This is a genomic window from Streptomyces zaomyceticus (assembly GCF_014656215.1).
Classification (GTDB): domain Bacteria; phylum Actinomycetota; class Actinomycetes; order Streptomycetales; family Streptomycetaceae; genus Streptomyces; species Streptomyces zaomyceticus.
On the sequence record NZ_BNBZ01000014.1, the window covers coordinates 1 to 54499 of the forward strand.

The 54499-nt window shown below is 71.5% G+C and carries 61 protein-coding genes, 1 tRNA gene and 1 riboswitch (1 of these 63 cut by a window edge); of the genes, 34 read left to right on the forward strand and 28 right to left on the reverse strand.

The features are described 5' to 3' along the window. Positions 1-183: 183 nt before the first annotated feature. Positions 184-1080 (forward strand): Yip1 family protein, encoded by an 897-nt coding sequence (locus IE311_RS19155; protein WP_189832950.1) that lies wholly within the window; start codon positions 184-186, stop codon positions 1078-1080. A gap of 201 nt (positions 1081-1281) precedes the next feature. On the opposite strand, the gene IE311_RS19160 is transcribed toward IE311_RS19155, so the two are convergent. Then, positions 1282-1779, reverse strand: a complete 498-nt coding sequence (locus tag IE311_RS19160) for a phosphoribosyltransferase (protein WP_030323619.1) — start codon at positions 1777-1779, stop codon at positions 1282-1284. Positions 1780-1792: 13 nt separating this feature from the next. Then, positions 1793-2368, reverse strand: a complete 576-nt coding sequence (gene dcd, locus IE311_RS19165) for a dCTP deaminase (RefSeq protein WP_056653242.1) — start codon at positions 2366-2368, stop codon at positions 1793-1795. A gap of 401 nt (positions 2369-2769) precedes the next feature. Between dcd and IE311_RS19170 the strand changes: the two genes are divergently transcribed. Further along, a tRNA-Gly gene (locus IE311_RS19170) sits at positions 2770-2843 on the forward strand. Between the two features lie 51 nt (positions 2844-2894). Here the strand turns inward: IE311_RS19170 and IE311_RS19175 are convergent. From IE311_RS19175 to IE311_RS19225, 11 genes are all read right to left on the reverse strand, one after another. Then, positions 2895-4040, reverse strand: a complete 1146-nt coding sequence (locus IE311_RS19175) for a tyrosine-type recombinase/integrase (protein WP_189832951.1) — start codon at positions 4038-4040, stop codon at positions 2895-2897. Further along, a complete protein-coding gene (locus IE311_RS19180; protein ID WP_189832952.1) occupies positions 4040-4255 on the reverse strand; it encodes an excisionase family DNA-binding protein in 216 nt (71 codons plus the stop codon). Before IE311_RS19180 ends, IE311_RS19175 begins: the two co-directional genes overlap by 1 nt. Then, entirely contained in the window at positions 4248-5636 is a 1389-nt protein-coding gene (gene repSA, locus IE311_RS19185) for a replication initiator protein RepSA (RefSeq protein ID WP_189832953.1), read from the reverse strand. The genes IE311_RS19180 and repSA overlap by 8 nt, the downstream gene beginning before the upstream one ends. A gap of 5 nt (positions 5637-5641) precedes the next feature. Further along, positions 5642-5821 (reverse strand): hypothetical protein, encoded by a 180-nt coding sequence (locus IE311_RS19190; RefSeq protein ID WP_189833125.1) that lies wholly within the window; start codon positions 5819-5821, stop codon positions 5642-5644. A gap of 91 nt (positions 5822-5912) precedes the next feature. Further along, positions 5913-6461 (reverse strand): GGDEF domain-containing protein, encoded by a 549-nt coding sequence (locus IE311_RS19195; protein ID WP_189832954.1) that lies wholly within the window; start codon positions 6459-6461, stop codon positions 5913-5915. Between the two features lie 5 nt (positions 6462-6466). Beyond that, positions 6467-6778 (reverse strand): SpdD-like protein, encoded by a 312-nt coding sequence (locus IE311_RS19200; protein WP_189832955.1) that lies wholly within the window; start codon positions 6776-6778, stop codon positions 6467-6469. Positions 6779-6789: 11 nt separating this feature from the next. Next, on the reverse strand, positions 6790-6945 hold the full coding sequence (locus tag IE311_RS19205) for a hypothetical protein (protein ID WP_189832956.1): 156 nt from the start codon (positions 6943-6945) through the stop codon (positions 6790-6792). Between the two features lie 20 nt (positions 6946-6965). Beyond that, positions 6966-7154 carry a mobile element transfer protein gene (locus IE311_RS19210; RefSeq protein WP_189832957.1) on the reverse strand — a complete coding sequence of 63 codons (189 nt, stop codon included), beginning with the start codon at positions 7152-7154 and terminating at the stop codon, positions 6966-6968. A 19-nt stretch (positions 7155-7173) separates the two neighbouring features. Further along, the gene (locus tag IE311_RS19215; RefSeq protein ID WP_189832958.1) at positions 7174-7866 is read right to left on the reverse strand and encodes a DUF2637 domain-containing protein; all 693 of its coding nucleotides are present in this window, start codon (positions 7864-7866) and stop codon (positions 7174-7176) included. An 80-nt stretch (positions 7867-7946) separates the two neighbouring features. After that, entirely contained in the window at positions 7947-9293 is a 1347-nt protein-coding gene (locus tag IE311_RS19220) for an FtsK/SpoIIIE domain-containing protein (RefSeq protein WP_189832959.1), read from the reverse strand. A 2-nt stretch (positions 9294-9295) separates the two neighbouring features. Continuing rightward, positions 9296-9628: an SCO3933 family regulatory protein gene (locus tag IE311_RS19225; protein ID WP_189832960.1), complete on the reverse strand. Its 333-nt coding sequence runs from the start codon at positions 9626-9628 to the stop codon at positions 9296-9298. Between the two features lie 151 nt (positions 9629-9779). Between IE311_RS19225 and IE311_RS19230 the strand changes: the two genes are divergently transcribed. The 7 genes from IE311_RS19230 to IE311_RS19260 all read left to right on the forward strand — a co-directional run bounded on the left by IE311_RS19230 (position 9780) and on the right by IE311_RS19260 (position 15852). Continuing rightward, complete coding sequence (locus IE311_RS19230; protein ID WP_189832961.1) at positions 9780-10646, forward strand: GntR family transcriptional regulator; 867 nt, start codon at positions 9780-9782, stop codon at positions 10644-10646. Further along, positions 10633-11325 carry an HAD family hydrolase gene (locus IE311_RS19235; RefSeq protein ID WP_189832962.1) on the forward strand — a complete coding sequence of 231 codons (693 nt, stop codon included), beginning with the start codon at positions 10633-10635 and terminating at the stop codon, positions 11323-11325. The genes IE311_RS19230 and IE311_RS19235 overlap by 14 nt, the downstream gene beginning before the upstream one ends. A 1681-nt stretch (positions 11326-13006) precedes the next feature. Then, entirely contained in the window at positions 13007-14203 is a 1197-nt protein-coding gene (locus IE311_RS19240) for a PP2C family protein-serine/threonine phosphatase (RefSeq protein ID WP_189832963.1), read from the forward strand. Positions 14204-14399: 196 nt separating this feature from the next. Continuing rightward, the gene (locus IE311_RS19245) at positions 14400-14954 is read left to right on the forward strand and encodes a DUF5994 family protein (RefSeq protein ID WP_189832964.1); all 555 of its coding nucleotides are present in this window, start codon (positions 14400-14402) and stop codon (positions 14952-14954) included. Between the two features lie 4 nt (positions 14955-14958). Further along, on the forward strand, positions 14959-15168 hold the full coding sequence (locus IE311_RS19250; protein ID WP_189832965.1) for a hypothetical protein: 210 nt from the start codon (positions 14959-14961) through the stop codon (positions 15166-15168). A 104-nt stretch (positions 15169-15272) separates the two neighbouring features. After that, on the forward strand, positions 15273-15539 hold the full coding sequence (locus IE311_RS19255) for a hypothetical protein (protein WP_189832966.1): 267 nt from the start codon (positions 15273-15275) through the stop codon (positions 15537-15539). 40 nt (positions 15540-15579) lie between these two features. Further along, positions 15580-15852, forward strand: coding sequence for a hypothetical protein (locus IE311_RS19260; protein WP_189832967.1), 273 nt, complete (start codon positions 15580-15582; stop codon positions 15850-15852). A gap of 170 nt (positions 15853-16022) precedes the next feature. Here the strand turns inward: IE311_RS19260 and IE311_RS19265 are convergent, their stop codons facing one another. Next, a complete protein-coding gene (locus IE311_RS19265; protein ID WP_189832968.1) occupies positions 16023-16835 on the reverse strand; it encodes a cysteine--tRNA ligase in 813 nt (270 codons plus the stop codon). Positions 16836-17173: 338 nt separating this feature from the next. On the opposite strand from IE311_RS19265, the gene IE311_RS19270 reads away from it, so the two are divergent. Further along, complete coding sequence (locus tag IE311_RS19270; protein WP_189832969.1) at positions 17174-17395, forward strand: hypothetical protein; 222 nt, start codon at positions 17174-17176, stop codon at positions 17393-17395. A gap of 495 nt (positions 17396-17890) precedes the next feature. On the opposite strand, the gene IE311_RS19275 is transcribed toward IE311_RS19270, so the two are convergent. Then, a complete protein-coding gene (locus IE311_RS19275; protein WP_189832970.1) occupies positions 17891-18574 on the reverse strand; it encodes a maleylpyruvate isomerase family mycothiol-dependent enzyme in 684 nt (227 codons plus the stop codon). A gap of 195 nt (positions 18575-18769) precedes the next feature. Between IE311_RS19275 and IE311_RS19280 the strand changes: the two genes are divergently transcribed. The 8 genes from IE311_RS19280 to IE311_RS19315 all read left to right on the forward strand — a co-directional run bounded on the left by IE311_RS19280 (position 18770) and on the right by IE311_RS19315 (position 24589). Further along, entirely contained in the window at positions 18770-18952 is a 183-nt protein-coding gene (locus tag IE311_RS19280) for a hypothetical protein (protein ID WP_189832971.1), read from the forward strand. After that, positions 18949-19611 (forward strand): M15 family metallopeptidase, encoded by a 663-nt coding sequence (locus IE311_RS19285; protein WP_189832972.1) that lies wholly within the window; start codon positions 18949-18951, stop codon positions 19609-19611. The genes IE311_RS19280 and IE311_RS19285 overlap by 4 nt, the downstream gene beginning before the upstream one ends. A 314-nt stretch (positions 19612-19925) precedes the next feature. Further along, complete coding sequence (locus tag IE311_RS19290) at positions 19926-20129, forward strand: cold-shock protein (RefSeq protein ID WP_030694010.1); 204 nt, start codon at positions 19926-19928, stop codon at positions 20127-20129. Positions 20130-20381: 252 nt separating this feature from the next. Next, a complete protein-coding gene (locus IE311_RS19295; RefSeq protein WP_189832973.1) occupies positions 20382-21899 on the forward strand; it encodes a DEAD/DEAH box helicase in 1518 nt (505 codons plus the stop codon). Positions 21900-21946: 47 nt separating this feature from the next. Continuing rightward, positions 21947-22357 (forward strand): CBS domain-containing protein, encoded by a 411-nt coding sequence (locus tag IE311_RS19300; protein WP_373313900.1) that lies wholly within the window; start codon positions 21947-21949, stop codon positions 22355-22357. A 48-nt stretch (positions 22358-22405) separates the two neighbouring features. Continuing rightward, on the forward strand, positions 22406-22717 hold the full coding sequence (locus IE311_RS19305) for an SCO5918 family protein (RefSeq protein ID WP_189832974.1): 312 nt from the start codon (positions 22406-22408) through the stop codon (positions 22715-22717). 781 nt (positions 22718-23498) lie between these two features. Continuing rightward, positions 23499-23837, forward strand: a complete 339-nt coding sequence (locus tag IE311_RS19310; RefSeq protein WP_189832975.1) for a MerR family transcriptional regulator — start codon at positions 23499-23501, stop codon at positions 23835-23837. A 242-nt stretch (positions 23838-24079) separates the two neighbouring features. Continuing rightward, on the forward strand, positions 24080-24589 hold the full coding sequence (locus tag IE311_RS19315; RefSeq protein ID WP_189832976.1) for a hypothetical protein: 510 nt from the start codon (positions 24080-24082) through the stop codon (positions 24587-24589). 110 nt (positions 24590-24699) lie between these two features. Here the strand turns inward: IE311_RS19315 and IE311_RS19320 are convergent, their stop codons facing one another. Further along, on the reverse strand, positions 24700-25962 hold the full coding sequence (locus tag IE311_RS19320; protein ID WP_189832977.1) for an esterase/lipase family protein: 1263 nt from the start codon (positions 25960-25962) through the stop codon (positions 24700-24702). A gap of 355 nt (positions 25963-26317) precedes the next feature. Here IE311_RS19320 and IE311_RS19325 point away from each other — a divergent pair, with 355 nt between their 5' ends. Genes IE311_RS19325 through IE311_RS19335 form a run of 3 tightly spaced genes read left to right on the forward strand, consistent with a single transcriptional unit; the run spans position 26318 to position 29009 of the window. Further along, positions 26318-27109: a hypothetical protein gene (locus IE311_RS19325; protein ID WP_189832978.1), complete on the forward strand. Its 792-nt coding sequence runs from the start codon at positions 26318-26320 to the stop codon at positions 27107-27109. Positions 27110-27126: 17 nt separating this feature from the next. Next, entirely contained in the window at positions 27127-28320 is a 1194-nt protein-coding gene (locus IE311_RS19330) for a sensor histidine kinase (protein WP_189832979.1), read from the forward strand. Continuing rightward, the gene (locus IE311_RS19335; RefSeq protein ID WP_189832980.1) at positions 28317-29009 is read left to right on the forward strand and encodes a response regulator; all 693 of its coding nucleotides are present in this window, start codon (positions 28317-28319) and stop codon (positions 29007-29009) included. The genes IE311_RS19330 and IE311_RS19335 overlap by 4 nt, the downstream gene beginning before the upstream one ends. 30 nt (positions 29010-29039) lie before the next feature. On the opposite strand, the gene IE311_RS19340 is transcribed toward IE311_RS19335, so the two are convergent. The 5 genes from IE311_RS19340 to sigJ form a co-directional block, all read right to left on the reverse strand. Next, a complete protein-coding gene (locus tag IE311_RS19340) occupies positions 29040-30410 on the reverse strand; it encodes an FAD-binding oxidoreductase (protein WP_189832981.1) in 1371 nt (456 codons plus the stop codon). A gap of 132 nt (positions 30411-30542) precedes the next feature. Next, positions 30543-31265 carry a response regulator gene (locus tag IE311_RS19345; protein WP_189832982.1) on the reverse strand — a complete coding sequence of 241 codons (723 nt, stop codon included), beginning with the start codon at positions 31263-31265 and terminating at the stop codon, positions 30543-30545. A 1-nt stretch (position 31266) separates the two neighbouring features. Next, positions 31267-32448, reverse strand: a complete 1182-nt coding sequence (locus IE311_RS19350; protein ID WP_189832983.1) for a sensor histidine kinase — start codon at positions 32446-32448, stop codon at positions 31267-31269. Between the two features lie 5 nt (positions 32449-32453). After that, positions 32454-34772 carry an MMPL family transporter gene (locus IE311_RS19355; protein WP_189832984.1) on the reverse strand — a complete coding sequence of 773 codons (2319 nt, stop codon included), beginning with the start codon at positions 34770-34772 and terminating at the stop codon, positions 32454-32456. Between the two features lie 159 nt (positions 34773-34931). Continuing rightward, entirely contained in the window at positions 34932-35861 is a 930-nt protein-coding gene (gene sigJ, locus IE311_RS19360) for an RNA polymerase sigma factor SigJ (RefSeq protein WP_189832985.1), read from the reverse strand. A 148-nt stretch (positions 35862-36009) separates the two neighbouring features. On the opposite strand from sigJ, the gene IE311_RS19365 reads away from it, so the two are divergent. The 7 genes from IE311_RS19365 to IE311_RS19395 all read left to right on the forward strand — a co-directional run bounded on the left by IE311_RS19365 (position 36010) and on the right by IE311_RS19395 (position 39828). After that, positions 36010-36501: a hypothetical protein gene (locus IE311_RS19365; protein WP_373313902.1), complete on the forward strand. Its 492-nt coding sequence runs from the start codon at positions 36010-36012 to the stop codon at positions 36499-36501. A 65-nt stretch (positions 36502-36566) separates the two neighbouring features. Beyond that, the gene (locus IE311_RS19370) at positions 36567-36977 is read left to right on the forward strand and encodes a VOC family protein (RefSeq protein ID WP_189832986.1); all 411 of its coding nucleotides are present in this window, start codon (positions 36567-36569) and stop codon (positions 36975-36977) included. A gap of 31 nt (positions 36978-37008) precedes the next feature. Next, entirely contained in the window at positions 37009-37455 is a 447-nt protein-coding gene (locus IE311_RS19375) for a helix-turn-helix transcriptional regulator (RefSeq protein WP_229902019.1), read from the forward strand. A 5-nt stretch (positions 37456-37460) separates the two neighbouring features. Further along, positions 37461-38087: a VOC family protein gene (locus tag IE311_RS19380; protein ID WP_189832988.1), complete on the forward strand. Its 627-nt coding sequence runs from the start codon at positions 37461-37463 to the stop codon at positions 38085-38087. A 190-nt stretch (positions 38088-38277) separates the two neighbouring features. After that, on the forward strand, positions 38278-38772 hold the full coding sequence (locus tag IE311_RS19385; protein WP_189832989.1) for an iron chaperone: 495 nt from the start codon (positions 38278-38280) through the stop codon (positions 38770-38772). Between the two features lie 392 nt (positions 38773-39164). Continuing rightward, positions 39165-39368, forward strand: a complete 204-nt coding sequence (locus IE311_RS19390; RefSeq protein WP_055598357.1) for a cold-shock protein — start codon at positions 39165-39167, stop codon at positions 39366-39368. A 172-nt stretch (positions 39369-39540) separates the two neighbouring features. Further along, the gene (locus IE311_RS19395) at positions 39541-39828 is read left to right on the forward strand and encodes an SCO5918 family protein (RefSeq protein ID WP_189832990.1); all 288 of its coding nucleotides are present in this window, start codon (positions 39541-39543) and stop codon (positions 39826-39828) included. Positions 39829-39960: 132 nt separating this feature from the next. Here the strand turns inward: IE311_RS19395 and IE311_RS19400 are convergent, their stop codons facing one another. Both IE311_RS19400 and IE311_RS19405 read right to left on the reverse strand, forming a co-directional pair. Beyond that, a complete protein-coding gene (locus tag IE311_RS19400) occupies positions 39961-40320 on the reverse strand; it encodes a hypothetical protein (RefSeq protein ID WP_189832991.1) in 360 nt (119 codons plus the stop codon). Positions 40321-40443: 123 nt separating this feature from the next. Continuing rightward, on the reverse strand, positions 40444-41046 hold the full coding sequence (locus IE311_RS19405) for an MBL fold metallo-hydrolase (RefSeq protein WP_189832992.1): 603 nt from the start codon (positions 41044-41046) through the stop codon (positions 40444-40446). 215 nt (positions 41047-41261) lie between these two features. On the opposite strand from IE311_RS19405, the gene IE311_RS19410 reads away from it, so the two are divergent. Beyond that, a complete protein-coding gene (locus IE311_RS19410) occupies positions 41262-42224 on the forward strand; it encodes a GlxA family transcriptional regulator (RefSeq protein ID WP_189832993.1) in 963 nt (320 codons plus the stop codon). 60 nt (positions 42225-42284) lie between these two features. Continuing rightward, a complete protein-coding gene (locus IE311_RS19415; RefSeq protein WP_189832994.1) occupies positions 42285-43244 on the forward strand; it encodes a D-2-hydroxyacid dehydrogenase family protein in 960 nt (319 codons plus the stop codon). A 104-nt stretch (positions 43245-43348) separates the two neighbouring features. Here IE311_RS19415 and IE311_RS19420 read toward each other — a convergent pair whose 3' ends face one another. The 4 genes from IE311_RS19420 to IE311_RS19435 all read right to left on the reverse strand — a co-directional run bounded on the left by IE311_RS19420 (position 43349) and on the right by IE311_RS19435 (position 46414). Further along, positions 43349-43705, reverse strand: a complete 357-nt coding sequence (locus IE311_RS19420; RefSeq protein ID WP_189832995.1) for a GntR family transcriptional regulator — start codon at positions 43703-43705, stop codon at positions 43349-43351. A gap of 2 nt (positions 43706-43707) precedes the next feature. After that, the gene (locus tag IE311_RS19425) at positions 43708-44670 is read right to left on the reverse strand and encodes a hypothetical protein (RefSeq protein ID WP_189832996.1); all 963 of its coding nucleotides are present in this window, start codon (positions 44668-44670) and stop codon (positions 43708-43710) included. Positions 44671-44951: 281 nt separating this feature from the next. Next, entirely contained in the window at positions 44952-45827 is an 876-nt protein-coding gene (locus IE311_RS19430) for an alpha/beta fold hydrolase (RefSeq protein ID WP_189832997.1), read from the reverse strand. Between the two features lie 143 nt (positions 45828-45970). Further along, positions 45971-46414 (reverse strand): MarR family winged helix-turn-helix transcriptional regulator, encoded by a 444-nt coding sequence (locus IE311_RS19435; protein ID WP_229902020.1) that lies wholly within the window; start codon positions 46412-46414, stop codon positions 45971-45973. Positions 46415-46506: 92 nt separating this feature from the next. Between IE311_RS19435 and IE311_RS19440 the strand changes: the two genes are divergently transcribed. Together IE311_RS19440 and IE311_RS19445 are read left to right on the forward strand one after the other, a co-directional pair. Beyond that, on the forward strand, positions 46507-46854 hold the full coding sequence (locus IE311_RS19440; RefSeq protein WP_189832999.1) for a DoxX family protein: 348 nt from the start codon (positions 46507-46509) through the stop codon (positions 46852-46854). Positions 46855-46965: 111 nt separating this feature from the next. Continuing rightward, complete coding sequence (locus IE311_RS19445; RefSeq protein ID WP_409351070.1) at positions 46966-48735, forward strand: ABC-F family ATP-binding cassette domain-containing protein; 1770 nt, start codon at positions 46966-46968, stop codon at positions 48733-48735. Here IE311_RS19445 and cobN read toward each other — a convergent pair. Continuing rightward, positions 48732-52361 (reverse strand): cobaltochelatase subunit CobN, encoded by a 3630-nt coding sequence (gene cobN, locus IE311_RS19450; protein ID WP_189833001.1) that lies wholly within the window; start codon positions 52359-52361, stop codon positions 48732-48734. The two genes, IE311_RS19445 and cobN, sit on opposite strands and share 4 nt — an antisense overlap. Positions 52362-52397: 36 nt before the next feature. Then, positions 52398-52555, reverse strand: a riboswitch (cobalamin riboswitch). A gap of 72 nt (positions 52556-52627) precedes the next feature. Between cobN and IE311_RS19455 the strand changes: the two genes are divergently transcribed. Then, positions 52628-53869: a cobalamin biosynthesis protein CobG gene (locus IE311_RS19455; protein WP_189833002.1), complete on the forward strand. Its 1242-nt coding sequence runs from the start codon at positions 52628-52630 to the stop codon at positions 53867-53869. 14 nt (positions 53870-53883) lie between these two features. Next, positions 53884-54499, forward strand: the 5' portion of a protein-coding gene (locus tag IE311_RS19460) for a precorrin-8X methylmutase (RefSeq protein ID WP_189833102.1). It continues 20 nt past the right edge of the window; only the first 616 of its 636 coding nucleotides appear in the window; it begins with the start codon at positions 53884-53886; the stop codon falls past the right edge of the window.

Here is a 54499-nt window from a genome sequence, read left to right on the forward strand (position 1 = left end):
AGGGCCGCCCCGCGAGATCGCGGGGCGGCCCTCTTCGTCATGCCGGCCACGCGCCTCAGGAGGCCTGCCGGGCGTGTCACGGCCCACACCACGTCCGCTCAACCCCCTAGGGGATGTCACAGCTCAGTGGCAAGGACAGGTCCGAGGAGCGCCCGCACAGCGGAAGCGGGTACGTTCGACGACGTGGCTGGATTCAGGAACGGACGCGGCCGGGACAACCGCCCCCCGCACAATCAACCGCAGCAGGCGCCGTACGGGCACAACGCGGCCCCGCCGCCGTACCCGCAGCAGCAGTGGCAGCAACCACCGCAGGGGCAGTACGGACAGCAGGGACAGCAGGGACAGCACGGGCAGCAGAGGCAGCAGCACGGACAGCAGCCCTACGGGGAGCCGGAGTACTTCGGCGAGCCGTACGGCCAGCCGCAGCACCCGCACGCGGCGACGGCGAACAACCCGGGCCACACCCAGATGTTCAGCGTCGACGACCCCTACGGCAACGCCGCGACCCACCACGCCGGCGCCGCCCCCGTACCGACGGGCCCGCGACTCCCGTGGAAGCCGCTCCTGAGCGGCATCGTGCTGCGCCCGGCGGACACCTTCCTGCGCATGCGGGACCACGCCGTCTGGGGCCCGGCGCTGATCGTCACCTTCCTGTACGGGCTGCTCGCGATCTTCGGCTTCGACAAGGCGCGCGACGAGGCGATCAACGCGACCCTGTCGACGGCGATCCCGTACGTCCTGATGACCGCCCTCGGGTTCGTCGTCGGCGGACTGATCCTGGGCGCGGTGACGCACACGATGGCGCGCCAGCTGGGCGGTGACGGGGCCTGGCAGCCCACGGTGGGCCTGTCGATGCTGATCATGTCGATCACGGACGCGCCCCGCCTGGTCTTCGCGCTCTTCCTGGGCGGCGAGAACGGCCTCGTGCAGGTGGTCGGCTGGCTGACCTGGCTGGCGGCGGGAGCGCTCTTCACGGTGATGGTGAGCCGCTCGCACGACCTGCCCTGGCCGAAGGCGCTGGGCGCCTCGGCGATCCAGCTGGTGGCGCTGCTGAGCCTGATCAAGCTGGGCACGCTGTAGAGCTCGCGTACGGACACGGAGGAGCCCCCCGTCGGGGAACGACGGGGGGCTCCTCCGTGTGCGCGCAAGGCCGCACTCCGTCCGCCGGCTGGGGCCTGTACGTCTGGGACCGACCTCTCCGCGGTCTCCCGTCCGACGCGAGGGGGCGACCCGCGAGAATCTCGCGGGTCGCCCCCTCGTACGTCTTTCGCGCCCCTGCCGTCAGGCGTCGAGGACCTGGCCCTCGCGCTTGACGACGGGCGGCTCGACGGACCAGGGGAAGTTGATCCACTCGTCGGTCTTCTTCCACACGTACTCGCACTTCACGAGGGAGTGCGACTTCTCGTAGATGACGGCCGAACGGACCTCGGCGACATGGTCGACGCAGAAGTCGTGGACGAGCTTGAGGGTCTTGCCGGTGTCGGCGACGTCGTCGGTGATGAGCACCTTCTTGTCGCTGAAGTCGATCGCGTCGGGCACGGGCGCCAGCATGACCGGCATCTCCAGCGTGGTGCCCACACCGGTGTAGAACTCCACGTTCACGAGGTGGATGTTCTTGCAGTCCAGGGCGTAGGCCAGACCGCCGGCGACGAAGACACCGCCGCGGGCGATGGAGAGCACGATGTCGGGCTCGTAGCCGTCGTCGGCGATGGTCTGCGCCAGCTCACGGACGGCCCGCCCGAAGCCCTCGTACGTCAGGTTCTCGCGTACTTCACTCATGCCTGCGACCGCCTCACACCTGGGTCCGATGGAAGTTCATGAACGAGCGGGAGGCCGTCGGGCCCCGCTGGCCCTGGTACCGGGAGCCGTACCGCTCGCTCCCGTACGGGAACTCGGCGGGCGAGCTCAGCCGGAACATGCACAGCTGCCCGATCTTCATCCCCGGCCAGAGCTTGATCGGCAGGGTGGCGAGGTTCGACAGCTCCAGGGTCACGTGCCCGGAGAAACCGGGGTCGATGAACCCGGCGGTCGAATGGGTGACGAGCCCGAGCCGCCCGAGGGAACTCTTCCCCTCCAGTCGCGACGCGATGTCGTCCGGAAGGCTGATGACCTCGTAGGTCGAGGCGAGCACGAACTCGCCGGGGTGCAGGATGAACGCCTCGTCCCCCTCGGGCTCGACCTCACGGGTCAGGTCGAGCTGCTCGACGGCGGGGTCGATGTGGGGGTAGCGGTGGTTCTCGAACACCCGGAAGAAGCGGTCAAGCCTCACGTCGATGCTCGAGGGCTGCACCATGGATTCGTCGTACGGGTCGATGCGTACCCGTCCGGCGTCGATCTCGGCCCGGATGTCCTTGTCTGAGAGAAGCACGCCCCCACGATACGCAGAGGGCGCGGACCTGCCCCAATCGGCAGGGGCCCGCGCCCCGGCACCCGTCAGCGCCGCCCGATCTCCACCGGCACCGCATGCCGCAGCCGCGCACACCGCGGACACCGAATGAGCCGCCCGGGCCCGATCCGCCCGTCCCCGAGCTGCTGAAGCGGGAACGACGCGGTAGTGAACACATGCCCTTCGGCACAACGGACGACGGTGCGCTCCATCGAACCCATCAAGTCCCTTCCCCTACACATGTGGTGGACGGGAAGCCACATTAGGGGATGAAGGGGACACCCTCCAGGCGGCACTCCGCAGGCACGGAAGCGTGAGCTTCGCCTCAAGTGGCGCATGGGGTACAGTGTGCAACGATGCGGCACGGATCACCCGGCCGCTGTGCGGATGTAGTTTAATGGTAGAACATGAGCTTCCCAAGCTTATAGCGCGGGTTCGATTCCCGTCATCCGCTCCATAGCAAAGCCCCAGGTCAGCGACCCGGGGCTTTTGTGTTGTCCAGACCCTTCTACTGGTCGCGTGCCAGATCCGTGCCAGAAGGCTTGGAGCGCAGCGTCTGCACCCGGGCGTCGATCCCCGCGGCTACCTCGCGCTGCCGCTCAAGATTCGAGTGCTGGTAGATCATGGCCGCCTTCTCGGACGACTGTCCGGCACGCACCATCGTGTCCTTGAGCGTCGCCCCGGACTGAGTCGACAGCGTGTGACCGGTGTGCCGGAGGTCGTAGAAGGTGAACCCCTCAGGAAGGCCGGCGGCCTTGCGGGCCTTCTTCCATTTCCGACCGAATGTCGTACGCCGGAAGGGGGCGCCCCTCTCCCCCACGAAGAGGAGTCCGTCCGGCTTCTGCTCGGCGTACAGGTACATGTGGGTCTTGAGGTCGCCCGCCATAAAGGCCGGCAGGACGATGAACCGCTTGCCCGCCTCCGACTTGGTCGCACCAGGAGCCCGGCGACCGGTGTTCAGCTCGGGCTCGGCGCGACGCACCCACACGCCGACGTTGGCGAGGTCGACGTCCGAGCGTCGAAGGCCCGCCTGTTCCTCCGGCCGGGCGGGGCCGTACGCGGCGATGTAGACCATGAGGCGCCAGCGCGGACCCATGGCCTTGGCGACGGCGTCGACCTGGTCGACGGTGGCGGTGGGCCGCTCTGCCGGGGTCTCCTTGCCCGCACCCGGGATGCGGCACGGGTTCCGCCTGATCAGCTCGTCATCCGCGGCCGTCTCAAGGATCGCCTTGAGCAGCCGGTAGGACTTCGCGACGGTCGTCGAACCCGTCACCTTGAGTCGTTCCGCCCGCCATGTTCGGACGCGCGGCGGGGTGATCTCGTCCAGGTCCAAGGCCTCGAAGGTGGGGAGAAGATGCAGCCGGAGCAGACGCCGGTAGAGCTCCTCGGTGGTCTCCTCCAGGTCGCGTTCCTCGACCCACTGGAGCGCGTACTCGGCGAAGTTCACGGCCCCGGCGTCCGGGTCACGCCAGTCGCCCTTGTTGATCTCGGTCTGCTTCTCGGCGAGCCAGTCGTCAGCGTCCCTGGTGGTCGCGAACGTGTCGGGTGCCGGACGCATGACGCCGTCAGGCCCCGGATACCGCGCCTGGAAGCGGCCCGAGGGCAGCTTGCGGATGGCTCCAAAGCGACGTCGTCGGCCACGGCTGTTGGCCATCAGGCAGCCCTCCCGAAGCGCGAGCGGGCGCGGGTCTGGGCGGGCTCGACGGTGTTGGCCGCGATGTACTCCTGAACGGCGCTCTCCGGGATGCGCACGTGGGTGCCGACCTTCACGTACCGAATGCGCCGCTCAGCGACGAGGCGCCGCGGGAACCGGACGGTGGTGCCGAGCAGTTCGGCGACCTGGACGACGGACAGGTATCGATCACTCATCTCGTTCCCCCATGAGTTCTTCGCGGGCGATCTCTCGGTTGTGCTGGATGTCGCGGCGGATGTTGGCGGCGAGCCAGGACTCACCGGGTGTCGCGCCGTGGCCGGCGTAGGTCCAGTGGGCGACGACGAGGAGGGTGGACTCCGGGTGTTCGTCGGGGTCGGGCAGACCGAGGGCTGTGCGCTGCTGGTGGGCGCGGTAGTCGGCGCGGACCTGGCGTAAGGCGCCGAGGGTGGTGGAGTAGCGGCGGGATTTGGTGGAGAAGTGGCCGCGGAAGCCGAGCATGTGGGCCCAGGCCCTGAGGCGTCGGTCGGGGTAGGCCGAGTCGAGGTCCATGCAGGCTTCCATCAGGCGCCGGGGGTGGTCGGGGACGTCGAGGAGGATCAGGGCTTCCTTGTTGCCGACGCGGTGGTCGACGGAGCCGGTCGTTTCGGCGGCTTTGGTGGCGTACTTGGCGACGTAGGCGGCGACGGCCTGTTCGGTGAGGTCTTCGCCCTGGCCGAAGGCGCCGATGGGCTGAACGTCGAGCTGGGTGCCCCACTGGAGGACCCAGTCGTTCGTGTAGCCGTGGTCCTCGTTGGCGGGGACGACGACTTGGACGCGGGCGGCGGCGGCGCGGATGGCGTCGGTGAGGAGGCCGAGGGTGGCCCAGGCCGGGGGCGGGGTGTGGGGGCCCTGGGGGCCGTCGAAGCGGATGACGGCGTGGAAGTGGACGGCGCCGCGCTTTTGGTATTCGGCGACTTTGCCGAAGGAGACGCGGGACTGTTCGCGGGCGACTTTCTGGGTGAGGCCGGCGCGGGCGGCGATCTCGCGACGGAGGTAGATCGTGAAGTACCGCCACAGCTCGGAGGCGTGGTTGTTCCACAGCACCGCCCCCGCGTAGTCGTACGTAGCCGGGTCGAGCGGGGTGCCCAGTTCCGGGGCGTCCTCGAGGTGGCGGGTGCCGCAGCGGCATGGGCGGGTGCCGGGCCGGTTGTGGACGGGGCCGAAGGACGGGGCGGTCAGCGTGGCAAAGACACGCGGGTGGTCGCGGATCGTGTCGGGGGTGCCCTTGTCGGGTGCGCCGACGAGTCCGGCGCGGATGAGGTGGTAGGTGTCTCCGGCGTAGGTCCAGGCGCAGGAGGGGCAGCGGGAGGCCCGGCGGTTGCCGCAGGCGACGCGGAGGACCCCGCCGGGTTCGGCGTCGGTGTTGTAGGCGTGGAGCACGGTGCGGGTGGCGGGGTCGAGGGTTTTGGTGCCGCCGGTGAGGCGGATGGGGGCGGTGCAGCCGCCGGTGCGGCGGAGTTGTTCGGTGAGGCGGTCGAAGCCGGGAGACCCGGCCACCCGGAGCAGGTCGCTCAGGGTGGCCGGGTCCAGGCCCGCCGCGATGGCGGAGTCGGTCAAGGCGGTCACTTCCCGGCGCGGGTGAGGGCGGCGGGGAAGGTGCGGCCGAGGCCCCGGCAGGTGGGGCAGTGGACGGGGATGGTGTCCCGGGTGCCGTCGGCGGCGGGGAGGCCGGTGGTGATGGTGGCGGTGGCGAAGCCGTCGCAGTCGCGGCAGACGCGCGGGGTCGGGGTCTGGGGCATCATGAGCTGTCCCTTTCGGGTCCGTTGGATCTGGGAGGGGTTCAGGCGCCCGGGGCGGCGGAAGTTTGGCGACGGAGGCCGTCCCGGGGGCCGCTTAGCGTGTGTTGCGCCTGCCGTGGCCCTTGGCGGCGTACATCGAGGTGTCGGCGGCCGAGAGGGCGTCGGTGAGGGTCGGGACCGGCAGGCAGTCGCGGTGGCAGTGGCCGACCGACGCCGAGACCGGCAGGACCCGCCCGCTATGGGTGACCGGCTGGTCCAGGGCGGCGCGGAGGGCAAAGAGGCCGGCGGTGTGGCCGGGGTCAGTGACGATGGCGGCGAACTCGTCTCCGCCGAGGCGGGCGGCAATGCCGTGACGGCCGCACCAGCCGCTCAGACGCCGAGCGGTGGCGGCGAGGACCGTGTCTCCGGCGGCGTGGCCGTGGGTGTCATTGACGGCCTTGAAGTCGTCCAGGTCGACCAGGAGCACGAGCGCGTTCGCGTGCTTGGCCAGGAGGTGTTCGGCGCGGGTGGTCCATCCGGCGCGGGTGTGGAGGCCGGTCAGGGGGTCGCGGCGGGCGGTGGCCAGGCGGCGCCAGAGCAGTCCGCCGTGCAGGGCCCACCCGAGGGCCGGTAAGCCCGCGGCCGCGATCGTCTGCGTGTCCACGGGGTTCACCGGCCCTTCTGCATGTCGCGGACGAGCAGGCGCAGGACGACGGCGATCAGGGCGACGGAGACGCCGGTGATGGCGACCGCGAGGAGCATCGAGACCAGGACGGCGCCGACGACCAGGACGACGGCGCCACCGCTCGCGGCGAGGGCGACCGCGCTGCCGGGGGTGAGCTGGACCGTGGTGCGGGCCGCGGCGACCGGCACCAGGGCCGAGGCCGGCGTCGGCTCGATGTCGGTCACGGGGGCGGGCTGAGCGAGCGGGGTGACGATGCCGGTCGGGAGCGGGTTGACCGGGATGCGGGGCTGGAGCATGGCGGGTCTCCCTACTTGGTGATCGGGTCGATGAGCGGGGCGAGGAGGCTGTCGGCGAGGAGGTAGCCGCCGAGGAGGATCACGGCGACGAGCCACCAGGGCGGGCGGATGAGCTTGATGCCGAGACCGCCGACGACGATCAGGGCGAGCCAGAGCGGGACGTCCATGACGCGGAACTCCTTGAAGGTCAGCGGGGCTGGCAGCGGTGGGTGCGGGCGGCAAGTTCGGCGGCGGCGCGGGTGTTGTAGTCGGCGGAGAAGTCGCAGCGCGGGGCGGTGCACACGGCGGTGTGCTTGGTGCGGCCCCGGCCGTCGCAGTGGGTGCCGACCTGCACCGGGCCGATGCGGATCACGTGGTGGAAGCGGTTCGGTCGCACGGGTCTACCTCCTTTCTGGTCAGGTGAGTTGGAGTGCGATGGAGTCGGCCAGCGGTGCCGGAATGCCGAGGCGGACACGGAGCGTGGCCGCGTCGATCGGGGCACCGGTCTGCGTGTGATGGGCGTCCGCGATCTTCCGGGCGTGGTCGAGCAGCGCGGGCGGGACCGAAACTGCGGGCACCAGCGGAACGAGCTCGGGCGCGGCTTCGGGGGCCGACGGCTTTTCCTGCGAGGCAGGTTCGGCTGGCGGTAGTTCGGGAGCCGGTTCCGGGACACGCTCCACAACCAGGTCCGGCGTAGCGGGTTCGAGGTCAGGCTCAGCCAAGGGCTCCGGTGCGGGTTTCTGTTCCGGAGCGGGTGCGTGGGCGAGGAGGGTGCCGCCGAGGAAGGCGAGGGCGGGCCATCCGGCGACGAGGATGCGCAGCCAGTCGGGGACGTGGTTCATGTCGAGGAGTCCGGCGGTGGCGACGTTGGCGCCGAGCGAGGCGATGAGGGCGATGGCGAACCAGAGCCAGGCGTCACGGCTGCCCCCGTTCTTGCGCATCCGGCGCCAGGCGGCGACGAGGAGCAGGTCGACGCTGACCGGGTAGGCCCACGCCTTCCAGCCGTCCTGTCCGGCCGCGGCTGCCAGGTCATGCAGATGGGCGAAGGACAGGGCACCGGCGATGACGGCCTGGACGAGGACGGCGTCGAGGCGGAGGGTGCGGAACATGGGTGGTCACCTCCTTTCGGGCATGGGTCGGGTAGGGACCTGGCGTGAGACGGTCACGCCGACCGAGGGAGAGGTGGCAGCTAGCTGGTCGCCGGAATCGGCTTCAGCAGTGGGACAGGCCCAGGAGCCCCGGCGGCGGGGGCCACCGGCCGGAAGGGGGCGAGGCGCGGGACGTCCGGGGTCAGGTGGGCGGACTCGGCGCAGATCGCGGCGGCGTCGGCCGTGCTCAGCTCGGGGGTGCGGATGCGGGACCAGCCGCCGGAGGTGTCTCCGGCAACCGCGAGACCGGGCAGGTCGGGCGGGATCGACGTCACAGCCACGACCGCGTCCGGGGCGATGTCGCCGAGGCCCATTTCGGCGGTCTGCTTGTCGTTGACCCGATGCACCACGCGTCCGGTGAGCTGGGCGCGCAGGGCGGTGGCGCCCTTGCCGAGGTCGGAGCCGAAGCGCTGCCCGCAGACTTCGAGGAAGATGCCGGCGGCGCGGGCCATCTGCCCGAGGCGGATCAGCTGGGTGACCATCCGGTCCCGGCGTTCCTCGTCCTTCTTGGTCGCCACGAGGAACAGTTCCGCGACCTCGTCGACCAGGAGCACGACCGGCACCGGGCGGACGTCGTCGGGCAGTTCCCACACATCCGCGGCGCCGTGCTCGCTCAGCAGGTCGAACCGGTCTTCCATCTCGTCCACGAGCGCGTCCAGGAGCCCCGACGCTTCCTCGGGTGTGATGGCGAGCGCGGAGAGCCGGGGCGCGTATCGCTGCTGTTCGACGCCCCGCTTGCAGTCGATCCCGACCAGGGCGACCCGGAGGCGGGCGAGCCCTGCGATCAGGTTGCGCTGATACATCGACTTGCCCGACTGGTTCGCGCCGAGCGTCAGCGCGTGCGGGACCTTCAGGTAGTCGCGGACGAACGCGGTGCCGTCCTCCCGCAGCGCGACCGGAACCGTCATGGGACCGGAGGCGATGGGGCGGGGCATCTTCACCCGGCGCAGGACGTCGTAGCCGGTCATCCTCAGCTCAACGAAACCCGGCTTGATCTCGGCCACGTTGACGGAGTGGACGCCCCAGGCGTGCCGCAGCCGCTCGGAGGCCGCGATCACGTCGGCGGGCTCCAGACCGGCCGGGAGGCGGAGGGTGACCCGCATGCCGGTCGAGGAACCCCTCACCCGGCGGACCTTCGGCGGCACCGGCTGGATGTCGGGGCGGCGGGCGACATTGCGGACCATGAACGCCCGCAGACGGGACGGCTGAACCGTCAGCCCGCACACGTCCATCGTGGAGCGGTACGTCACCGCGAACCGGACCCGGGCCACCGGCAGACCCACCAGCGACCAGAACACGCGCGGCGCGCGGACCTTCGCGTAGCCGAGACCACCGGCGGTTCCGGCGAGCGGGAGGCCCACCTCCCATAACGTCGACAGATCCGTCATGGTCAGACCCCGACCGGGGTGACGGCGACCGCGCGGAACGAGATGCCGTGACGGGTCTGCCCGTTGAACGTGTTCTCCCAGTCCCGCGCCTTGAGGCCGATCACCGACACCGGCATGCCCGGCGCGAGCCCGTCGGGGAGACCGGTCTCCGGCACGGTCACCTGGTAGAGGTTGCCCTCCCCCTCGTCCGAGATCAGCAGACCCACCGTGGACAGCCCCGCACCGGTCTCCCGGTCCACCGCCCTCTCACCGGTCTGCTTGCTCACGAGCTTCGGCGCGGGAGCCGTGGCCACGAACACCACAGCGGTCGACGTGTCCACCTTGAACGACGGCATTGGTTTCTCCTTCGAGATGCAGGAAGGGACTAGATGACCAACTTGGCTAACCTGGCTGGTCACATCTCGAAGTTAGGGGAGATGGCTAGCCATGTCAACGACATGACTGCCATGACTGTCCTGACCTAGGCCACTCGCCTACCATCGACTCATGACCTTTGTCCCCGAACCTCTCGACCCAGACGACGACCGTGCCCCCTACGAGCAGGTGGCCAGCAGCCTCGGCGCCGCCATCCGAACGAGGCGGTTGGCTCCTGGTGAGAAGCTCCCGTCCCACAAGGAACTGACGGAGCTTTACGGGTTCGCGCGGGCGACGATCCAGCGCGCTCTGCGGGACCTCGAAGACGAGGGTCTCGTGGTCTCCCGCAAGGGCAGCGGTGTCTACGTGCGCAACCGGACAGAAAGGCCGGCGGGGCTGCGGCCGTACGTGGAGCAGGCCTTCACCAAGGACCACGTCACCATCGACTTCGCCGGATTCTCCAGCGAGACACTTCACGGCGCTCTTCGGGAGCCGCTCGACAAGATCCGGATCGGCAGGCTCACTCCGTCGAGCATCACCATGCGGATACTCGTTCCGGACATGTCCGTGCCCCAAGCCGCGCCTGTGCGCATGGAGGATGGCGCAGACGACAAGCGGCTACGGGACCGCATGCACGACATCATGGTCGGCTACACCCGCAGCATTCGGGATGCCATCACAGAACTGGGCCACCTCGGTCTCGTCGCCGAGACGCGGATCAACGTCCGCGTCCACAGCGGCACGCAGTTCTTCAAGCTTTACGTGATCAACAACGAAGACGCGTTCTTCGGGTACTACCCGATCCGCCCCAACAAGGTCGTCACCCAGGGCGAGACGATCGAGATCTACGACCTCATGGGGATCGACACGATCCTCTTCCACCACTCGATCAACGAGGGCGAGTCCTCAAGCGGAACCCAGCAGGTACAGCAAGCCCGGATGTGGTTCGACAGCGTCTGGGAGACCATCGGAAGGGACTTCGACCTTGACGCACGCTGACCCCCTCACCGAGACCCTGGCGAACGCACGCGTCATCCTCTTCGACTTCGACGGACCCGTGTGCGACGTGTTCGCAGGACTGCCGGCACCTGAGGTCGCGCGGAAACTGACCACCCTCCTGGCCGCTCAGGATGAAGCCGCGGGCGCGAAGGCCTCCCAGACAGACGACCCCATCGAGGTCCTGCGCATCGCGCACGAGACCGACACCGAACTCGGCCAGAAGGTCGAACAGGCCCTCACGGCCGCCGAGGTACGAGCCGTCGCGGTGGCTGGCCAGCCGACGCCAGGGGCAGCCCAAGCACTCCAAGCAGCACGTGCGTCCGGTCGAGGCGTAGCGGTGGTGAGCAACAACTCCGCCGAGTGTGTACGGGTCTTCCTCGAGCTTCACGGCCTGGAGGAGTACGTCACGAAGATCGTGGGTCGGCCCTCCGAGCAGCCGCACCTGATGAAACCGAACCCGTTCCCGCTCATCACGGCAGCCGAGCAGATGCACATCGACGTCACGAGCTGCACCTTGATCGGCGACTCGCTCACGGACATCCAGGCGGCCCACGCGGCAGGCGCAACGGTCATCGGCTACGCCAACAAGCCCCACAAGACGGATCAGTTCGCCGAGGCGCAGGCCGACGTGATCACCGAGGACATGCAGGCAATCGCCGACGCTCTCACCACGGCGTAGCCGGGGGAGCAACGGGGGAGCTGTTACAGGTTTCTCTACCTCATCAAGGCACCCGCCGCGCACGGCGCGGCGCGCGCGGCCCGTCGCCCGGGCCTGCGCTCCTGTCTGACGCCCCGCTCCAGCCCGGGCGCCGTCCGCACGCCTGACAGCTTGGGTTGATGGGCAGCCGCAGCAGGCCTCCAAGCACGGCAACCGTCACATGGCACGCGTAGCCACGAGCGCCGCCGACTGCGGCCAAAGGGGGCGACCAAAAGACAGCCAGCGGCGAGGGAGGGGTGGCCTCGTGCGCACGGCCGACCGACTGCCGGGCTCGATTAGGGCGGGGCGCCGTACCCCCGCCGTCACGGATGACGGGAGCGTGAGGCGACCGCACCACCGGGAAGGGGCGGGCGGGGAGCAGCTGCTGCCGCGATGTGGTGCCGACCGGTGTGGTCGCTCCGCGTCGGTACCGCTATCGCCATGGCGAAGGAGCGCGTCGTCTGGACACCAGGAACTGTGCCCACTCCGCGGCATGCAGCTCGACGGCAGACGGGATGGGAGCCAGGGCACGTTGTGGATCTCGGTGTCCCGGAAGTGACAAGGTTGCGAAGATCCGACCCGGCCGGTCGGGCGGGCGGCCGGTGTGGAACCCAAGGCAGGGGCGCCTTCGTTTCGAAGGTTTCACGAGTGCCACAGGGCCGCAGAGTTTAAATTCCTCAGTTCGAGGCGTGAGCTACCTGCGATTTGCGCTTCCGCGGTTCAGTCGGCAAGAATCAACGCACCGCGAGGTGCCGGAAGTTGGCGACCAGTGGAGCTAGAAGAGCGCGTCCACCCGCCAGGTGACGCACAGCCAGGTCCACCGCAGTCTCTTACGGTCGCAACGGGCCGACAGGCGAAGCAAGTTGCGTCAGACCGTGGTGTACCATCGCTCGTTACGAGAACATGCCGATAGGACGCTTGATCCCCGCCAAGAGATGACAAGCGCCTTCGGTCCTACAGATGGAGGCTTCGTGCCCAAGAGCAAGAAACACCTCGCTACCTGTTGCGCACGCAACAGGTATCCGGGGAGTCACGTTAGCTCCGACCTTCCCTCTCGCGCAAGTAATCCGCTCCTTCAGATCTCGCTCCTCCAGGCAACGGCGGCCGTGATTACGGCCCTGACGGGACTGATCACCGTGATCTTGGCGGTCAAACTCTGACCAAACCCGTGCCCGTTGCCTGCCCGACGAGAGGTGCACCAACGGGCACGGGGCTACCGCTGGAAGATCATCGAGCGTGCCAGATACGTGCCAGCTAAGGCGGAGAACAGCGGTAAACGGCGGGTGCTTCAGAGTGCTCACAGGGCTCGCCATGGCATCCGTTGTGCCTGGTCAGAGTGGCTAAAGAAGCTCCAGGATCGGTGATTCCCAAGCTTATAGCGCGGGTTCGATTCCCGTCATCCGCTCTTCTGATGAAGCCCCAGGTCAACGACCTGGGGCTTTGTCGTTGTCCGGGCGCCGGTACAGCTGAACCCCAGAGACCCAGGAGCTCCGCGAGCAGGCAGCGCGCTCGGGCCGACTTCGACGGCACCCATGTGGCGCGCCCTGCCGTCGAGGCGCATCCTGGTGGCGAGACCGCCGGAAACGGGCCTCGCTCCCGTGCTCGTCGGGCAGCGACGCAAAGGCGTTGCGCAGCCCGTCCGTCGCCCTGCGAAGGGAGCGGGATGACAGTCGGATCGCCCGATCCCGATCGCTCGGAGAGCTTCGGAGAGGGGCTGTTGGGCGGGCTCCTGGACCGGGCCCATGAGCTGCCACCCCATCTGGTCGGGCCGGCGCTCGCCGACACGGTGGCGCGGCTGGGGGGACGGGATCCTCAGATCCTGCTCCAGGACTACGGGCAGCAGAGACTGGTCCCCCTGCCGGGCGAAGGGCTGTCGGGCGGGGAACCGCAGGCCATCGACGGCTCCGAGGCCGGCCGGTGCTTCCTCACCTCGCGCCCGGTCGAACTCGTGCTGGCCGACGGTGTACAGGTCCTGCTGCCGTTGCTGGACGGGGGCGACCAGTCGGGCGTTCTGGCCGTCACGCTGGACACCGTCGATGACGACGACCGCCGTCTGCTGCGCAGGATCGCCGGGCTGGTCGCCGACATGATGCAGACCAAGAACGGCTACACCGACCTCTTCTTCCGCACCCGTCGCAGCGAACCGATGAGCGTCGCCGCCGAGATCCAGTGGTCGCTGCTGCCGCCCCTGTCGATGGTGACGCCGCGCGTCACCGTCGCCGGCGTTCTGGAGCCCGCCTACGACGTGGCGGGCGACAGCTTCGACTACGCCCTGAACGGGGACACCTTCCACCTCGCCATGATCGACGCCATGGGTCACGGTCTGGACGCGGCCACGATGGCCACCGTGGCCATCGGCGCGTACCGGCACGCCCGCCGGATCAGCATCGAGCTGTCCGAGATCTACCTCTTCATGGACCGCGCCGTGGCCGAGCAGTTCGCACCCGATCACTTCGTGACCGCGCAGATGATGCGGCTGGACACGAACACCGGCCACCTCCAGTGGGTCAACGCCGGGCACCCCGCCCCCCTTCTGATCCGCAGCCACCATGTCGTAGGCCGCCTGGACAGCCCCACGACCCTGCCCGTGGGCTTCGGAGGAGCACAGCCGCAGATCAGCGAAGTGATGCTCGACGCGGGGGATCGCGTCCTCTGCTTCACCGACGGGCTGGTCGAGGAACACGAGAGCGGGCAGGAGGAGTTCGGCGAGGACCAGCTGATCGACTGGGTGAACCAACTGGAGCGGGCGGACCGAGAGGTCCGCGCGGTGGTGCGGGACCTCTCCCAGACCCTCAAGCGGGCACGGGGTGAAGCCACTTCGGACGACGCCACGCTGGTCCTGGTCGAGTGGCGCGGATGACGTCATGCCCGCGACCATCGCCCGGACCGCGTGCCCGGCGGGAAATCACCTGGTCAGAGGGGCTCGTCCGACCGTTGGGCGGAGTACGCTGAAGGTACCGGGAGTAAGTCGAGCACCCGCTCCCACGCGGACGTCGTTTCCGGCGATCAAGACACTGGGCCGCCCTGCAGGGCGGCCCGGAGACGGGTCCGCGATCATGACCGCCACCGTCGCACCCCTGCTTTCGGCGCGCCTCTCACTGACACCGAAGACCACCCTCGCCGGCCTCCTGGACGGCGCCTGGTGGCCTCGTACGCATGACCTGGCCGTCGAACTTCCGCCTCTGGTCGACGCGCTGGAGGAGCACTTCGGACGCATCACGCGCGTCGCGGTGAACCCCGCCCGCTGGCCCGTCGTCCCGCACAAGGTCGCCGCCACCGGGCACACCGTGCACATCGGCTGGTTCACCGAGCAGGATCCCGACAAGATGATCCTGCTCTCCTACACCGTCGGCCGCTGCGATCTCCTGGTGGTCCCGCCCGAGACCGAACCCGCCTCAGCCGCCCGGCTCATGACCGCCGCCGCCCTCCCCGGCAGCGTCCTGGCCGCCGGTGCCCTGATGTCCGACGAGGCCGCGACCGGCCGCCGCATGCGGGACGCCCGAAGCCGTGAGGACGCCTGGGAGGCCGACGGCGGGGCCGCCCCGGCGCCCCCGCGACACCCACTCATCGGTGCGCGGATGATCCCCATGCCGAGGCACCTGCGGAGGTGACCCCATGGAAACCCTGATCACGATCGCCGTCATCGCCCTGCTGATCGCGCTCGGCACGCGCCTGATCCACCGGCTCAACGCCCAGCACGACGAACGCATCGCCGCCCATCACTTCGGCGAACCCTTCCCGGCCATTCGCCGGCCACCCGGCCACAGCCACCCCACGCCGACGGAGCCGGCCGCCCGCCGCAAGGTGACGGGCACCTGGCCCTGATCGCCCGGACCATTCCTCCGGCCGAAGGCCGCGGGTGGGGCACCCGACACCCGGGACAACCCACCCGCCGGCCTCTCGCTCGCCCTCCGAAGGGACCACGCACCTTGTACCCCACCGACACCGCGACCCTGCCCTCGGCAGGACACGCCGAGATCCGTATCGTCGCCGCCACCCCCGAAGCCGCCCGCGCGGTCGCCCAAGTGATCCGATGCTCCTTCGCCGGGGCGGAACAACGCAGTTATCCCGTGCCCGAAGGCGGCACACGGCTCCACCTCACCGTCGACACCGGATCCGCCGCGGAAGCCGCCCTCTCCTGGCTCGCCGCCAGCAGACCGTCCTCTCGGACCGGCACCCACGTCGACGAGGTGTGAGGAGCGTCGGCGTTCCTCATCCGCATGAAAGGACTCGGTCATGGCGACACTCCGCGAGCGACAGGTCTACCGCGAACGGGTCCTGACCGCCCTCTACGAAGCCTCCGAAGGCAACCGCCTCCTCGGAGTCCCGGGGCGGAAACTGCGGAACGACCTCCGCATCCCGCAGGACGACCTGGCCGCCGCCTGCACCTACCTCGCCGGCGAGGACCTGATCACCGTCGACTGGGAACCGGGCAACACCCCCGCGATGGTCTCCCTGACCCACCAGGGAATCCGCCGTATGGAGGCCGAAGAGGAAGAACGCGGCTGAGCCGGACCGCCCACGGGCCCGCTCTCCCACTCGGCCTGTCCGGCCCACAGTCGTATGATGGAAGCGGATCGAGCACGCTCACGTGTGGCGATCCGGAAGGGCGGCCTCGGCGGAGTGAATGCGCTGGGGCCGTTGTGACGACCGCCGCCACAAGGCCCGCGCATCCGACGTCATGTCGCCGCCCGGTGCTGGTGGCCCACCTCGCGCGCGAGGTCCAGTCCGAGGACGCGGTCGAGGAAGGCGAACGTCTCGAACTTGGCACCGGCCGGTACGTCGGCGCGCGTCGCCACGGTGCGCAGCGCGTCCAGGACGGCGGGGACGCCGAGGTCATCAGCCAGCACGTCATGGGCGTGTCGCAGCACCTCGGCAGGCATCGGCCGGGACGGCTCCTGTGCCCAGTCGGCCACCAGCTGCCGCCAGTCCGCCAGCGTCCGCCGGGCCTCTTCGAGCGCGGTACTGGTGACCAGGACCGGCGTGCGGTAGGCGTGGCCGAGCATCAGCAACCTCACGGCCAGTGGATCGGTCCCCTCCGGGGCGGCGGCGTCCAGGAGCCCCGGGGCCAGGAGGTGGGCACTGTCCTGGGCGCCCCGAACCGGGCTCACCTCGATGAGGACCCCGCCGACCGCGTCCTGTGTCGTGGTCCCGTACGCGTGGACGTGAACGTCTGCAGCGGCGCAGAGCGTTCCGTTCGGATGGTGAACACCGACGGTGTCGGGCGGGTGGACGCCGAGGGCGGACAAGGAGCGGTCGAGCGCCTCGGCCTGCTCGGGCGGCAGGTCCGGCGTGGTGAGGGACGTACGGGACTGCAGGCCGTGCACCTCCGCCGTGCGCGCCAGTACGTCACCGACCAGGAGCGCCCGCAGGTCCCCCGGGCCGAACCCGACGTCGCCGGCCGGCAGGTGGACGCAGATGCTCAGCAGATGACGTCGTACGGAGGGAATCTCCACGAGACGGCCGGTACGGGTGTCGACGATACGCAGCATGATGCGGAGGCTAGTCGCGGAAACCGCCGGCACCGGGGAGGACCTGACCGGGCGCCCGACATCGGCAGGGCATCGGGCAGAATCGTGCCCCATCCGTGCCCTCAGCAGCGGATGACAGCGGTCGACACCGGTGTCCACGAGCCTGCGAGATGAGGTCGCCAGGGCACGTTTCCGCAGGTCAGACCTCATATGATCGAGGTGGGCGGCGGTGATTCCCAAGCTTGTAGCGCGGGTTCGATTCCCGTCATCCGCTCTTCTGCGAAGCCCCAGGTCAGCGACCTGGGGCTTTTGCTTCTCGGCGAGACTCTTCTCAGCTACGCGGGCGCATACTGGCAGCAATGACAAAGCCCAGTGCACCGAAGCGCTTCTTGCCCACCAGCCCCTTCAAAGCCCCGGTGGCGCTGCCCCCCAAGCGGTTCGCCGTAGGCGACCAGGTCACACACGACGTGCACGGCCTCGGCCGGGTCGTCGGCATCGAGGACGGGATCGCGACGGTCGTGGATTTCGGCTCGGCGCAGGAACGGATCCTGAGTCCGTACGCCAAGATGAGCAAGCTGTAGGACCGCCGTGCCGGGCACGGCACACCAGATCCGTTTATGGACCCGTAAGGGAGAGGACCCCTCTCATCGACCTGACCTCGCCGTTCTCCGCTCCGGAAGAGGCGTCCCTCTGCGCCGCCGCAGCCTCACCGCAGCCCACCACACATCCCTTCCAGGCGCCCGACTTCGGGGAGATCGACACCTTCCTGTTCGACGAGGACGCGCAAGCGTCAGCCTCTGGCACGAGTGCGGCTCGACGCGAGGCGGGCTAGCTCCCACTCGTGACGATGGCTTCGGCATCGGTCGACACGGGCGTCTCGGGACCGGCGAGGAATGCCGTACCGAGAAGCATTTCCACAGATCGGACCACAGCTGATCGAGACGGGCGTCGATGATTCCCAAGCTTGTAGCGCGGGTTCGATTCCCGTCATCCGCTCTTCTGCGAAGCCCCAGGTCAGCGACCTGGGGCTTTGTCGTAGGCCCCTTCGTCGCGCGGGGTCGCGGCGGGCACGGGGATCAGCCCAGGGCGAGCCAGTGGATGCCGAGCCGCTCGACCCGCGCGGTCTCCGCCTCGTTCAGCGGCTCCCGGCCGGTGGCCTTGCGCAGGAAGCGGGAACGACTCCACTCCAGCTTCTCGACCGCCGTGGCGTGCTCCGCGCCCAGGAGCAGTTCCGCAACGGCATCACCGGCCGCCGGGGTGAGCCAGGCCTCGCATCCGAGTGCGTCGGCCATGTCGAGGCCGTGGACGGCGACTTCCACGACGCGGGTGAGGACGAACTCCGACAGGAGCATGGCGTCTCCGTGGCGTGTCCGCACGGTCCGACCGCCGGGTTGGTCCCGGCACAACCGGTCCGCCCGCCGCCACGTCGCGGCGAAGTCCTCGGCGGACGCGGCGCCGTCGGCCGGCCCCGCCGCACGGTCCTGGGCCAGGGCGATCCGCTGGGCGTTGGTCCCGGGGGAGAAGCGGTCGTCCGGGCGGTAGTACTCCACCGCGGAGATCTCCGCCTCGCCGGGTTCCGGCACGTCCAGCATGGCCGGCAGCCAGTCGATCACCACGCACACATGCCCGAGCAGGTCGCGCACGGTCCAGGGAGCGCAGCGTGTCGGGAGGTCCCACTCGGCCCCGGACAGTCCGGCCACGGCGTCGCCGAGGGCTCCGCATTCCAGCCGAAACGCTTCGAGAACCTGGTCGTGACCCACGCCGTGCCGCCTTCCGTCCGTTCGCCGTCCCGCGCCCGCTTCGCCGGCTCGCCGGCTCCGCTCCGCGCTCGCTTCTCAGATCATCGACACGCGCGCCGGAGCGGTCCGGTTGCGGACCGCCGGAAAAGATCGCCGAGCAGGCGCCGGGCTTCTCGGCCGATCGTCCTCGCGGGCCGTGCGATAGGTTCCTCGAACATGATCGAATCCGGAACCGTCGCCCGTCCGACGGCCGCTGTACCGGCCGACCGGCTCGTACTCCGCGAGTCCGGGGCCGGAAACCGCGCGGCCTTCGTCGAGCGGTTCGAGGAGTACGGCACCGAGCAGTGGTCCGGCTTGCGCCCCTCGGCCACGCCGGCGGGACGAGGGACGGCACCATGAACACGATCGTGCTGATGTCGGATCCGAAGGTCGCCGCCGTGCCGGTGGCCGAGTCCGGCGAACCCCTCGTGGACGTCCGCCTCGGCGGCCGGCTGCTCGTCGACACCCGCAAGCAGGACCCGGCGGACGCCTTCGCCCACCTGCGGGCCGGTGTGCTGGAGCGGCTGCTCACGGCGCAGACGATGCTGCCGGCGGGCATCCGGCTGCTGTTCGTCGAGGGATACCGGCCCCCCTCCCTCCAGCGGGAGTACTTCGAGGAGTACGCCGGTCAGCTGCGCGCCGCCAACCCCGGCTGGTCCTCCCCCGAGATCCACTCGGCGGCGAGCAGGTACGTGTCACCCCCCGACATCGCGCCCCACAGCGCCGGCGCGGCCGTCGACCTCACCCTCGCCGATGCCGACGGGCACGAGCTGGACCTGGGCACGCGGATGAACGCGGACCCGGAGGAGAGCGGCGGGCGCTGCTACACCCACGCCCCGGACATCAGCGAGGAGGCCCGCGCCCACCGGAAGCTGCTGGGCACCGTACTGACGGCCGCGGGGCTGGTGAACTACCCCACGGAGTGGTGGCACTGGTCCTTCGGGGACCGCTACTGGGCCTTGCTCACGGGACTGCCCGCGGCCCTCTACGGCCCCGAGGAACTCGGCCCGCGCGGCTGACCGACGGCGGGATCTCTGTATGCGAAGTGCACGAATACCTGTGTTCGCGGTCTGAGTTTTTGACGGCCATCGCGGGCAGAGTTTTTACCGGCGCCATGCAGAGAGAATTATTTTCGGCACGCGGACTGCGACGACGTGCTACCGTCGAACCCAGTTGCAGTTTTGGTACCCAAAGATTTCAAGCGCCTCCCGTCGGCCATCTGCCGTACAGAAGCGCTTCGTATTTTCCGGTCATTTTCCGGGCAGGGCATCATCGCGGCGACACGGAATCCGTACGGTACGGACTCCGTCGTACTGCCCAGAGGAGAATTGACATGGCCAGTGGCACCGTGAAGTGGTTCAACGCCGAAAAGGGCTTCGGCTTCATCGAGCAGGATGGTGGGGGCCCCGACGTGTTCGCCCACTTCTCGAACATCGCCGCGCAGGGCTTCCGCGAGCTCCAGGAGGGCCAGAAGGTCTCCTTCGACATCGCGCAGGGCCAGAAGGGCCCGACGGCCGAGAACATCGTTTCCGCCTGACGCCGACGCGTAGAACGTAGCTGGGGCCCGCATCCCTCGGGGGTGCGGGCCCCAGCTGCACGCATTTCGCAGGGCGCTCACCCGCCCCTGCCCCTCTCGCATTTCTTTCGCTCGCCCGCTTGCGCCGACAATTCCCTGTCCTGAGCCAAGCCGCCTGCTTCTCCATTTCATTCGGTTCGTTCCTGTGATTCGCCGCACTGTTTCTTCGCTGCGGGAATTCCTCGATGCGTGCCGTATCGAGGAAGGTTCAGAATGAACCCCACGCGCACCAACAGTCGCTCTTCCCGCTCCCGCCGCACCGGGGGTCACTCCTACGACTCCTCCGCCGGGGGTCCGGTGCGGGGCGGTCGTTCCGGTTCCTCCGCTCCGAGCCGATCGGGAGGCCCGAAGCGCTCCGGCGGTTCCGGCCGGCGGCCCGCCCCGGTGCAGGGCGAGTTCGCCCTGCCGAAGACGATCACTCCGGCGCTGCCCGCCGTCGAGGCGTTCGCCGACCTCGACATGCCCAGGGAACTCCTGGCCGCGCTCACCACGCAGGGCGTGTCCGTCCCGTTCCCCATCCAGGGCGCGACGCTGCCGAACTCCCTGGCGGGCCGCGACGTCCTGGGTCGCGGCCGGACCGGCTCCGGCAAGACCCTCGCCTTCGGCCTGGCCCTGCTGGCCCGCACCGCCGGACAGCTCGCCGAGCCCCGTCAGCCGCTGGCGCTGGTCCTGGTCCCCACCCGGGAACTCGCCCAGCAGGTCACCGACGCGCTCACGCCGTACGCCCGCGCCGTGAAGCTGCGCCTGGCCACCGTCGTCGGCGGAATGCCGATCGGCCGGCAGGCGAACGCGCTGCGGAGCGGCGTCGAGGTCGTCGTGGCCACCCCCGGCCGCCTCAAGGACCTCATCGACCGCGGCGACTGCCGGCTGAACCAGGTCGGCATCACCGTCCTGGACGAGGCCGACCAGATGGCCGACATGGGCTTCATGCCCCAGGTCACCGCGCTCCTGAACCAGGTCCGCCCCGAGGGCCAGCGCATGCTGTTCTCCGCGACCCTGGACCGCAACGTCGACCTCCTGGTCCGCCGCTACCTCACCGACCCCGTCGTCCACTCGGTGGACCCCTCCCAGGGCGCGGTCACCACGATGGAGCACCACGTCCTGCACGTGCACGGCGCCGACAAGCAGCGGCTCACGACGGAGATCGCGGCGCGCGACGGGCGAGTGATCATGTTCCTGGACACCAAGCACGCCGTGGACCGCCTCACCGAGGACCTCCTCGGCTGCGGTGTCCGGGCCGCCGCCCTGCACGGCGGGAAGTCGCAGCCGCAGCGCACCCGCACCCTCGCCCGGTTCAAGACGGGGCACGTCAACGTCCTGGTGGCGACGAACGTCGCCGCGCGCGGCATCCACGTCGACAACCTCGACCTCGTCGTCAACGTGGACCCGCCCACGGACCACAAGGACTACCTCCACCGCGGCGGCCGTACCGCGCGGGCCGGCGAGTCCGGCAGCGTCGTCACCCTGGTCACCGCCAACCAGCGCCGCGACATGACCCGCCTCATGGCCGCCGCAGGCATCGTGCCCCGGACCACCCAGGTCCGCTCCGGCGAGGAGGAGCTCGCCCGGATCACCGGCGCGCGGACCCCCTCCGGCATTCCGGTGACGATCACCGCACCCGCCGCCGAGCAGCGCAAGCGCGGCACGGCCTCCCGCGGCCGTCGCGGCCCCGCCTCGGCCGCCCGGCGCGCCGGCGGCGGACGGCGTTCCGGCGTCGGCGCGGCCGCCTGAACGCCATGTGATCAGGAAGCCGACCCCATCTCCTCAGGAGGCACGTTGTGACGCCGGACCACATGCAGCCCCGCTCCCCGCAGGCCGCCCCCGCGCACGGGCCGGTGGTCGACGCCGTGGACACGGCCGGACCGCAGGTCGGCGACGACATGACCGTCGAGGTGGCCCTGTCCGTCATGGCCGGGGCCCGCACCGGGCACCTGCTCGTCTGTGACAACGACGGCCTGTGCACCGGCCTGGTCACCCTGACCCGGCTCACCGCCGTCCGCGACAGCGCCGTCTACACGGACCGGCTCCAGCTGCGCGACCTCTCCGGCGACGGTGGACCGCTCACCCCGGCCACCGCCTTGACGAGCGGGGGCGCGGTGCGTCCCCGGATCGTCACCCCGCCCGTCGTCGGCGAGCAGGACGGCGCCCAGGACGCCCCCGCGCCCGTCCCCGTCCTCGCCCTCGCCTGAACCGCCGCACCACGGCGGAACCATCCCCTTCTCTTCCTGTGAGGCATCGTGCGCTGTGTCATCGCCCGCTTCCCCTTCGATCTCACCAAGAGCGGCGTCATGGAGACCATGCGGGGCGTCAAGCCCGAGGAAGTCGTCGGCGAGTCCGTGATCATCGGCCGCCGCACCTACCCCGTCAAGCAGGTCGGCCAGGTCATCACGCGCCAGGACCGCCGCGACTTCAGCGCCGGTGAAGTGCTCCGCGCCATGGCCAAGCTCGGCTTCACCTGCCGGAGCCTCCCCCAGAACACCGCACCCGCCCACGGAGTCGACCCCCTCCAGCACGCCTCCGCGATGCTCGGCGCCCCGACCGCGGCCTGACCTCGACCCGCGGGCGAACGTGAACTGATACCCGGCCAGCAGACAGGGCCCGACCGGCACCCGCCGGTCGGGCCCTCTCTGCTGCCGGTGGAGGGCTTCCCCACAGCCGTGACCCGGAACCTCTCAGCGGTCCTCCACCGGCCCCGGGGGCCGCGCCACTGTTCGAGGTCGATTACCTGCTCGCCCGACACGCGGAAATCTATGTCCGCCACAGTAGACATTGACCCTTGGCGTGGTTACGGTTTCTCTCATGGCCCAGAGAGAAAGCAGGGCCTGGCAGGGACGTACTGTCGACCGGCAGTACAGGTGGTCGCATGGAGCAGGACGGTGCGGCGGTGGAGTTTCGAAGCCAGGGTTTTCGCAGGACGGCGACGGGACTGGCGGCCGGACCGGGTGGCCCGCAGTGATCAGGGGCCGCCACGTGCGGGACCGCGTGCATGCAGGTGCGGTACCCGTGAGCGCAGCGCGCATCACCAGCAGGACCCGCAGTACACAGTTCCCCGCAGTACGCAGTTTGATCACCGAGGAAGAACGGAGGAACCCGCGCCATCAGGATCGCCCGGGCGTATGTCTGAGCCCGGGTACCGCAGGACATCGATAGTGAGGTGGTCTCCGGTCAAGCAACCGCGATCCCCGCAACCCCGACAGCGACCAGGTCGGGTGCGCGGACACAGAACGCCGGCGCAGTATCAGGGCCGGCAGGTGGTGTAGAAGTTCCTTCGGGGCCCTGGTGCCAGTATTGGCACCAGGGCCCCTCGACGCGTTGACCAGAGAGGTGCAAATGACAGCAGACGACTCGTACGGGCGTCTCGACGACGACGACTACCCCGCCTACACGATGGGCCGGGCGGCCGAGATGCTCGGCACCACACAGGGCTTCCTCCGCGCCATCGGCGAAGCGCGCCTGATCACCCCGCTGCGCTCGGAGGGTGGCCACCGCCGCTACTCCCGCTACCAGTTGCGCATCGCCGCACGCGCCCGCGAACTCGTCGACCAGGGCACCCCCATCGAGGCCGCCTGCCGCATCATCGTCCTCGAGGACCAGCTCGAAGAGGCCCAGCGCATCAACGCCGAATACCGCCGCGCCGCCACGTCCGACGCGCCACCGGAATCGGCTTGAGGTGAGTCCGCCCGTCGGCGGCAACGACCGAAGGGCGCAGCCGGAGGGCTTGGCGGAGGACCGCGCACGAGCGGACTCCCGCGCAAGCCCCCTCCCAGCCGACGGACAGCGGCGGATGAAACGGATCATCACCGCAGGTGAGAGGCACAGCGGGCGAGCGCCGGCCGTCGGTCGACTGCGACGGGACGGGCCGTCCCCGGTCACTCCCTGTCCCGTGAATCCCTTGCGTTACGCTCCGCGCCATGAAGCTGAAGAGAGTGGCTGCGCCGGTTCTCGTCGGCGCGGGCGGCATGGCCGTCATCGCGGCAACGGGCGTGTGGGCGTTGTCGGGTGGGCTCTACGGCTGCACCGGAACCGACCAGGAACTCGCACCGGTCCTGGCGTCCCTGTCCGTCCTCGACGCGCACCCGAGCACGACACAGCCCCGGGACGATCGGTACTCCGGATGCGACGAGGACGACGGGTTCGCCTACGCCGGGCAGCACTACCGGTACACGATGCCCCGGGCCGAGGTGCTGTCCTTCTACAACCGGGCCGCCGCGGAGGACGGCTGGCGGCTCGCGAGCGCCAATCCTTCGCCGTCCCCGGCACCCGGCGGACTCGCGGTCGACACCTCGGCGCTCTGTTTCGAGAAGCCCGTCGCGGGCACGACCGCCCATCTCGCCGTGTGGTTCCCCGGCGACCTCGGCGAGAGCACCGACACCTACGGCCTGGAGGTCACGGCCAGCCACGACGGCTCCGCCTGGTGCTGACCCGCCGACGCCAGGGCGGCGCCGCGCGGTACCGGGGCCGCCCCCCTGGGAGATCCCGGCCCTCGGAGCGGGCAGCCGACATCGGTTCGGGCTGCCCGCTCCGGGGTGCGTCACGCGGTGGCGACGATCTCGTTCACGATCCACGCGCCGAGTTCTTCGGTCATGGTGGTGTGGCCCTCGTTGCGGCCGGCGCACAGGAAGGCGTCGAGTTCGCTGCGGTCCGGTGTGATCGGCGCGTAGAGCGCCTTCTGGTCGTCGATGTCACCGGCGGCGACCGCGCTGACGCTGGGGATGAAGCAGGAGGTGGGGATGCCGCCCTCGTCCACGGTGTTGCGGAGACCACGCATGAGGAGGCCCGCCAGGCCGAAGCTGCCGGGGTCGCTGCCGTCCGGCAGCGGCAGGGTGAACAGGCCGCCGGGAGCGCCGTCGATCTCGGGCAGTCCGGAGGTCCGCACCTCGGTCGGCTGGCCGCCCTTCTTCTGGAGGCGGGCGACGACCCGGTCGCCCTGGCCCTGGGTCTTGAGCCAGGTGTCCTGCAACGTCGTGCCGTCGCCCCTGACCGCGGTCACGTCGGGCTTGATGCCGTTGCCGGTGCCGGTGTCGACGCCGTTGGCGACACCGATCCTGCGCACGTTGCGCGGCCATCCCCCGAGTTCGTCGAGCTCCCTGAGGAACTCCACCCGCTCCGATGCCGGCGCCGGGGTGTCATCGGCCTTCGCGATGTACCAACGCGCCATTTGCTTCGCGGCGGGGCTGTTGAGCAGGCCGGAGAACAGGCGGATGAACTGCCCCACAATGGGGTCCTCGCCGAAGTGGTCCGTCGCGAAGTGGATGAACCCCTGGAGGGAGACGGGGAGCCATCCGCCGTGGTGCGGGGAGTCGTAGGAGAGGTGGAGGGCCGTCTCGTGGTCGGGGAGCGTGGGGTCCTGCTCCATCTTGGCCAGCGCGTAGCGGGTGACGAGGCCGCCCATGCTGAAGCCGCCCACGACCAGCTTCGAACGGCCCACCCGCTCGGCGAGGGCGCGGCGGATGCAGTCGATGGCGGTGTCGGCGTTGTCCTTGATCGACGCCGTACGGTCGTTGTAGCCGAGGATGATCACATCCCGGCCGGTCGCGTGGAGTTCGGAGATGAAGCGGAAGTCACCGTTCTCCTCCAGGCCGTTCCACAGCCGGTCGAGCTCGCTGCCCCCGCTGGAGAAGCCGTCGGAGAGGATCACGGGCCTGATGAGCTGACGACGGTTCAGCGGGCTGTAGTAGACCCACGCGGTTCCGCCGTCGAGGGGCCACTCGTCGTGCGGCTCCGGTGCGGAGGGAATCGCGGAGCGGGGCTCGGGGGAGACTCCGCCCCAGACGTCGACAACAGGGGTAGGCATGATCGGTTGGCTCCTCGGGGGGGGTGCACGGGTTCGCCGAACGGCTGACCTCGAACGGCACCTTATGGGGCAAAACACCGTCACAGAGCGTAGTTAACAGGCGTCTTCACACGAAGGTGGTCACTGTCCTCCCGGAGGTGTAGACGCCCGCGAACACGGGCACGCGAGGCCGGTCACCGGAGGAGATCCGGGCGGCGGGCGGAGGGGAGGGCGCCGCCCGCACGGCCCCCGTGCCTCTCGGACCGTGGTCCGATGCGGAGCCTCCGGGGAGCGGGAAAGTCGGCCCCAGGGCCGATGCGGGAAGCGGACCGTGCTCCGATGCGGGAGGGGGCGTCCGGACGGGATCGTTCACGGCATGACGACGACAACGACACGGAGTACGCCCCTCGGACACCGCCCCGGCACCCCTGCCGTGGCCCGGCTGCTGCCCGTGGCATGGGACGGTGACGCGCCGTTCCCCGGGCGGTGGGTGGGTGGGGTCTCACTGGTGGCGGCACCGGTGCTGCTGGCGACCGGAGTCCTGCTGCGGCTGCCCTTTCACTTCTTCTTCCCCGAGCAGCTCGCCGCCTGCGTCGAGCACCCCGGCCTGATCGCCACCTCCTACGGTGCCTTCGCCGCGGGGACCGCCCTGCTGTGGCCCGCCCTCGTCGCGCTCGCGGCCCGGATCGGCCCCCGCAGCCCCGGACCGGCCCTGTGGGGCGGGGTCTTCGCCGTCCTCGGGCTCTTCGCCCGGACGTTCCACGCCGGTGTGGACCACCTGGCCTTCCAGCTCGCCGACCGACAGGGCGCGGCGGCGGCCACCCGGTTCGTCGGCGAGGCGTACGGCGCCTTCCACGTCTTCAGTGCCCTCAATCTCGCCGTCATGGGCGGCTGGCTTCTCCTCGCCGTCGGGGCCCTGCGGGCGCGCGTGCTGGGCCGGGTACGCGCCCTCGCCCTCGCGGCAGCCGCCGCGCTGCCGCTCGGTGTGCTCAAGGGCACCACCCCGTTGTCGGTCGTGGCCGCCGCGGGGCTCTGCCTCGCGCTCGTCCCGCTGGGCGTCACCGTGCTGCGCGACGGCCCGGCACCCCGCCGGGCCACCGCCCTGCGCTGGACCGCGGTGATCACCGCCACCGTGGTCCTCATGACCCTGATAGGACAGGTCGGTTGACGATGTACGGTCGGGCCATGCGCCTCCCGCGGCGGCCGCGCGACGGCCATCTCCTCGCCCTGGACCTGGCCGCCGCACTCCTCGTCGTCACCGTGTACGTCCATTTCGCGGGGCTGCCCGACAGTGCCGCCCAGCCCGCCCACACCGGTCCGGTGTGGGCGGGCGCCCTCGTGGCCGCGGCAGTGGGCCTCCCCGTCGCGGCGCGCCGCCGGTGGCCCGTACCGGCCTCGCTGACGGCTCTCGCCGGGGCCGTGGCCGCCGTCCTCCTGGACATCACCCGCGAACCGTGTCTGGCGGTCGGTCTCACCCTCTACGCGGTCGCTCTCACCGAAGTCCCGCGCCGCTCGGTGCCCGTGCTGGCCGCCGCGCTCACCGTTTCGGCGGCCGCCGTCCTCACCGGGGAGGCCGTGGTCACCCCGACCGAGACCTGGGGCGGGGCGGCCGGCATCGCCACCACCGTCTGGCTGGTCCTGGGCACCGGTTGGGCGTCGGGCTTCGCGGTCCGCGCCCGCCGGGCCCGGGAGGCGGACCGCGCCGCCCGCCGTGCGGAACGTGCCGTCGTCGACGAACGACTGCGGATCGCCCGCGAGTTGCACGACATCGTGTCGCACAGCCTCAGCCTGATCGCGGTGAAGGCGGGTGTCGCCGTGCACGTCGCCCAGCGGCGCCCCGAGGAGGCCGTGGACGCGCTGCGTGTCATCGAGCGGACCAGCCGGGCCGCCATGACCGAGATGCGCCGCACGCTCGGTGCGCTGCGCGCCGACCCCTCGGGCACCGCCGAGGCCCCGCTGGGCCCGGTACCCGGAGTCGAGGCCCTGCCGCTGCTGGCCGAGCAGGCCCGGCAGACCGGCGTGGCGGTCGAGCTGTCGGTCCGGGTCCCGGAGGGAGGCCTGGCGCCCGGAATCTCGCTGGCCGTTCACCGGATCGTCCAGGAGTCTCTCACCAACGTCGTGAAACACGCGGCGCCCGCGCGCTGCCGGGTGACGGTCGAGGCGGACCCGCGCGAAGTACGGATCGACGTCACGGACGACGGCCGCCGCGGTGGCCGCGGGCCGGTCGGCGGAAACGGCTCGGCCGGCGGGCACGGCCTGCTCGGCATGCGGGAGCGGGCGATGACGCACGGTGGGACGTTCAGCGCGGGGCCGCGCCCCGAGGGGGGCTTCGCGGTCTCGGCCCGCCTGCCCCAGGACCGTACGAGGAGGACCGAATGACCGGCGCCACCCGGGTACTCGTCGTCGACGACCAGGTGCTGCTGCGGGGCTCCTTCCGGATCCTCGTCGAGAACGAACCCGGTCTCACCGCTGTCGGTGAGGCGGGCGACGGGGCCGAAGCCGTCGAACTGTCCCGTCTGCACCGGCCGGACGTGGTCCTGATGGACGTCCGGATGCCGGTGATGGACGGCATCGAGGCGACCCGGCAGATCTGCGGATCTCCGGAGACCGCAGGCGTACGGGTGCTGATCCTGACCACGTTCGACCTCGACGAGTACGTCTACGCGGCCCTGCGCGCCGGTGCGGCGGGCTTCCTCCTCAAGGACGCCCCGCCGGCGGAGGTGCTGGCCGCGATCCGGGTCGTCGCGGCGGGCGACTCCCTGCTGGCTCCGTCGGTGACCCGCCGCCTCATCGAGGACTTCACCAGCAGGCCCGACCCGGCCCGGGACATCCGCCCGGCCCCGCTCACAGGGGTGACGGAGCGGGAGCGCGAGGTGCTGGAGCTGATCGCGCGGGGCCTCTCGAACGACGAGATCACAGCCCGACTGCACCTGAGCATGGGCACGGTGAAGACCCATGTCGGCCGCCTCCTGGCCAAGCTCGCCGCCCGCGACCGCGCCCAGCTGGTGATCGCCGCGTACGAGTCGGGAGTCGTCTCGCCCGCCGACCACGGCCCCGGACCCCGCTGACGCGAAGCGGGGTGCGGCCTTCGGGGCCTTCTACGGCTTGATGTTCTGGTTCAGGTGGAACAGGTTCCCCGCGTCGTACGTCCGCTTCACCTCGACGAGGCGGTCGTAGTTCGTCTTGTAGTTGGCCCTGATCCGGTCCTGGTCGTCGTCGGCCATGAAGTTGATGTATCCGCCCTCCTCCGAGTGCGGGGCGGTCGCGTCGTAGTAGTCGCGCACCCACGCGATGTTGGCCTCGTTGGCCGACGGGTCGGGCCACATGCCGGCGATGACGGTGGCGAACGAGGCGTCCCGGTACGCGAAGGCCGTCGCGTCCGGTGCGACCCGGTGGCAGGCGCCGTTGATGGGGTAGATGTGGACCGTCGAGTTCACGGCCGGCAGCCGCGGCCCGTACTCCTGGTGCGCCGCGATCGCGGCGTCGCTCAGCTCGGTCACGAAGTTGGCCTTCCAGTAGTGCTGGAGGCCGGGTGGCACCAGTGCGTCGAAGGCGCTGTTGAGCGCGGGATACGGCATGGGACCGACGTGCTCGGCGACCACCGGCGCGAAGTCGTGGAAGGCCTGGAGGGCGCGCGGCCCCTCGTCGAGCGGTCCGGCCCAGCACGCCACGATCAGCACGAAGGGGTCGCCGTGCCGGTTCTCCGGGATGAACGGGAGCGGCGGGGCCAGCTGGAAGGCCGGGAAGCCGCCGAGTTCCTCCGGCGCGTCGGCGATGTAGTCGCTGAAGGAGCGCAGTACGGTCGCGGCGTCCTCCAGTTCGAAGAGCATCGGCCCGCCGTAGATGTCCTTGACGGGGCTGAGCCGGAACTCGAGCGAGGTCACCGCGCCGAAGTTGCCGCCGCCGCCGCGGAGCGCCCAGAAGAGGTCGGCGTGCTCCTCCTCGTTCGCGACGAGCATCCGGCCGTCCGCGGTCACCACGTCGGCGGAGATCAGGTTGTCGCAGCTCAGACCGAGCCCGCGGGCGAGATAGCCGATGCCGCCGCCGAGGGTGAGCCCGCCGACCCCCGTGGTCGAGATGATCCCCCCGGTCGTCGCCAGACCGAACGCGTGCGTCGCCGCGTTGAAGTCGCCCCAGGTCGCGCCGCCTTCGGCACGTGCCGTACGCCGCTCGGGGTCGACCCGCACGCCGCGCATCCCCGACAGATCGGCCACGACGCCGCCGTCGCAGGTGCCGAAGCCGGGCACGCTGTGCCCGCCGCCGCGCACCGCCAGGTCGAGTTCGTTCTCCCGCGCGAAGTCGACCGCGGCCATGACGTCGCCCGCGTTGACGCAGCGCACGACAGCGGCCGGCCTTCTGTCGATCATGGCGTTGTGGACCTTGCGCGCCTCGTCGTAGGCCTCGTCGTCAGGAGTGGTCACCACCCCGCGGACCCGTTCGCGCAACTGCTCGGTCGAGAGCTTGCCCATAGCGATCGCTCCTCGTCACACCCCCCGTGGGATGCCACACCCGGCCACGGGACGCCGCACCCCGCGACGCGCCCCGCACTCGCCCCGCCCCTGAACTCGGCCCTCTCCACGCTACGCCGATGGCGCGAGCCCTCAACTCGAACCCGTGGTCCCGGGCTCACGCTTCTGGAGCAGGCCGCTGTTCATCGCCACGACCACCGCGTGCGTACGGTCGCTGACGTCGAGTTTCGCGAAGACCCGCAGGAGGTGGGTCTTCACAGTGGCCTCTCCGATGAACAGGCGCCGGCCGATCTCCGCGTTGGACAGGCCGTCGGCGACCGCGCCCAGCACTTCGGCCTCGCGGGCGGTGAGTGTGACGGGCACGGGGCGGCGCATCCTGGCCACGAGGCGTTGCGCGACGCGCGGGGCGAGGACGGTTTCGCCCCGGGAGGCGGAGTGGATGGCCTCGACCAGCTGGCCGCGGGTGGCGTCCTTGAGGAGATAGCCGGTCGCGCCGGCCTCGACGCCGCGCTCGATGTCCGCGTCGGTGTCGTACGTGGTGAGGATGAGGACCCGGGTCCGCGCCCCGCCGCCGACGATCTCGGTGGTGGCGCCCACTCCGTCGAGGACGGGCATCCGCAGGTCGAGGAGTGCCACGTCCGGGTCGAGCTCCTCGACGAGCCGTACGGCCTCACGGCCGTCTCCCGCCTCGCCGACGATGTCGATGGTCGGCTCGGAGCTCAGCAGCGCGACGAGTCCGGCGCGCATCACCGTGTGGTCGTCGGCCAGGACGACGCGCAGACGGCCCTCCGGTGGCGCCTGCGCGGTCGTGCCCGGGGTCGTGCTCGTCGTGGTGGTCGGGGGCTCGGTCGTCATGTCACACCTGATCGTTCATGGGGATGGTGGCGAGGATCCGGGTGCCGTCGCCGAGCGAGCTGGTGACGGTGAGATCGCCGCCGAATTCCGCGAGGCGCCGGCGCATTCCGACCAGGCCGAAGCCCTGGGACTCCTCGACCACGAACCCGCGTCCGTCGTCGGTGATCTCCAGCTCGACGCCGGCCCGGTGGCGGGCGAGGACGACGCCCACCGTGGAGGCGTCCGCGTGTTTGCGGATGTTGGCCAGGGACTCCTGTGTGCACCGCAGCAGGGCGACCCGGGTCGGCTGGTCGCAGTCGACGTCCGCCAGCTCCGCCACCACGGTGAGCCCGGTGTCCTCGGTGAACCGGTCCAGCGTGCGGCGCAGCGTCGTCGCGACCGATCCGGCGGCCACTCCGCTGCCGGGCGCCGCGCCGACGAGGACGCGGGCCTCGGCGAGATTCTCCCGGGCGGTCTGTTCGATGGACTGCAGCTGCTGGGCGCTTCTGCCGGGGTCCACCGCCAGCCCGGACCGGGCCGCCTCGGCGAGCACGATGATGGAGGCGAAGCCCTGGGCCAGGGTGTCGTGGATCTCCCGGGCGAGGCGCTCGCGCTCCTCCGCGGCACCCTGCCGCTGGTACGCCTCGACCAGTTCCTGCTGGGCGGTTCTCAAGTCCGCTCTCAGCCGGGCCCGTTCGTCCCGCAGCGCCAGGGCCCGGGGCGTCACCACGGTGATCAGCACACCGACCGCGAACACCGCGAGGGAGGAGAGGGCGTTGGTGGTCAGGACCTCGACGCGCCGGCCTTCCCGCAGGGTGCCGCCGACCGTGATCGCCACCGCGCCGAGGCCCGTGTACGCGACCGCTGCTCCGAGGGCGTCCGCGAAGACGACGAACTGCGCGAGGGTCACGGTGTAGAAGACCCCGAGGCCGTCGCCGACGTAGGAGAGGCCGCCCAGTACGGCGACGAGGACGCACAGATAGCCGTACGGGCGGAGCACCGGATTGTCGGGGCGGCAGCGCACGAGCGCGTAGCAGAGGGCGAGGACGGCCACCAGCGCCGGCACCCCGTATCGGGTCCTCGTGGGGCCGTCGCCCACGACGGTGATCAGGGTGACGAGGGCGATGAGCACCCAGGACAGCCCCTCCCACCCGTGGAGTGCCCAGATCCACAACGGGTCACCGCGCCGAGGTCGTTGCAGCATGATCGTCAGACTACGTTCCGGGGCGACCGGACCGAACGGCCGCGGGGGGCGGACGTCTCGGGCGCGGGCGCGGACGCGATCCCCGGCCCGGGCACGGGCGCGGGCGGGGGCACGGGCGTGGGCCGGCGGGGCCACCAGGCCCGTTCGCCGAGGAGCAGCAGGATCGACGGCAGGATCATCAGCCTGATGACCACGGCGTCCAGCAGGACCGCCACCGCCAGGCACAGGCCCATCTGCTTCATCTCGGTCAGGTGCAGGAAGACGAAGGCCGCGAACACCGTGACCATCACCGTCGCCGCGCTCGTCACCACCTTGGCCGACCGGCCGATGCCCTCGAGCACCGCCGCGCGGGCGGGCATCCCGTCGTCCATCGCCTCCTTGATCCGGCTGACCACGAACACCTGGTAGTCCATCGACAGTCCGAAGAGGATCACGAAGAGGAAGAGCGGTACGCGTGAGGCGATCGCGCCGAGGGAGGTGAAGTCCAGCAGGTTCTCCGCCCAGGTTCCCTGGAAGACCAGGACCAGGACGCCGAGCGCGGCGGCGGCGGAGAGCACGTTGAGGAGGACGGTGATCAGGGCGATCACCACCGAACGGAAGGCCCACATGGTCATCACGAAGGTCAGCAGCAGCAACAACCCGATGACCAGCGGCAGCTTGCCGCTCTCGTGCGCGACGTAGTCCTGGCCGCGCGCCACGTCACCGCTCACCGCCGTCTCCACTCCGGCCGTCGCGCCGACCGCGGCGGGCAGGTGCACCCGGCGGAGGTGGTCGAGCGACTCGATCGCCCGGTCGGAGGGCGCGGGGTACGGGACGGCCAGTTCGAGCACGCTGATCCGGCCGTCGGCCGACGTGCGTACGGTCGGCGCGGCGTTCCGGGCGAACAGCGGGTCGCCCTGGGCCCGCCTGCCCAGTTCCAGCAGCGCCTGCCTGACCTGCGGGGCCCGGTCGGGGGCGGAGCGGGCGACGACCTCGTGCTTGACGAGGAGTTCGGGGAACTTCGCGGTCAGCCGGTCGTAGACCCGCATGGCCGGGATGTCGCGGGAGAAGGTGTCCTTGCCCGGGTCGATGAGCTTCATACCGAGCACGGGCGCGGCCAGGCCGAGCATGAGCAGGACGGATACGCACAGGGTGGTCGCGGGGCGGCGGCGTGCGGGGCGCAGCAGGGCGGCGAACACCTTCCCGTTCTCCGGCTTCGCCGCCTTCGCCGCCTCAGCTGTCTTCACCGGCTTCGTACGGTCCGGCTCGCCGCTGCCCGCCGGGCGCGCGCCCCTCTCTGCGCTACGGCGGGCGGCCCTGCGGGCGGCCCGGCGGTCGGTACGGTGGCCGATCTTCACGAGCAGCGCGGGAAGCACGGTGAGAGAGCTGGCCACGGCGACCGCCACGACGAGGATCGTGCCCGTCGCCAAGGAGGAGAAGATGACGTCCGTGGCCAGGTAGAGCGTCGCGGTGGAGACGATCACGGCCAGGCCGGAGACCACGATGGCCCGCCCGGCCGTGGCGGCCGCGAGCTCGACCAGGGCCTCCGGACCGAGCCGGCCTTCGGCCCGGGCCCGTTCCTCGCGTTCGCGCTTGAGATAGAAGAGCGTGTAGTCGACGCCCACGGCGAGGCCGATGAGCAGGATCATGTTGGTGCCGACCCCGGCGTCGGGGAGGACGTGGGAGGCAAGCATGGAAAGGCCGACGGCGGCGGCGATCGAGGAGAGCGCCAGCAGCAGCGGGACACCGGCCATGACCACCGAGCCGAAGACGATCAGCAGGATGACGAGGGTGACCGGCAGGGTGATGCGTTCCGAGAGCGCCAGGTCGTCGTCGCGCTGATCGTTGACGCCCTTGCTGATGGCGGGCGAGCCGGTCTCCTCCACGACCAGGTCCGGGTGGCCGGCGGCCACCTTCGCCGTCTGTTCGAGGAGCGGGACGACGTTCTTCCTGCCCTCCAGCTCGGCGCCCTTCAGGACGACGGTCACGCGCAGGGTGCTGCCGTCCCGGGAGCGGACCGGGGCCGCCACGCTGTCCACCTCGGGCAGCCGGGTCATCCGGTCCGTGAGCTCACGGACCGCTGTACCGGCCGCTTCCGTGTCCAGCGGTCCGGACTTCGAGGAGATCAGGACGTGTTCGGTGGGCCGGCGCTGGAGACCGCCCTCGGTCGCCATCGACTCGGCGTGCCCCGCCTCCCCGACCCAGAAGTCCTTGGTGGTCGCCTCCTCGGTGCCCGTCGCGATCCCGGCGCCGAGACACAGGACGACGAACACGAACCAGCCGATGACGGCACTCCACGGGTGCCGGGCGCTCCAACGGGCCATACGCACAGGGCGATTTCTCATGGCTCAGATGCTCGTCCGCGGGGCGGTCGTCCCGGCAGCCTCGACCGGTTGAACCCGGTGTCCACCGGTCGGTGGACACGGACCCGCGTGGAGTCGGCTCCCGACGTCAGTCCGCCGTCCGGTCACGCGGGCCCACCCGTCGGCCCCTGCCGGGTCAGGTCAGGGGGTCCACGGCCCGAGCTTCTCCGGGTTGCGTACGGCCCAGATGTGGGTGATCCGGTCGTCCGCGAGGGCGAAGGCCGCCACCGTCACGGTGGTGCCGCCGCGTTGGGCCACCAGGCCGGGGCGGCCGTTGACCGAGCGCAGCAGGAGCGTCATGCCGGGGGCCATGTCGCCGATCGCGGCGATGTAGCGGGCGATCTCCCCGGCGCCGGTGATTGGGCGGAGCGTCGCGCCGACCATGCCGCCGCCGTCGGCGATCATCGTGGCGTCGGGGTTGAGCAGGCCGACCAGCGCGGCGATGTCCTGGGCCTCCCACGCCTGCTTGAAGTCCTTGATGACACGGGCCTGGAGGCCGGTCGGCGTCTCGGGCGGGCGGGCCGCACGGACCCGGCGGCGGGCCGAGGACGCGAGCTGCCGGCAGGCCGCGGGGGTGCGGCCGACGATGGTGGCCAGTTCGGTGAAGGGGTACCGGAAGACGTCGTGCAGGATGAACGCGACCCGTTCGGCCGGCGTCATGGATTCGAGGACGACGAGGAAGGCCATGTCGACCGACTCGTCCAGGGTGATCCGGTCCGCGGGGTCGGTCCCGCCGTCCCCCGCCCGTCCGTTGATCCACTCCGTGGTGTCGGGCAGCGGCTCCGGCACCCATTCGCCCACATAGCGCTCACGCCGTGCCCGTGCCGAGCCGAGGACGTCGAGGCAGATCCGGCCGACCACCGTCGTCAGCCAGGCGCCGGGCGACTCGACGGCCTCCCGCTGCGGGCCGGACATCGCGTACCAGCGGGCGAAGGCCTCCTGAACGGCGTCCTCGGCCTCCGCCAGGGAGCCGAGCAGCCGGTAGGCGACATTGATCAACTGCCGGTACTCGCCCTCGGGTCGGACGGGTACGGGCGTGAGCCCGGGTTCCGGTTCCGTACGCCTGCTCATGGTGGTGGCCCCCTTCGTCGGATCCGTTCGCGCCACGGCCGATGAGACGCGCGTCACCCCGCGTCCTCGCCATGTCGCCTCACATTCTCGGGGGCTGCGTCGTCGGGCTGTCGAGAGAGTGACCGGCACCGGAAGGACGGGGATCATCATGACCACGCGGACGACGGCGGAGACAGCGGGTTCGGGTTCGGGTTCGGCGGCAGGGTCGGCGTCGTCGGAGGCCTTGGGGTCGGCCGCGCCGCGCGGAGGCCGGCTCACGGCGTTCGTGCGCGTCTCGATCGCCCTGCAGACCGTGGCCATCTTCTTCCAGGCGGTGACGTCGGGCATCGCGATGTCCGCGCCGTACGGGGAGGTGCTGCACAGCGCCGGGGCCCGCGGCATGTACGCCGCGTCGATGCTCTACGTGCTCGCCGCGGTCCTGGCGTGGCGACCCGGCGGCGGCTCGGCCCGCCCGATTCTCTACTCGACCGGGTTCCTGCTCCTCGCCTCACTGCAAGTGGTCCTGGGCATCGCCCATGTGATGGGCGTTCATCTTCCGCTGGGCGTTTTGATGTTCGGTCTGAGCCTGCTCGATCTGGGCCGGGTGGCTTTCGGGCGCCCGCGTCCGGTGAATGCGGGGCACGCCGCCTCCCTTTCCTGAGACATCGGCCGGGATTCGTCAGGAATCGAGAAGCCGCGGCCCTCGCGCCCAACTAGCTTGTGGGCATGGACATCACCATTCACACCACCGTGCTGCCGCACGACGACCCCGACGCCTCGCTCGCCTTCTACCGCGACGCCCTCGGCTTCGAGGTGCGCAGCGACGTCGGGCAGGGCAGGACCCGGTGGATCACCGTCGGGCCCGTCGGGCAGCCCGGTACGTCGATCCTGCTCGCGCCGCCCGGGGCCGACCCGGGGATCACCGAGGCCGAGCGGCGCACCATCGCCGAGATGATGGCCAAGGGCACCTACGGCTGGATCCTGCTCGCCACCCCCGACCTCGACGGCACCTTCGAGAAGGTGCAGGCCAGGGACGTCGAGGTGGTCCAGGAGCCGACCGAGCAGCCGTACGGCGTGCGGGACTGCGCCTTCCGCGACCCCGCGGGCAACCTCGTCCGCTTTCAGGAGCTTCGCTGAAAGGATTCCCCTCATGTGTCATCCTGCCTGGATGAGCGCACTGACCGAGGCGCAGCGCCTGAGTGATCTGGCGCGGTTGCGCCGCGTTCGCGACCGGATCGACCGGGAGTACGCGCAACCGCTCGACGTCGAGGCACTCGCCCGCGGCGTGAACATGTCGGCCGGGCACCTCAGCCGCCAGTTCAAGCAGGCGTACGGCGAGGCCCCGTACTCGTATCTCATGACGCGCCGCATCGAGCGTGCCATGGCCCTGCTCCAGCAGGGCGAGCTCAGCGTCACCGACGTCTGCTTCACGGTCGGCTGCTCCTCGCTCGGCACCTTCAGCACCCGCTTCACCGAGCTCGTCGGCGTCGCTCCCAGCGTCTACAAACGCCAGGTCGCGGACGGCGAGGCCGGCCTGCCGTCGTGCGTGGCGAAGCAGGTCACCCGACCGGTCAGGAATCGAGAAGCACCGGTCGCCGCCCCACAACTAGCGTGAAGCGCATGAACTCCATCGCTTCCGTCACCCTCGAGGTGGCCGACCTCCCGGCCGCCGACCGCTTCTACACCGCCTCCGGGCTCGGCGCCCATGTGGACCTGCGGGGCACGGACGCGCCGAGCACCGGTTTCCGCGGGTTCTCGCTCTCGCTCACGGTCTCCCAGCCCGCCGATGTCCGGCACGTCGTCGACGCCGCCCTCGCGGCCGGCGCCACCTCGCTCAAGCCCGCCACCAAGTCCTTCTGGGGCTACGGCGGCGTGTTCCGTGCGCCGGACGGGACGGTCTGGAAGGTCGCGACGTCGGCGAAGAAGGACACCGGCCCGGCCACCGGCCGCATCGACGCGTTCGTGCTCCTGCTGGGAGCCACGGACGTGGCCGAGACCAGGAAGTTCTACGTCGAGCAGGGCCTCACCGTCGCGAAGAGCTTCGGCCGCAAGTACGTCGAGTTCGCCGCCGGGGAGAGCCCCGTCAAGCTCGCCCTGTACGGGCGCCGCGCCCTCGCGAAGGACGTCGGCGTCCCCGTGGACGGCGAGGGGTCCCACCGGATCGTGCTGGGCGGTGCCGGCACCGGCGCCTTCACCGACCCGGACGGGTTCGCCTGGGAGTCCGCCTCCGTGTCCGCCGCTTCCTGAACCTCGGACGGCACGGCCGCGCGAGCGGCCCCGTAGGCGCAACCCCCTGAGAAACCCTCTGAGTTCCCCCTGAGTTCCCCCCTGAGTTCCCCCCTGAGTTCCCCCCCCTGATGAGCCCCCCCGGCTGATTTCCTGGTCATTCCCGTGCGCAGCAGCCCTTTTCACCCCGTTTCGTGAGAGGAACACCGTCATGTCGAGCACCCGTTCGTCCGCCAGGAGCACCACCGCCGACGGCAGCGCGAAGAGCGAGAAGTACGACGGTTTCACCGAGGAGGAGCGGGACGCGATGAAGGAGCGCGCCACGGAGCTCAAGGCGACCGCGCGCCGCGGTGCGCGGTCGGCCAAGCCCGACGGGGAGAGCGAGGTGCGCGCGAAGATCGCCGAGATGCCGGACGCCGACCGGGTCCTCGCCGAGCGGGTCCACGAGATCGTGGCGGCGAACGCGCCGGAACTCGCGCCGAAGCTCTGGTACGGCATGCCCGCGTACGCCAGGGCCGGCAAGGTCGTCTGTTTCTTCCAGAGCGCGCAGAAGTTCAAGTCCCGATACGCCACGCTCGGCTTCAGCGACCTGGCGCGGCTCGACGACGGCACCATGTGGGCGACCAGCTACGCCCTGACCGAGCTCACCGCCGCCGACGAGGCCCGGATCGCGGAGCTCGTCGCGAAGGCCGCCGCCGCCGGCTGACACGGCCGGCCCCGCCCCGTACGGGACCTCCGCCGACGAGGCCGCACACCCCGACCGGCACCCGCGCGGCCCGGGTGCCGTCGGGGGCCTCGGGAGGGGAAATTTCCGGGGGCACAGCTCGAGAAATTCGAAGCGACGCCCGGTGAAAAATTTGTCATGTAAACACACGGGATGGCCCCCGACGAAATCTTCACCCCGCACGTTCCGCGCCATCGTGCTACTGTCGATATCAGTTGCAGTTGTGGGTCCCGAACGTACGAGTGCCCTTCCGGTTTTCCGGCTGTGGGCACCCTTTTTCATTTCCGGGCTTTTTTCCGGGCGGGGCGATCATCGCAGCGAGACGGAGCACACGCCTTGTGAGCTCCGAGCACTGCCCCGAAGGAGAATTTGGCATGGCGACTGGCACCGTGAAGTGGTTCAACTCGGAAAAGGGCTTCGGCTTCATCGAGCAGGACGGCGGCGGCCCCGACGTCTTCGCCCACTACTCGAACATCGCCTCCTCCGGCTTCCGTGAGCTGCAGGAAGGCCAGAAGGTCAGCTTCGACATCGCGCAGGGCCAGAAGGGCCCGACCGCCGAGAACATCGTCCCCGCCTGACACCAGGCGCTGACGCGTAGCACAAGCTGACGAGCTGAGGCCCGCACCTTTGGGGTGCGGGCCTCAGCTCTTTGCACCTGTCAGTACCCTCGGTACCTCCCGGTACCTCTCATCGGCTGCGGGAATTTCCTGGCCGGGCCCCTCATTGGACTACTTCTCCGCAGGAGTCACCATGCGCTGTGTCATCGCCCGCTTCCCCTTCGAACTCACCAAAGCCGGCGTGATCGAGTCGATGAAGGGCATCAAGCCCGAGCCGGCCGTCGGCGACGTCGTCGTCATCGGACGCCGCCAGTACCCCGTGAAGCAGGTCGGCGAGGTCGTCACCCGTCAGGACCGCAGGGACTTCAGCGTCGGTGAGGTCGTACGCGCCATGACCAAGCTCGGCTTCACCTGTCTCACCGTCTCGGCCGAGGAGCAGGCTCCGGCCCCCGAATCGCCTTCCGACCTGCTGGGCTTCTGAGCCTGCGGCCCCTGAGGGCCTCCGGGCTCCGGGCCCACGGGCTTCGGCCTCCGGGCTTCCCGGCTGTTCGACCTTCCGGCCTTGTGACCGGTCCCGGCCGCTCGGGGGCGCGCGCCGGGCCCGGCGCGCCGGTCAATGGTCGAAGTAGCTGAAGTCGCCCACCGTCCAGGCGCTGACGTCGGCGAGGGCGACCCGGTACATCCCGCCGGTCTCCGGGATGCCCACCGTGCCCTGGAGGATCCGGGCGAGGTGGAAGTGCAGGTGGGTGGGTGGCGTCTCCTTCCGTTCGGAGGGGCTGAAGATGCCGGAGAACTCGCCCAGCCGGGCCGAGTCCGTCAGGACCTCCGACACACGCTGTCTCCACAGGGCTTCCGGGGCCAGCCGACCGGTGAGGACCGCACCCCCCACGACCACCGTCAGGGACATCTGATTGCTCTGCCCGGACTCCACCGTGGCGGCAATGTCAACGAGCAGCTCGTCAGGCTTCGACATGGAAGTCAATTCTAGGCGGCGCCCCCGCTCGCGGCGGTCCCCCGGCGGCCATCTGTCCGGCAGCCGCCTCTCCCCTGTCCCGGCCCGGGACCCCCGTACCCGGGCCGGAAACCCCCGTACCCGCTAGATCGGCGCCGTGTCGTCCGCCGGGAACGCCGGGCCGTGGCCCGGGACGATCACGTCGGCCGCGGCGAGGACGCGGAGGCGCGAGTCCTTCAGGACCGTGTGGTCCGGGGCCACCGGGTCCTCCACGGGGCCGTTCGGCCGCCACCAGAGGTCACCGACGAAGGCGACGACGCCCGTGTCGGTGCCCGCGAGGAGGGTGATGTCCTCGGGGCTGTGGCCGGGGGTACGGATCAGCCGCAGGGACGGAGCCAGCTCGTGGCCCTCGGCGTCGCGGTCGGTCCACTGGTCGTTCTCGTAGATCGCCTTGTGGTCGTGGACACGGGCCCGGCCGAAGAGGCCGACGTTCATGGTGTTGTCGGGGTGGTGGTGGCTGAGCACCACGTCGGTGATGTCGTCCGGGCCGAGGCCCAGTTCGGCGAGCGGACCGAGGATCCGGTCGCGGCTCGCCACCATGCCGGGGTCGACGATCACATGCCGGTCGCCGTCCCGCACGTAGGAGACGGTGGCGGCGACCCCGGGGCCGGTGGAGAGCGTGTAGCCGGTGGTCAGGATCGTGTACGTGGCGGTGCGGGCGCTCGGTGCGTCGTCGTGGTGTGTCATGCCCCCAAGTCTTCTGCGCGGCGGGGATCTTCACGAGTGGCCGTGCTGCCACTGATCGCGTGAATCGTGCCATCGCGGCCACCCCGTCCCGGCCCGGCAGGTCCCGTCCCGGCCCGGCAGGTCCCGGCCCACCCCGGCAGTTCCCGGCCCACCCCGTCCCGACCCGGCCCGGCCGCCGTGGGCCCCGCCCCCGGGCCACGTGCCAGACTCGCCCCATGCCGCCCTTCGTCACCGTCGCCGCCTATGCCCCGCACGGGGTCGGGATGCTCGGCGCCGGGATCGTCTCCGAGGTGTTCGACGCGCGCGGCGGAGGGCTGCCGCTCTTCGACTTCGCGCTCTGCACCGACCGGCCTGGCAACGTCCGCACCGACGTCGGGCTGCCCCTCGTGGTCGAGCACGGTCTCGACCGGCTGGCCTCGGCCGACCTGGTGATCGCCCTGCCCTGGGCGGAGTTCCGCACGCCGCCGGTTCCCGCCGTGCTCGACGCGCTGGCCGCCGCGCACGCGCGCGGGGCGCTCGTCGCGGCCCACTGCGTCGGCGCGTTCGCGCTCGCCGCGGCCGGGCTGCTCGACGGGCGGCGCGCCACCACCCACTGGCGGTTCGCCGGGCTCCTGGCCGAACGCCACCCGGACGTCACCGTCGAACCCGACGCCCTCTACATCGACGAAGGACCCGTCGTCACGGGCGCGGGCGCCGCCGCCGGCTTCGACCTCTGCCTGCACCTCCTGCGCCGGGAGTACGGGGCCACCACGGCCAACGCCATCGCCCGGGACCTGGTGCTCCCCTCCCACCGCGACGGCGGCCAGGCCCAGTACCTCGCGACGCCCGTACCCGAGGACAGCCGGGACGAACGGCTCACCGATGTCCTCGCCTGGGCCCGGGAGCACCTCCACGAGCCGCTTCCCGTCGCGGAGTTGGCCCGCAGGGCACTGATGAGCCGGCGTTCGTTCGCGCGCCGGTTCGCCGCCTCCACGGGCACCACCCCGCACGCCTGGCTCCTCTCGCTGCGCCTCGGCCGGGCCGAGGAGCTCCTGGAGACCACGGACCTCCCGGTCGAGGAGATCGCCCGCGCGGTCGGCTTCGGAAGCGCGGCGGTGCTGCGCGCCCAGTTCGTCCGCCGCCGGGGCGTCCCGCCCCGGTCGTACCGCCGTTCCTTCACCCGTACCCCCACCGCCTGAGACGGCCCCGGGGCGCGGGCACCCTGGGCAGGGCGTCGGGGTGTGCGCGATCATGCCGTCATGAAGCTGCGCTGCGCCGTCCTCGACGACTATCAGGGCGCTGCCCTGACCTCCGCCGACTGGAGCCCGCTCGCCGACCGCGTCGACGTACGCGTCCTGCGCGAGCACCTCACCGACCGGGACGCGCTCGTCACCGCCGTCGAGGACTGCGAGATCCTCGTCGTCATGCGGGAACGGACCCCCGTCGACGCCGGTCTCCTGGCCCGGCTTCCCCGGCTCCGGCTCCTGATCACCTCCGGGATGCGCAACGCCTCCGTCGACGTCGCCGCCGCACGCGCCCGCGGTGTCACCGTCTGCGGTACGGCCAGCAGCTCCGAGCCGCCCACCGAACTCACCTGGGCGCTCCTCCTCGGCCTCGCCCGCCATGTACCGGCCGAGGCCCGGTCCCTGCGGGAGGGCGGGCCCTGGCAGTCCACCGTCGGCGCCGACCTGGCCGGCCGGACCCTGGGACTCGTCGGTCTCGGCAAGATCGGCGCCCGGGTGGCCCGGATCGGTCTCGCCTTCGGCATGGACGTCCTGGCCTGGAGTCCGAACCTGACGGAGGAGCGGGCGGCCGAGCACGGCGTACGGCTCGCGAAGAACAGGCGGGAGCTGTTCGCGGACAGCGACTTCGTCTCGCTCCACATGGTGCTGTCGGACCGGACCCGGGGCCTGGTCGGGGAGCCCGAGCTGCGGGCGATGCGGCCCCACGCGTACCTCGTCAACACCTCACGGGCGGGGCTCGTGGACGGTGCGGCGCTGCTGCGGGCGCTGGGCGAGGGGTGGATCGCGGGGGCGGGTCTCGATGTCTTCGAGACCGAGCCGCTGCCCGCGGACGACCCGCTGCGGTCCCTGCCGAACGTGCTCGCGCTGCCGCACCTGGGCTATGTGACGGAGGGGAACTACGGGCGCTACTTCGGGCAGGCGGTCGAGGACATCGAGGCCTTCCTGGCGGGGGCTCCGGTACGCGAGCTGGGCTGATCCCCCGGCTCCCCGGCCGTACGGGATCCGACGGCGAGCCCGGCCCGTGGCCGTGACGGATCCCGGCGCCGATCCGGCCCGGGCGGCTCGGCGCCTCCCTCGTCTCAGCCCAGACTCGTCCGTGCCAGTTCCACGAACTCCTCGTCGGTCAGACCGAGTTCGCGGGCGTCCGCCGCCGCCTCCCGGAGCCGGGAGACCAGGCGGGCGCGGTCGGGGGCGGTGGCGCCGGGGACGATGAGGGCGCCCCGGCCGCGGCGGAGTTCGATCAGGCCCTCCTCGCGCAGCCGCTGGTAGCCGCGGAGGACGGTGTGGACGTTGACGCCGAGGGAGTCGGCGAGTTCCCTGGCGGCCGGGAGACGCTCGCCCGGCGCGGCGGAACCGTCGGCGAGGGCGGCACGGACACAGGCGGCGATCTGGTCGCCGAGGGGCACGGCGGAGGCCGGGTCGACACGGAAGAGCACGGTCAGACCTTCCCATGCCGCTCGGCGAGCGTGTTGAGAAGGGCGGCGGCGGTGCGCGCGTCGGGCACGGTGACCGCGAACTCGCGCCCGCTGTCCCGCTGTACGACGAGGGTCTCGCCGGAGTGGAGCACGACGCCCGTCCGGTGCGCCCTGACCCGGTAGCCCCAGCCGCCGAAGTCGGCGAGCACGGCGGCGGTGTCGAGCTCCCGCACGCTCGCGCCCGCGACCTCGTCGAGCGGGACCCTGACACGGGGCCGGGGGACGAGCGCGGGGCGGACGGTGACACCGCGCCGGTCGACGGTGACCCTGACCCGGGAGAGGGCCAGCCCCGGCACCCCGACGACCAGGCCGAGCAGTGCGAGCAGGGAGCCGGGCCAGGGGGCGAGGAGCAGGCCGGCGGGGACGGCGGCGAGGGCGAGGACCGCGAGGACGGTCAGCGGCCGGGAGGCGGTGGCACGGGACCAGCCGGCGACCTCGCTCGCGCCGAGCGCGAGGCGGGGACCGTCGGCCGTGGCGGACGGCCCCGCGGGGTCGCCCTCGGGGACGAGCCGGGTCAGGCCCAGGCCCACGAGGGCGAGTGCGGCGGCGACCGCCGCGGCGAGCGCCAGGTTGCCGAGCGGCGAGACGACACCGGCCGGGTCGACGGCGTCCAGGTTGTCCCGTACGAGGAGGACGAGCAGCGTTCCGGCGAAGCCGGCGGTCGCCCAGGCGCCCCACAGGGCGGTACGGCGGACGAGGACCGTCCAGCCGGTGCCGAGTCCGAGGAGCAGGGCGGCGCTGAGGGCGAGGAACGCGGTGCGGCCGGTGAAGCCGTCGGCGCGCGCTCCGTCGGCGCCGCCGAAGTGGGTGGCGAGGGTGTCGGGGATCCGGTCGTCCCAGAGCGCGAGCAGCACCAGGTAGGTGGTGAGCGTGAGGACGAACGGGAGCGCGGCGAGGACGCGGAGACGGGTCGTGGCACGGTTCATGGAGACCTCCCTTGTTCGCATCAGGATAGAACAAATTGTTCGCACTTCGCTAGAACAACTCGCCTTTCTGACGGAGTCGAGTGCGGGAGTGACGTCCCCGACTCGCGTCCCCGACTCGCGGTCGATCCGCGGAACCCGGCCGGACCCGGACCCGGGGACGAGCCTGGAAACGGGCCTGGATACGGCGACGCGGCGGCGGCCATGAAGGCCGCCGCCGCGAAGACCGCCGGGGCGATGGACGCCGGGCGAGGGACGCCGCCGCGAGGAACCGATCGTCCGGGTCAGCCCCGGCCGTCCTCCAGGACGGCACGCAGCGCCTCGGCGAACTCCGCCGGGGCGCCCTGCTGGCCGAACTCACCGCCCAGGAAGCCCCCGTGGTGGCTCGGGAAGACGGCGAGCGGGGTGCCGAGCCCCTCGGCGACAGCGACCGCCGCGCGGGCGGCGAAGGTGTCCTCGGACTCCTTGCCCGCGGCGACGACGATCCGGGTCGGCGCGGCGCGCAGGGCGGTGAAGTCGGGGCGGTAGGAGGTGCAGCCGCGCATGTTCTGGCCGAGCAGCGGGTCGCCGCGCGAGCCGTCGTCCTCGGTGGGCAGGCCGAACGCGGCCGGGGAAGGGGCGGGCTCCTCGGCCCAGTTCGCCGGGAAGGGGCCCTTCCGGCTCGTCACCGCGAGGAACTTCGCCATCCCGGGCCCCCAGCCCTCCCGCAGATAGGTCGCCTGGACGTCCGCGCAGACCGCGAGGGCGGCCTCCCGGTCCGGGAGGACCTGGGCCGTCGGGGGCTCGTGCGCGACGAGGGTGTGGACCAGGTCGCCGCGCCGGGCCACCAGGGCGAGGGCGTTGACGGCCCCGCCGCTGCTCGCGAAGACGTCCACCGGGCCGGCACCGAGCGCCTCGATCAGCCGGGCCAGGTCGTCGGCGTGCTCCTCGGGGAGCGACTCCGCGGCGCCGTCGGTGCGCTCACTGCGGGACACCCCGCGCGGGTCGTACGTCACGACGGTGCGGTCGGCGAAGTGCGTGGCGAGTGTGGTGAAGCCGGAGGCGTCCATGGGGGAGCCGATCAGCAGCAGGGGACGCTCGTCGGTTCCGGTGCCGGGGCGCACGTCGTAGCGCAGGGTCGCGCCGGCGGTGTCCAGGGTCCGGGTGTCGGTCTCGGCCATGATGCTCTCCTCGGTGGTGGGCCAGTCATCCGAGTAGACCCCCGGCCCCACCGGAACTCATCGGTCACACGCCCGCCGGACGCGACATTCCCACCCGGCCCTGCCGCCCGGCGTCGAACGGCTTCATTCGGCGTCGAACGGCGTCATTCGGCGGCGCAGTCGTGGTCGGCGGCGTCCACGACGACCCGGTCCAGCAGACCGCGCAGGAGAACCTGTTCGGCCTCGGTGAGGTCGCCGAAGAGCTCGCGCTCGGCGGCGGTCACCGCCGTGTCGACCCGCTCCAGGGCGGCCGCGCCCCGCTCCGTGATCTCCACGATGTGGCGGCGGCGGTCGGCGGGGTCGCGGCGGCGTTCGGCGAGCCCTTCCGCTTCCAACTCGTTGAGAACCGCGACAAGTTGACTGGGATCGATCTCCATCGCGGCGGCCAGTTCCCGCTGACTCATGGCCCCGGGGGCGAGCTGCATCAGCGTCATCGCGTTCCTGGGGTGCAGTCCGGCGACCCCCAGGGCGGCGCGGATGCGCGCACCGGTGAGCTCCCCGCGGAAGGAGAGGAGGAAGCCGAGGCGGTCGGTCGGGAGAGCTGCCATGTCATCCACCGTAGCAGCGGCCCTATTGTGGAACCAGATAAATCGTTGATACAGTTCAACGATTGTTGCTGTCGGATCATTGGAGCTGTTCCATGTTCATCGGTTACGTCGTCGTCGCGGTGCTGCTCGCCTTCGCGCTCTCCGCCTCCGCGTTCCTGACCTTCACCCGCAACCCCCAGATCGTCGGCAGCATGACCAAGCTGAACGTGCCGGAGTCGTGGCTGCCGCGGCTGGCGGGCCTGAAGGCGGCGGGCGCGCTCGGCCTGCTCGCCGGCCTGGCCGTGCCGGCGCTCGGCGGGGCTGCGGCGGTCGGTGTGGTCCTCTACTTCGTCGGCGCCCTGATCGCGCACCTGAGAGCGAAGGACCACGAGGTGGCGCCGGTCGTGGTCCTCACCCTGCTCGCGATGGCCGCGCTGGTGCTGCGGACGGTTTCCGCCTGACCCCGAGCCGCACGGCCATCCCGACGAGACGGAACGTCTTGCGGAGGAGGCGGCCCTGTCGTACAGTCGACGAAGCGAGACGAGACGTCTCGTATTGAAGATGGATCGTCCTTGTCGTCGACGTATCGGAGGTCACCCTTGTTCCGTGCCCAACTCACCGATGTCAGCAAGCGCTACGACGCCTACGTCCACGAGCGGAGCGGCATCCACCACCGGACCGTGCTCGACCGGGTCTCCCTCGGCGTCCGCCCCGGTGAACGCCTCGGCGTCGTCGGTGACAACGGCTCCGGGAAGTCCACCCTCCTCCGGCTCCTCGCCGGCCTGGACACCCCCGACATCGGCACGGTGACCGTCGACGCCCCCGGCGGTGTCGGCCACCTCGCCCAAACCCTGGACCTTCCCCCGACCGCCACCGTCGGCGACGCCGTCGACCACGCGCTCGCGGAGATACGGGAGCTGGAGAGGGCGATCCGGGCGGCCGAGTCGGCCCTCGCCGTGACCGGTGACCTCGCCGGATACGCGGAGCTGCTCGCCCGGTACGAGGCACGGGGCGGCGCCGGGGCCGACCGGCGGGTCGAGACCACGCTCCGCAGGCTCGGCGAACCCGGCCCGCTGGACCGGGCCCGCCCCCTGGGCACCCTCTCCGGCGGACAGCGGTCCCGGCTCGCCCTCGCCGCCGTCCTGGCGGCCGAGCCCGAACTGCTGCTGCTCGACGAGCCGACCAACGACCTCGACGACGAGGCCGTGGCCTGGCTGGAGGAGCGGCTGCGCGCCCACCGGGGCACGGTCGTCGCCGTCTCCCACGACCGGGTGTTCCTCGACCGGGTCGCCACCGCCGTCCTGGAGGTCGACGAGGACCGCCACATCGTCCGCCGGTACGGCAACGGCTACGCCGGCTACCTCGCCGGACGCGCCGCCGAACGGGCCCGCCGGCAGCGGGAGTACGAGGAATGGAAGGAGGAACTCGCCCGGTACCGGTCCCTCGCGGACACGAACATCGACCGTTTCTCGGCCATCCCGCGCAAGGCGCCGGCGGCGTTCAGCGGGGCGGGCGCCTTCCGGGCCCGGTCACGGGCGCACGGCGCGATGAGCCGTATCCGGGCCGCCCGCGAGCGGCTCGCCCGGCTCACCGCCGAACCGGTGCCCGCGCCCCAGCGGCCCCTCAGGTTCCACGCGGACCTCACGAGGCTCACGGCGGTCACCACGAACGCCACGGACGCCACGGACACCACGGACACCACGGACGCCACGATCACCACGGACGCCATGCACACCGAGGCCGTCATCGAGCCGGCCCTGCTCACGGGGCCCGGCCGCCGGGGCCCGGCCGTCGATCTCGCCGGTGTGCGCGTGGACGGCAGGCTCCACCTCGACGGGCTCCGGCTCGACGCGGGCGAACGGCTCCTGGTCACCGGCCCGAACGGCGCCGGGAAGAGCACCCTCCTGAAGGTGCTCGCGGGCGAACTCGCCCCGGACGCGGGCACGGTGAAGGTGTCCGCGCGAACCGGACTGCTCCGTCAGGAGACGACCCCGCCCACCGACCCCCGTACGGTGGGCGAGGCCTTCGGAGCGGACCGCACGGACGAACTGCTCACCCTCGGTCTCTTCTCCGCCGGGGACCTGACGACCCCGGTCCGGTTTCTGTCGACAGGACAGCGCCGGAAACTCGAACTGGCGCGGCTCGTCACCGAGCCGGCCGATCTGCTCCTCCTCGACGAACCGACCAACCATCTGGCCCCGGCGCTCGTGGAGGAGATCGAGGCCGCGCTCGCGTCGTACCCGGGCACGCTGATCGTGGTCACCCACGACCGGCGGCTCAGGGAGGGCTTCCGGGGCCGCCGCCTGGAACTGGCACCGGCCCCCGCCCTGGTGGGAACTTAGTCCTCGTCCGAGGAGCCGGCGGAGTCCGCGGCGCCTTCGAGGTCTCCCTCGGTGTCCAGGAAGACCTGGCGCAGCGCGGCGAGCGTCTCCGGGTCCGGCTTCTCCCACATGCCGCGCGACTCGGCTTCGAGGAGCCGCTCCGCGATGCCGTGCAGCGCCCACGGGTTGGCCTCCTTCAGGAAGGCCTGGTTCTCCGGGTCGAGGACGTACTCCTGGGTGAGCTTGTCGTACATCCAGTCGGCGACCACGCCCGTCGTGGCGTCGTAGCCGAAGAGGTAGTCGACCGTCGCCGCCAGCTCGAACGCGCCCTTGTAGCCGTGGCGACGCATCGCCTCGATCCAGCGCGGGTTGACCACACGGGCCCGGAAGACCCGGGAGGTCTCCTCGACGAGGGTGCGGGTGCGGACCGTCTCGGGGCGGGTGGAGTCGCCGATGTACGCCTCGGGGGCCGTGCCCTTGAGCGCGCGGACGGTCGCCACCATGCCGCCGTGGTACTGGAAGTAGTCGTCGGAGTCGGCGATGTCGTGCTCGCGGGTGTCGGTGTTCTTCGCGGCCACCGCAATCCGCTTGTACGCCGTCTCCATCTCGGCGCGCGCCGGGCGGCCTTCGAGCCCTCGCCCGTAGGCGTACCCGCCCCACACCGTGTACACCTCGGCGAGGTCCGCGTCGGTGCGCCAGTCGCGCGAGTCGATCAGCTGGAGGATGCCCGCGCCGTACGTGCCCGGCCGGGAGCCGAAGATACGGGTCGTGGCGCGCCGCTCGTCGCCGTGCTCGGCGAGGTCGGCCTGCGCGTGCGCCCGGACGTAGTTGTCCTCGGCCGACTCTCCCTCCAGGCCGGCGACCAGCCGGACGGCGTCGTCGAGGAGCCCGATGACGTGCGGGAACGCGTCGCGGAAGAAGCCCGAGATGCGGAGGGTGACGTCGACGCGGGGGCGGCCGAGCTCGGCGAGCGGGATCGGCTCCAGGCCGTTCACCCGGCGCGAGGCCTCGTCCCACAGGGGGCGGACGCCGAGCAGGGCGAGCGCCTCGGCGACGTCGTCGCCGGCGGTGCGCATCGCGCTGGTCCCCCACAGGGAGAGGCCCACGGACGTCGGCCATTCGCCGTTGTCGGTGCGGTAGCGCGTCAGGAGGGAGTCGGCGAGCGCCTGCCCGGTCTCCCAGGCGAGCCGGGACGGCACGGCCTTCGGGTCGACCGAGTAGAAGTTCCGGCCGGTCGGCAGGACGTTGACGAGGCCGCGCAGCGGCGAGCCGGAGGGGCCGGCCGGGACGAAGCCGCCGTTCAGGGCGTGCACGGCGTGGGCGAGTTCGTCGGTGGTGGCGGCCAGGCGCGGCACGACCTGCTCGCAGGCGAAGCGGAGGACGGCGTGCACCTCGGAGCCGTACGCGGCGGCGACCGCCGGGATCGCGTCCACGGACCAGTCCGCCGCCTCCATGCCCTCGACGAGCTCGCGGGCCTTCGCCTCCGCCTCGTCGGCGGTGGTGCGGGTCGCGGCCGACTCGTCGAGACCGAGGGCCTCGCGCAGACCGGGCAGCGCCTGCGTACCGCCCCAGATCTGGCGGGCGCGCAGGATCGAGAGGACCAGGTTGACCCGGGCCTCGCCCTCCGGGGCGCCGCCGAGGACGTGCAGACCGTCGCGGATCTGGGCGTCCTTGACCTCGCACAGCCAGCCGTCGACGTGCAGCAGGAAGTCGTCGAAGCCGTCGTCCTCGGGGCGTTGCTGGAGACCGAGGTCGTGGTCGAGCTTGGCGGCCTGGATCAGCGTCCAGATCTGGGCGCGGATCGCGGGCAGCTTCGCCGGGTCCATGGAGGAGATCTGCGCGTACTCGTCGAGCAGCTGCTCCAGGCGCGCGATGTCGCCGTAGGAGTCGGCGCGGGCCATCGGCGGCACCAGGTGGTCGACGAGCGTGGCGTGCACGCGCCGCTTGGCCTGGGTGCCCTCGCCCGGGTCGTTGACGAGGAACGGGTAGATCAGCGGGATGTCGCCGAGCGCGGCGTCGGGGCCGCAGGCGGCGGACAGGCCGGCGTTCTTGCCGGGCAGCCACTCCAGGTTGCCGTGCTTGCCCAGGTGGACCATGGCGTCGGCGCCGAAGCCGCCGTCCTCGGCGCGGGCGGCGATCCAGCGGTAGGCGGCCAGGTAGTGGTGGGACGGCGGGAGATCGGGGTCGTGGTAGATCGCGATCGGGTTCTCGCCGAAGCCGCGCGGCGGCTGGATGAGGATCAGCAGGTTCCCGCGGCGGAGGGCCGCGAGGACGATGTCGCCTTCCGGGTTGCGCGAGCGGTCGAGGAACATCTCGCCGGGCGCCGGGCCCCAGTGCTCCTCGACGTGGGTCCGCAGCTCCTCGGGGAGCGTCGCGTACCAGCGCTTGTAGTCGGCGGCCGGGATGCGGACCGGGTTCCTGGCGAGCTGCTCCTCCGTCAGCCAGTCCTGGTCGTGGCCGCCGGCCTCGATGAGGGCGTAGATCAGCTCGTCGCCGTCGCCGGAGACCAGACCGGGGAGGTCCGCCTCGGGCCCGAAGTCGTACCCCTCGGCGATCAGCCGGCGCAGCAGGGAGACGGCGGAGGCCGGGGTGTCCAGGCCGACGGCGTTGCCGATGCGGGAGTGCTTCGTGGGGTACGCGGAGAGGACGAGCGCCAGCTTCTTGTCGGCGTTCGGGATGTGGCGGAGCCGGGCGTGCCGGACGGCGATCCCGGCGACGCGGGCGGCGCGCTCGGCGTCGGCGACGTACGCGGGCAGACCGTCCTCGTCGATCTCCTTGAAGGAGAACGGGACGGTGATCAGACGGCCGTCGAACTCGGGCACGGCGACCTGGCTGGCGGCGTCCAGCGGGGAGAGGCCCTCGTCGTTCTCCTCCCAGGCGGCGCGCGAGCCGGTCAGGCAGAGCGCCTGGAGGATCGGCACGTCGAGGGCGGCGAGCGCGCCCGCGTCCCAGGCCTCCTCGTCACCGCCGGCCTGCGCCTCCGCGGGTTTGGTGCCGCCCGCGGCGAGGACGGTGGTGACGATCGCGTCGGCGGTGCGGAGCCGGTCGAGGAGTTCCGGTTCGGGTGCGCGCAGGGAGGCCACGTACAGCGGGAGGGCCTGCGCGCCGGTGTCCTCGATCGCCGAGCAGAGGGTGTCGACGAAGCCGGTGTTCCCGCTCATGTGGTGGGCGCGGTAGTAGAGCACGGCGACGGTCGGGCCGGCGGTCGTGCGGGCGGTGCGCTCCAGCGGGCCCCAGGTGGGGGCGGCGGCCGGGGCCTCGAAGCCGTGACCGGTGAGCAGGACGGTGTCGGAGAGGAAGCGGGCGAGCTGCTCCAGGTTCCCGGGGCCGCCGTGCGCGAGGTAGGCGTGCGCCTCGGTGGCGACGCCGATGGGGACGGTGGACGCCTCCATCAGCTGTGCGTCGGGGGCCTGTTCGCCGCTGAGGACGACCACCGGCTTTCCGGCGGCACGGACCGCGTCGAGGCCCTCCTCCCAGGAGCGGAGCCCGCCGAGGAGACGGACGACGACGAGCTCGGCGCCGTCCAGGAGGCCGGGGAGTTCGGCGAGGGGGAGACGGGCGGGGTTGGCGAAGCGGTACTCCACCGGGCCGCCGGCCGCGCGGGCGCTGAGCAGGTCGGTGTCGGAGTGCGACAGCAGCAGAAGCATGGCGAGCGCAGGCCTTCCTCGGGGTTGTCCGCGCCCCGGGTGGTCGTATGGATGGCGGGAGTTCCTGACTCACCCGTTCCGGTTCGCGCCTAGGCACGTCCGGTACGGGCTCACAGTGGCGGGACCGCGCCGGATTCTCACCGGGCTTCCTCCCCGGGGTCCTGGGACCCCATGCCGTCTGCATAGTAGATCGTGCGGTCGGCGGGCCGGGAGGAGCCGGGGAGTCGGCCGGATCACACCCGGTGGTCGGCCGGTTCCCCGTCGGTATGCTCGCCGCCATGCCGCCCACCCCGCCCCCGACGCCCGTACCGGGCGAACCTCGCATACGGGACCGTGGCGACGCGTGCCCCGGGGCGTTGCGCCTGCACTCCGCCGACGACGGTCACCTCGCCCGACTCCGCCTGCCCGGAGGGCGCTTGACGTCCCGTCAGGTCAAGACCCTGGCGGACGCGGCGGAGCGCCTGGGCGACGGACGGCTCAGCATCACCTCCCGTGGCAACGCCGAGCTGCGCGGTCTCGCCGACGGCTGCGGGGCCGAACTGGCGGCGCTCCTCGCCGAGGCCGGCCTGCTGCCCTCCCCCACCCACGAACGCGTCCGCAACATCGTCGCCTCCCCGGCCTCGGGCCTCGACGGACTCGGCGCGGCCGACGTGCAGTTGTGGGCCCGCGAGCTGGACACCCACCTGCTTTCCGCGCCCTGGGCGGCGGCGCTCTCCGGCCGGTTCCTCTTCGTCCTCGACGACGGGCGGGGGGACGTGGCCGGACTCGGCGGCGATGTGACCTTGGTCGCAGTGGGAGGCGGCGAGGCGGAGCTGCACGTCGGCGGGCGGGCCGTCCGGCTCGCGGGCTCCGACGCACCCGCGGCGGCCCTGGCGGCCGCGGGCGGGTTCCTGGCCGCGGCGCGGCGGGCCGGCACCGGGGCCTGGCGGGTCGGGGAACTGCCCCAGGGGTACGAGGTGGACCTCGCGGAGTCGGGAGTGACGGCGGAGCCCGTCCCCGCACCCGAACTCCCCCAGGGCCCTCCCCCCTCTCCCGGCGTCCTCGGGCCCACCGCCCTCTCCGTACTCGCCCCGCTCGGCCGCCTCACCGCCGCCCGGCTCCGGGCACTGCTCCCCGCCGAGGAGGTACGGCTCACGCCCTGGCGCGGGGTCGTCGTGGCCGGGGCGGACCCCGCCCGGCTGCCCGCCCTCGAAGCGGCCGGGCTCATCACCCGCCCCGACTCCCCCTGGGCCGGGGTCACCGCCTGCACCGGGCGGCCCGGCTGCGCCAAGTCCCTCGCCGACGTCCGCGCGGACGCGGCCCCGGACCCCGCCCGGCAGCGGCCCGGCCGGTCCGGTCGCCGCGTCCTCCCCGTCCACTACTCCGGGTGCGAGCGCCGCTGCGGACACCCGCACGGCGACTGGACCGACGTCCTCGCCACCGCCGGCGGCGACTACCTGGTGGACGGCGTCCCCACCCCCCGTACCGCCCTGCCCGAAGCCGTGACCGCGGCCCGCACGACGAGATGAGCGAGAGCAAAAGGATGTTCGACTACGAGAAGGACGGCGCGGAGATCTACCGCCAGTCCTTTGCCACGATCCGCGCCGAGGCGGATCTGGCGGGCCTGCCCGCCGACGTCGCCCAGGTGGCGGTCCGGATGATCCACGCCTGCGGCATGACCGACCTCGTACGCGACATCGCCTGGTCGCCGCGGGTCGTCACGAACGCCCGCGCCGCCCTCCGCGCCGGTGCGCCGATCCTCTGCGACGCGCAGATGGTCGCCAGCGGGGTCACCCGCCGGCGGCTGCCCGCCGACAACGAGGTGATCTGCACCCTCTCCGACCCGTCCGTCCCGGACCTCGCCGCCGAGCTGGGAACCACCCGCTCCGCCGCCGCCCTCGAACTGTGGCGGGACCGCCTCGAAGGCTCCGTCGTCGCCATCGGCAACGCGCCGACCGCCCTCTTCCACCTCCTGCAGATGGTCGCGCAGGGGGCCGGGAAGCCCGCCGCCGTCCTCGGCATACCGGTCGGCTTCATCGGCGCCGCCGAGTCCAAGGACGCCCTGGCCGCCCAGGACCTCGGCCTCGACTACCTCGTCGTACGGGGCCGGCGCGGCGGCAGCGCCATGACGGCGGCCGCGATCAACGCGATCGCTCACG

Coding starts and splice junctions, on each gene's coding strand:
- IE311_RS19320 (WP_189832977.1), bottom strand. CDS start 25,962: ATGCCTACCCCTGTTGTCGACGTCTGGGGCGGAGTCTCCCCCGAGCCC.
- IE311_RS19180 (WP_189832952.1), bottom strand. CDS start 4,255: ATGAGTGATCGATACCTGTCCGTCGTCCAGGTCGCCGAACTGCTCGGC.
- IE311_RS19260 (WP_189832967.1), top strand. CDS start 15,580: ATGGCGACACTCCGCGAGCGACAGGTCTACCGCGAACGGGTCCTGACC.
- IE311_RS19225 (WP_189832960.1), bottom strand. CDS start 9,628: ATGCCGTCGTTCAAGGTGGACACGTCGACCGCTGTGGTGTTCGTGGCC.
- IE311_RS19410 (WP_189832993.1), top strand. CDS start 41,262: ATGCCGCCCTTCGTCACCGTCGCCGCCTATGCCCCGCACGGGGTCGGG.
- IE311_RS19430 (WP_189832997.1), bottom strand. CDS start 45,827: ATGGCCGAGACCGACACCCGGACCCTGGACACCGCCGGCGCGACCCTG.
- IE311_RS19290 (WP_030694010.1), top strand. CDS start 19,926: ATGGCCAGTGGCACCGTGAAGTGGTTCAACGCCGAAAAGGGCTTCGGC.
- IE311_RS19325 (WP_189832978.1), top strand. CDS start 26,318: ATGACGACGACAACGACACGGAGTACGCCCCTCGGACACCGCCCCGGC.
- IE311_RS19270 (WP_189832969.1), top strand. CDS start 17,174: ATGACAAAGCCCAGTGCACCGAAGCGCTTCTTGCCCACCAGCCCCTTC.
- sigJ (WP_189832985.1), bottom strand. CDS start 35,861: ATGAGCAGGCGTACGGAACCGGAACCCGGGCTCACGCCCGTACCCGTC.
- IE311_RS19160 (WP_030323619.1), bottom strand. CDS start 1,779: ATGAGTGAAGTACGCGAGAACCTGACGTACGAGGGCTTCGGGCGGGCC.
- IE311_RS19245 (WP_189832964.1), top strand. CDS start 14,400: ATGACCGCCACCGTCGCACCCCTGCTTTCGGCGCGCCTCTCACTGACA.
- IE311_RS19435 (WP_229902020.1), bottom strand. CDS start 46,414: ATGGCAGCTCTCCCGACCGACCGCCTCGGCTTCCTCCTCTCCTTCCGC.
- IE311_RS19205 (WP_189832956.1), bottom strand. CDS start 6,945: ATGGACGTCCCGCTCTGGCTCGCCCTGATCGTCGTCGGCGGTCTCGGC.
- IE311_RS19380 (WP_189832988.1), top strand. CDS start 37,461: ATGAACTCCATCGCTTCCGTCACCCTCGAGGTGGCCGACCTCCCGGCC.
- IE311_RS19315 (WP_189832976.1), top strand. CDS start 24,080: ATGAAGCTGAAGAGAGTGGCTGCGCCGGTTCTCGTCGGCGCGGGCGGC.
- IE311_RS19250 (WP_189832965.1), top strand. CDS start 14,959: ATGGAAACCCTGATCACGATCGCCGTCATCGCCCTGCTGATCGCGCTC.
- IE311_RS19240 (WP_189832963.1), top strand. CDS start 13,007: ATGACAGTCGGATCGCCCGATCCCGATCGCTCGGAGAGCTTCGGAGAG.
- IE311_RS19355 (WP_189832984.1), bottom strand. CDS start 34,772: ATGAGAAATCGCCCTGTGCGTATGGCCCGTTGGAGCGCCCGGCACCCG.
- IE311_RS19385 (WP_189832989.1), top strand. CDS start 38,278: ATGTCGAGCACCCGTTCGTCCGCCAGGAGCACCACCGCCGACGGCAGC.
- IE311_RS19265 (WP_189832968.1), bottom strand. CDS start 16,835: ATGCTGCGTATCGTCGACACCCGTACCGGCCGTCTCGTGGAGATTCCC.
- IE311_RS19370 (WP_189832986.1), top strand. CDS start 36,567: ATGGACATCACCATTCACACCACCGTGCTGCCGCACGACGACCCCGAC.
- IE311_RS19230 (WP_189832961.1), top strand. CDS start 9,780: ATGACCTTTGTCCCCGAACCTCTCGACCCAGACGACGACCGTGCCCCC.
- IE311_RS19455 (WP_189833002.1), top strand. CDS start 52,628: ATGCTCGCCGCCATGCCGCCCACCCCGCCCCCGACGCCCGTACCGGGC.
- IE311_RS19350 (WP_189832983.1), bottom strand. CDS start 32,448: ATGCTGCAACGACCTCGGCGCGGTGACCCGTTGTGGATCTGGGCACTC.
- IE311_RS19395 (WP_189832990.1), top strand. CDS start 39,541: ATGCGCTGTGTCATCGCCCGCTTCCCCTTCGAACTCACCAAAGCCGGC.
- IE311_RS19175 (WP_189832951.1), bottom strand. CDS start 4,040: ATGGCCAACAGCCGTGGCCGACGACGTCGCTTTGGAGCCATCCGCAAG.
- IE311_RS19390 (WP_055598357.1), top strand. CDS start 39,165: ATGGCGACTGGCACCGTGAAGTGGTTCAACTCGGAAAAGGGCTTCGGC.
- IE311_RS19215 (WP_189832958.1), bottom strand. CDS start 7,866: ATGTTCCGCACCCTCCGCCTCGACGCCGTCCTCGTCCAGGCCGTCATC.
- IE311_RS19440 (WP_189832999.1), top strand. CDS start 46,507: ATGTTCATCGGTTACGTCGTCGTCGCGGTGCTGCTCGCCTTCGCGCTC.
- IE311_RS19400 (WP_189832991.1), bottom strand. CDS start 40,320: ATGTCGAAGCCTGACGAGCTGCTCGTTGACATTGCCGCCACGGTGGAG.
- IE311_RS19285 (WP_189832972.1), top strand. CDS start 18,949: ATGAACACGATCGTGCTGATGTCGGATCCGAAGGTCGCCGCCGTGCCG.
- IE311_RS19330 (WP_189832979.1), top strand. CDS start 27,127: ATGCGCCTCCCGCGGCGGCCGCGCGACGGCCATCTCCTCGCCCTGGAC.
- IE311_RS19415 (WP_189832994.1), top strand. CDS start 42,285: ATGAAGCTGCGCTGCGCCGTCCTCGACGACTATCAGGGCGCTGCCCTG.
- IE311_RS19375 (WP_229902019.1), top strand. CDS start 37,009: ATGAGCGCACTGACCGAGGCGCAGCGCCTGAGTGATCTGGCGCGGTTG.
- IE311_RS19405 (WP_189832992.1), bottom strand. CDS start 41,046: ATGACACACCACGACGACGCACCGAGCGCCCGCACCGCCACGTACACG.
- IE311_RS19295 (WP_189832973.1), top strand. CDS start 20,382: ATGAACCCCACGCGCACCAACAGTCGCTCTTCCCGCTCCCGCCGCACC.
- IE311_RS19200 (WP_189832955.1), bottom strand. CDS start 6,778: ATGCTCCAGCCCCGCATCCCGGTCAACCCGCTCCCGACCGGCATCGTC.
- IE311_RS19365 (WP_373313902.1), top strand. CDS start 36,010: ATGACCACGCGGACGACGGCGGAGACAGCGGGTTCGGGTTCGGGTTCG.
- IE311_RS19220 (WP_189832959.1), bottom strand. CDS start 9,293: ATGACGGATCTGTCGACGTTATGGGAGGTGGGCCTCCCGCTCGCCGGA.
- IE311_RS19335 (WP_189832980.1), top strand. CDS start 28,317: ATGACCGGCGCCACCCGGGTACTCGTCGTCGACGACCAGGTGCTGCTG.
- IE311_RS19310 (WP_189832975.1), top strand. CDS start 23,499: ATGACAGCAGACGACTCGTACGGGCGTCTCGACGACGACGACTACCCC.
- IE311_RS19190 (WP_189833125.1), bottom strand. CDS start 5,821: ATGATGCCCCAGACCCCGACCCCGCGCGTCTGCCGCGACTGCGACGGC.
- IE311_RS19280 (WP_189832971.1), top strand. CDS start 18,770: ATGATCGAATCCGGAACCGTCGCCCGTCCGACGGCCGCTGTACCGGCC.
- cobN (WP_189833001.1), bottom strand. CDS start 52,361: ATGCTTCTGCTGCTGTCGCACTCCGACACCGACCTGCTCAGCGCCCGC.
- IE311_RS19425 (WP_189832996.1), bottom strand. CDS start 44,670: ATGAACCGTGCCACGACCCGTCTCCGCGTCCTCGCCGCGCTCCCGTTC.
- IE311_RS19345 (WP_189832982.1), bottom strand. CDS start 31,265: ATGACGACCGAGCCCCCGACCACCACGACGAGCACGACCCCGGGCACG.
- IE311_RS19340 (WP_189832981.1), bottom strand. CDS start 30,410: ATGGGCAAGCTCTCGACCGAGCAGTTGCGCGAACGGGTCCGCGGGGTG.